The 45,109-nt window shown below is 69.3% G+C and carries 55 protein-coding genes; 26 read left to right on the forward strand and 29 right to left on the reverse strand.

Translation table 11 applies throughout. The features are described 5' to 3' along the window. From AB4Z18_RS19105 to AB4Z18_RS19140, 8 genes are all read left to right on the forward strand, one after another. On the forward strand, positions 1-184 hold a 184-nt coding region (locus AB4Z18_RS19105), incomplete at its 5' end, for an MYXO-CTERM sorting domain-containing protein (RefSeq protein WP_441784352.1). A gap of 89 nt (positions 185-273) precedes the next feature. Further along, a complete protein-coding gene (locus tag AB4Z18_RS19110) occupies positions 274-1,203 on the forward strand; it encodes a SpaH/EbpB family LPXTG-anchored major pilin (protein ID WP_441784353.1) in 930 nt (309 codons plus the stop codon). After that, positions 1,169-1,840, forward strand: coding sequence for a SpaH/EbpB family LPXTG-anchored major pilin (locus AB4Z18_RS19115; protein WP_441784354.1), 672 nt, complete (start codon positions 1,169-1,171; stop codon positions 1,838-1,840). Before AB4Z18_RS19110 ends, AB4Z18_RS19115 begins: the two co-directional genes overlap by 35 nt. An 80-nt stretch (positions 1,841-1,920) precedes the next feature. Next, complete coding sequence (locus tag AB4Z18_RS19120; protein ID WP_441784355.1) at positions 1,921-2,892, forward strand: class C sortase; 972 nt, start codon at positions 1,921-1,923, stop codon at positions 2,890-2,892. 39 nt (positions 2,893-2,931) lie between these two features. Next, a complete protein-coding gene (locus AB4Z18_RS19125) occupies positions 2,932-3,621 on the forward strand; it encodes a hypothetical protein (protein WP_441784356.1) in 690 nt (229 codons plus the stop codon). A 12-nt stretch (positions 3,622-3,633) separates the two neighbouring features. Continuing rightward, the gene (locus tag AB4Z18_RS19130; protein ID WP_441784357.1) at positions 3,634-4,206 is read left to right on the forward strand and encodes a GNAT family N-acetyltransferase; all 573 of its coding nucleotides are present in this window, start codon (positions 3,634-3,636) and stop codon (positions 4,204-4,206) included. Positions 4,207-4,297: 91 nt separating this feature from the next. Further along, positions 4,298-5,059 carry an EAL domain-containing protein gene (locus AB4Z18_RS19135; protein WP_441784358.1) on the forward strand — a complete coding sequence of 254 codons (762 nt, stop codon included), beginning with the start codon at positions 4,298-4,300 and terminating at the stop codon, positions 5,057-5,059. A 57-nt stretch (positions 5,060-5,116) separates the two neighbouring features. Then, on the forward strand, positions 5,117-6,436 hold the full coding sequence (locus tag AB4Z18_RS19140; protein ID WP_441784359.1) for a diguanylate cyclase domain-containing protein: 1,320 nt from the start codon (positions 5,117-5,119) through the stop codon (positions 6,434-6,436). A gap of 45 nt (positions 6,437-6,481) precedes the next feature. On the opposite strand, the gene AB4Z18_RS19145 is transcribed toward AB4Z18_RS19140, so the two are convergent. The 4 genes from AB4Z18_RS19145 to AB4Z18_RS19160 all read right to left on the reverse strand — a co-directional run bounded on the left by AB4Z18_RS19145 (position 6,482) and on the right by AB4Z18_RS19160 (position 9,470). Then, a complete protein-coding gene (locus tag AB4Z18_RS19145) occupies positions 6,482-7,558 on the reverse strand; it encodes a YihY/virulence factor BrkB family protein (RefSeq protein ID WP_441784360.1) in 1,077 nt (358 codons plus the stop codon). Between the two features lie 99 nt (positions 7,559-7,657). Further along, positions 7,658-8,236, reverse strand: coding sequence for a DUF3618 domain-containing protein (locus AB4Z18_RS19150; protein WP_441784361.1), 579 nt, complete (start codon positions 8,234-8,236; stop codon positions 7,658-7,660). Continuing rightward, the gene (locus tag AB4Z18_RS19155) at positions 8,233-8,649 is read right to left on the reverse strand and encodes a phage holin family protein (RefSeq protein WP_441784362.1); all 417 of its coding nucleotides are present in this window, start codon (positions 8,647-8,649) and stop codon (positions 8,233-8,235) included. The genes AB4Z18_RS19150 and AB4Z18_RS19155 overlap by 4 nt, the downstream gene beginning before the upstream one ends. Continuing rightward, complete coding sequence (locus tag AB4Z18_RS19160) at positions 8,646-9,470, reverse strand: hypothetical protein (RefSeq protein ID WP_441784363.1); 825 nt, start codon at positions 9,468-9,470, stop codon at positions 8,646-8,648. Before AB4Z18_RS19160 ends, AB4Z18_RS19155 begins: the two co-directional genes overlap by 4 nt. 157 nt (positions 9,471-9,627) lie before the next feature. On the opposite strand from AB4Z18_RS19160, the gene AB4Z18_RS19165 reads away from it, so the two are divergent. Continuing rightward, positions 9,628-10,560 (forward strand): hypothetical protein, encoded by a 933-nt coding sequence (locus AB4Z18_RS19165; RefSeq protein ID WP_441784364.1) that lies wholly within the window; start codon positions 9,628-9,630, stop codon positions 10,558-10,560. Positions 10,561-10,596: 36 nt separating this feature from the next. Here AB4Z18_RS19165 and AB4Z18_RS19170 read toward each other — a convergent pair whose 3' ends face one another. From AB4Z18_RS19170 to AB4Z18_RS19185, 4 genes are all read right to left on the reverse strand, one after another. Further along, positions 10,597-12,528 carry a PKD domain-containing protein gene (locus AB4Z18_RS19170; RefSeq protein ID WP_441784365.1) on the reverse strand — a complete coding sequence of 644 codons (1,932 nt, stop codon included), beginning with the start codon at positions 12,526-12,528 and terminating at the stop codon, positions 10,597-10,599. A 90-nt stretch (positions 12,529-12,618) separates the two neighbouring features. Beyond that, on the reverse strand, positions 12,619-13,182 hold the full coding sequence (locus AB4Z18_RS19175; RefSeq protein WP_441784366.1) for a dihydrofolate reductase family protein: 564 nt from the start codon (positions 13,180-13,182) through the stop codon (positions 12,619-12,621). 43 nt (positions 13,183-13,225) lie between these two features. Continuing rightward, the gene (locus AB4Z18_RS19180) at positions 13,226-13,483 is read right to left on the reverse strand and encodes a hypothetical protein (RefSeq protein WP_441784367.1); all 258 of its coding nucleotides are present in this window, start codon (positions 13,481-13,483) and stop codon (positions 13,226-13,228) included. 134 nt (positions 13,484-13,617) lie between these two features. Continuing rightward, positions 13,618-14,016 (reverse strand): MerR family transcriptional regulator, encoded by a 399-nt coding sequence (locus tag AB4Z18_RS19185; RefSeq protein ID WP_441784368.1) that lies wholly within the window; start codon positions 14,014-14,016, stop codon positions 13,618-13,620. Between the two features lie 93 nt (positions 14,017-14,109). On the opposite strand from AB4Z18_RS19185, the gene AB4Z18_RS19190 reads away from it, so the two are divergent. Then, positions 14,110-14,337, forward strand: a complete 228-nt coding sequence (locus AB4Z18_RS19190; protein ID WP_441784369.1) for a hypothetical protein — start codon at positions 14,110-14,112, stop codon at positions 14,335-14,337. Between the two features lie 10 nt (positions 14,338-14,347). Here AB4Z18_RS19190 and AB4Z18_RS19195 read toward each other — a convergent pair whose 3' ends face one another. From AB4Z18_RS19195 to AB4Z18_RS19205, 3 genes are all read right to left on the reverse strand, one after another. Further along, the gene (locus tag AB4Z18_RS19195; RefSeq protein ID WP_441784370.1) at positions 14,348-14,785 is read right to left on the reverse strand and encodes a MarR family winged helix-turn-helix transcriptional regulator; all 438 of its coding nucleotides are present in this window, start codon (positions 14,783-14,785) and stop codon (positions 14,348-14,350) included. Positions 14,786-14,807: 22 nt separating this feature from the next. After that, a complete protein-coding gene (locus AB4Z18_RS19200) occupies positions 14,808-15,050 on the reverse strand; it encodes a DUF6458 family protein (RefSeq protein ID WP_441784371.1) in 243 nt (80 codons plus the stop codon). 78 nt (positions 15,051-15,128) lie between these two features. Next, positions 15,129-15,944 carry a shikimate 5-dehydrogenase gene (locus AB4Z18_RS19205; protein ID WP_441784372.1) on the reverse strand — a complete coding sequence of 272 codons (816 nt, stop codon included), beginning with the start codon at positions 15,942-15,944 and terminating at the stop codon, positions 15,129-15,131. Between the two features lie 112 nt (positions 15,945-16,056). On the opposite strand from AB4Z18_RS19205, the gene AB4Z18_RS19210 reads away from it, so the two are divergent. The 4 genes from AB4Z18_RS19210 (at position 16,057) to AB4Z18_RS19225 (ending at position 21,399) form a co-directional block, all read left to right on the forward strand. Further along, on the forward strand, positions 16,057-17,244 hold the full coding sequence (locus AB4Z18_RS19210; RefSeq protein ID WP_441784373.1) for an ROK family transcriptional regulator: 1,188 nt from the start codon (positions 16,057-16,059) through the stop codon (positions 17,242-17,244). A 109-nt stretch (positions 17,245-17,353) separates the two neighbouring features. Further along, a complete protein-coding gene (gene mmsA, locus AB4Z18_RS19215; RefSeq protein ID WP_441784374.1) occupies positions 17,354-18,901 on the forward strand; it encodes a multiple monosaccharide ABC transporter ATP-binding protein in 1,548 nt (515 codons plus the stop codon). Positions 18,902-18,903: 2 nt separating this feature from the next. Beyond that, positions 18,904-20,247 carry a multiple monosaccharide ABC transporter permease gene (gene mmsB / locus AB4Z18_RS19220; protein ID WP_441784375.1) on the forward strand — a complete coding sequence of 448 codons (1,344 nt, stop codon included), beginning with the start codon at positions 18,904-18,906 and terminating at the stop codon, positions 20,245-20,247. A gap of 60 nt (positions 20,248-20,307) precedes the next feature. Beyond that, complete coding sequence (locus AB4Z18_RS19225) at positions 20,308-21,399, forward strand: substrate-binding domain-containing protein (RefSeq protein ID WP_441784376.1); 1,092 nt, start codon at positions 20,308-20,310, stop codon at positions 21,397-21,399. A 117-nt stretch (positions 21,400-21,516) separates the two neighbouring features. Here the strand turns inward: AB4Z18_RS19225 and AB4Z18_RS19230 are convergent, their stop codons facing one another. Genes AB4Z18_RS19230 through AB4Z18_RS19245 form a run of 4 tightly spaced genes read right to left on the reverse strand, consistent with a single transcriptional unit; the run spans position 21,517 to position 23,669 of the window. Next, positions 21,517-21,993, reverse strand: coding sequence for a hypothetical protein (locus AB4Z18_RS19230; protein WP_441784377.1), 477 nt, complete (start codon positions 21,991-21,993; stop codon positions 21,517-21,519). Positions 21,994-22,049: 56 nt separating this feature from the next. Next, positions 22,050-22,355 (reverse strand): AzlD domain-containing protein, encoded by a 306-nt coding sequence (locus AB4Z18_RS19235; protein WP_441784378.1) that lies wholly within the window; start codon positions 22,353-22,355, stop codon positions 22,050-22,052. Then, positions 22,352-23,092 (reverse strand): AzlC family ABC transporter permease, encoded by a 741-nt coding sequence (locus tag AB4Z18_RS19240; RefSeq protein ID WP_441784379.1) that lies wholly within the window; start codon positions 23,090-23,092, stop codon positions 22,352-22,354. The genes AB4Z18_RS19235 and AB4Z18_RS19240 overlap by 4 nt, the downstream gene beginning before the upstream one ends. A 31-nt stretch (positions 23,093-23,123) precedes the next feature. After that, positions 23,124-23,669, reverse strand: a complete 546-nt coding sequence (locus AB4Z18_RS19245) for a TetR/AcrR family transcriptional regulator (RefSeq protein ID WP_441784380.1) — start codon at positions 23,667-23,669, stop codon at positions 23,124-23,126. A gap of 90 nt (positions 23,670-23,759) precedes the next feature. On the opposite strand from AB4Z18_RS19245, the gene AB4Z18_RS19250 reads away from it, so the two are divergent. Then, complete coding sequence (locus AB4Z18_RS19250; RefSeq protein WP_441784381.1) at positions 23,760-25,016, forward strand: MFS transporter; 1,257 nt, start codon at positions 23,760-23,762, stop codon at positions 25,014-25,016. Here the strand turns inward: AB4Z18_RS19250 and AB4Z18_RS19255 are convergent. Then, entirely contained in the window at positions 25,000-26,019 is a 1,020-nt protein-coding gene (locus tag AB4Z18_RS19255; protein WP_441784382.1) for an NADPH:quinone reductase, read from the reverse strand. The genes AB4Z18_RS19250 and AB4Z18_RS19255 overlap by 17 nt on opposite strands. Positions 26,020-26,060: 41 nt before the next feature. Further along, the gene (locus tag AB4Z18_RS19260; RefSeq protein WP_441784383.1) at positions 26,061-27,248 is read right to left on the reverse strand and encodes a MarP family serine protease; all 1,188 of its coding nucleotides are present in this window, start codon (positions 27,246-27,248) and stop codon (positions 26,061-26,063) included. A gap of 136 nt (positions 27,249-27,384) precedes the next feature. Here AB4Z18_RS19260 and AB4Z18_RS19265 point away from each other — a divergent pair, with 136 nt between their 5' ends. After that, complete coding sequence (locus AB4Z18_RS19265; RefSeq protein WP_441784384.1) at positions 27,385-27,525, forward strand: hypothetical protein; 141 nt, start codon at positions 27,385-27,387, stop codon at positions 27,523-27,525. Positions 27,526-27,535: 10 nt separating this feature from the next. Here the strand turns inward: AB4Z18_RS19265 and AB4Z18_RS19270 are convergent, their stop codons facing one another. After that, on the reverse strand, positions 27,536-27,679 hold the full coding sequence (locus AB4Z18_RS19270) for a hypothetical protein (protein ID WP_441784385.1): 144 nt from the start codon (positions 27,677-27,679) through the stop codon (positions 27,536-27,538). 46 nt (positions 27,680-27,725) lie between these two features. Further along, a complete protein-coding gene (locus tag AB4Z18_RS19275) occupies positions 27,726-28,421 on the reverse strand; it encodes a copper resistance CopC family protein (protein ID WP_441784386.1) in 696 nt (231 codons plus the stop codon). A gap of 128 nt (positions 28,422-28,549) precedes the next feature. On the opposite strand from AB4Z18_RS19275, the gene AB4Z18_RS19280 reads away from it, so the two are divergent. The 3 genes from AB4Z18_RS19280 to AB4Z18_RS19290 all read left to right on the forward strand — a co-directional run bounded on the left by AB4Z18_RS19280 (position 28,550) and on the right by AB4Z18_RS19290 (position 32,226). Next, positions 28,550-29,206, forward strand: coding sequence for a response regulator (locus tag AB4Z18_RS19280; protein WP_441784387.1), 657 nt, complete (start codon positions 28,550-28,552; stop codon positions 29,204-29,206). 5 nt (positions 29,207-29,211) lie between these two features. Beyond that, complete coding sequence (locus tag AB4Z18_RS19285; RefSeq protein ID WP_441784388.1) at positions 29,212-30,894, forward strand: hypothetical protein; 1,683 nt, start codon at positions 29,212-29,214, stop codon at positions 30,892-30,894. 297 nt (positions 30,895-31,191) lie between these two features. Then, positions 31,192-32,226 carry a hypothetical protein gene (locus AB4Z18_RS19290; protein ID WP_441784389.1) on the forward strand — a complete coding sequence of 345 codons (1,035 nt, stop codon included), beginning with the start codon at positions 31,192-31,194 and terminating at the stop codon, positions 32,224-32,226. 7 nt (positions 32,227-32,233) lie between these two features. On the opposite strand, the gene AB4Z18_RS19295 is transcribed toward AB4Z18_RS19290, so the two are convergent. Genes AB4Z18_RS19295 through AB4Z18_RS19310 form a run of 4 tightly spaced genes read right to left on the reverse strand, consistent with a single transcriptional unit; the run spans position 32,234 to position 34,666 of the window. Beyond that, complete coding sequence (locus AB4Z18_RS19295; protein WP_441784390.1) at positions 32,234-32,890, reverse strand: NUDIX domain-containing protein; 657 nt, start codon at positions 32,888-32,890, stop codon at positions 32,234-32,236. 42 nt (positions 32,891-32,932) lie between these two features. After that, positions 32,933-33,973: a YihY/virulence factor BrkB family protein gene (locus AB4Z18_RS19300; protein ID WP_441784391.1), complete on the reverse strand. Its 1,041-nt coding sequence runs from the start codon at positions 33,971-33,973 to the stop codon at positions 32,933-32,935. Beyond that, positions 33,963-34,241 (reverse strand): hypothetical protein, encoded by a 279-nt coding sequence (locus AB4Z18_RS19305; RefSeq protein ID WP_441784392.1) that lies wholly within the window; start codon positions 34,239-34,241, stop codon positions 33,963-33,965. Before AB4Z18_RS19305 ends, AB4Z18_RS19300 begins: the two co-directional genes overlap by 11 nt. Further along, positions 34,238-34,666: a phage holin family protein gene (locus AB4Z18_RS19310; protein ID WP_441784393.1), complete on the reverse strand. Its 429-nt coding sequence runs from the start codon at positions 34,664-34,666 to the stop codon at positions 34,238-34,240. The genes AB4Z18_RS19305 and AB4Z18_RS19310 overlap by 4 nt, the downstream gene beginning before the upstream one ends. Before the next feature lie 86 nt (positions 34,667-34,752). Here AB4Z18_RS19310 and AB4Z18_RS19315 point away from each other — a divergent pair, with 86 nt between their 5' ends. The 3 genes from AB4Z18_RS19315 to crcB are packed head-to-tail and all read left to right on the forward strand — an operon-like array spanning position 34,753 to position 36,097. After that, positions 34,753-35,277, forward strand: coding sequence for a universal stress protein (locus AB4Z18_RS19315; RefSeq protein WP_441784394.1), 525 nt, complete (start codon positions 34,753-34,755; stop codon positions 35,275-35,277). Next, positions 35,256-35,723 (forward strand): fluoride efflux transporter FluC, encoded by a 468-nt coding sequence (locus tag AB4Z18_RS19320; protein ID WP_441784395.1) that lies wholly within the window; start codon positions 35,256-35,258, stop codon positions 35,721-35,723. Before AB4Z18_RS19315 ends, AB4Z18_RS19320 begins: the two co-directional genes overlap by 22 nt. Then, a complete protein-coding gene (gene crcB / locus AB4Z18_RS19325; protein ID WP_441784396.1) occupies positions 35,720-36,097 on the forward strand; it encodes a fluoride efflux transporter CrcB in 378 nt (125 codons plus the stop codon). Before AB4Z18_RS19320 ends, crcB begins: the two co-directional genes overlap by 4 nt. Before the next feature lie 21 nt (positions 36,098-36,118). On the opposite strand, the gene AB4Z18_RS19330 is transcribed toward crcB, so the two are convergent. Beyond that, a complete protein-coding gene (locus AB4Z18_RS19330) occupies positions 36,119-36,481 on the reverse strand; it encodes a nuclear transport factor 2 family protein (protein ID WP_441784397.1) in 363 nt (120 codons plus the stop codon). Between the two features lie 46 nt (positions 36,482-36,527). Between AB4Z18_RS19330 and AB4Z18_RS19335 the strand changes: the two genes are divergently transcribed. Then, a complete protein-coding gene (locus AB4Z18_RS19335; protein WP_441784398.1) occupies positions 36,528-37,031 on the forward strand; it encodes a hypothetical protein in 504 nt (167 codons plus the stop codon). A 36-nt stretch (positions 37,032-37,067) separates the two neighbouring features. On the opposite strand, the gene AB4Z18_RS19340 is transcribed toward AB4Z18_RS19335, so the two are convergent. Further along, a complete protein-coding gene (locus tag AB4Z18_RS19340; protein WP_441784399.1) occupies positions 37,068-37,520 on the reverse strand; it encodes a MarR family winged helix-turn-helix transcriptional regulator in 453 nt (150 codons plus the stop codon). 136 nt (positions 37,521-37,656) lie between these two features. Here AB4Z18_RS19340 and AB4Z18_RS19345 point away from each other — a divergent pair, with 136 nt between their 5' ends. From AB4Z18_RS19345 to AB4Z18_RS19355, 3 genes are all read left to right on the forward strand, one after another. After that, entirely contained in the window at positions 37,657-38,865 is a 1,209-nt protein-coding gene (locus AB4Z18_RS19345; protein ID WP_441784400.1) for an MFS transporter, read from the forward strand. A 48-nt stretch (positions 38,866-38,913) separates the two neighbouring features. Next, the gene (locus AB4Z18_RS19350) at positions 38,914-39,864 is read left to right on the forward strand and encodes a hypothetical protein (protein WP_441784401.1); all 951 of its coding nucleotides are present in this window, start codon (positions 38,914-38,916) and stop codon (positions 39,862-39,864) included. Between the two features lie 87 nt (positions 39,865-39,951). After that, a complete protein-coding gene (locus AB4Z18_RS19355; RefSeq protein WP_441784402.1) occupies positions 39,952-41,505 on the forward strand; it encodes a chaplin family protein in 1,554 nt (517 codons plus the stop codon). 142 nt (positions 41,506-41,647) lie between these two features. On the opposite strand, the gene AB4Z18_RS19360 is transcribed toward AB4Z18_RS19355, so the two are convergent. From AB4Z18_RS19360 to AB4Z18_RS19375, 4 genes are all read right to left on the reverse strand, one after another. Then, a complete protein-coding gene (locus tag AB4Z18_RS19360; RefSeq protein ID WP_441784403.1) occupies positions 41,648-41,980 on the reverse strand; it encodes a ParB family protein in 333 nt (110 codons plus the stop codon). A gap of 133 nt (positions 41,981-42,113) precedes the next feature. Further along, positions 42,114-43,154: an NAD(P)/FAD-dependent oxidoreductase gene (locus AB4Z18_RS19365; RefSeq protein ID WP_441784404.1), complete on the reverse strand. Its 1,041-nt coding sequence runs from the start codon at positions 43,152-43,154 to the stop codon at positions 42,114-42,116. Further along, positions 43,151-43,678 carry an isoprenylcysteine carboxyl methyltransferase family protein gene (locus AB4Z18_RS19370; RefSeq protein ID WP_441784405.1) on the reverse strand — a complete coding sequence of 176 codons (528 nt, stop codon included), beginning with the start codon at positions 43,676-43,678 and terminating at the stop codon, positions 43,151-43,153. The genes AB4Z18_RS19365 and AB4Z18_RS19370 overlap by 4 nt, the downstream gene beginning before the upstream one ends. Next, positions 43,675-44,823, reverse strand: coding sequence for a type III polyketide synthase (locus AB4Z18_RS19375; protein WP_441784406.1), 1,149 nt, complete (start codon positions 44,821-44,823; stop codon positions 43,675-43,677). The genes AB4Z18_RS19370 and AB4Z18_RS19375 overlap by 4 nt, the downstream gene beginning before the upstream one ends. Positions 44,824-45,109 lie beyond the last annotated feature (286 nt).

Consider the following 45,109-nt stretch of genomic DNA (forward strand, 5'->3'; position numbering starts at 1 on the left):
CACGCTGAACCTGCCCGATGTGGTGAATAAGCAGCTGCCGGTTCCGGTGATCCCACTCACGGGCGGGTTGGGCACGGATGCCCTGACCTTCGCCGGTGGCGGGTTGCTGGCCTCGGTGCTCGCTCTGGCCGGCTGGCAGCTGCTTCGCCGCCGCCGGACCGCCGGAATGCCTGAGGGCTCGTGATGTCGACGCACTCCGCGACGGCTCACGTGTCCCCTCAGATCGACTTCCCAGTACATCTCGTGCCGGGTCGGAAAGGAAAGAAAACTGTAATGTCTGCAATCACATGGCGTCGAGGGCGCGCTGTCCTGGCCGTTGGGGCGGTGCTGTCGTTGGGTGTGGTGGGCGCTGTGGGCGCTGCTACGGCGGCAAATGCGGCCTCTATCAATACCGCTCAGCAGGGCACGATCATCGTCCATAAGTTCGAGAACTTGGGTGACGGTGATGGGACCCCGGACGGTACCGGCAAGCTCCCTACCACGAAGCCAATCGAGGGAGTCGTGTTCGAGTATTGCCCGATCACTGACATCAACCTGCTGGATGGCACCAACACCGGTTGGGATGCGATCAACGCGGTCACCTCGGCACAGAAGCTGGCGGCGGTGACCGGGCAGTTCGTAGGCTCGCACCCGCTGGGCCAGTGCACCCTACTCACGGCCACGGATGCTACCGGTACGGCATCGTCTGGCAAGCTGCCGCTCGGCGCGTACTTCGTGCGCGAGGTCTCGGCTCCGTCGAACGTGGTGGAGAAGGCGGCGCCGTTCATCATCACGCTGCCGACGCCCAAGAACCACAAAATCGGCGACGGCGACTGGGTCTACGACGTGAACGTGTACCCGAAGAACACCACCGCGCAGGGTCCGGTCAAGAACGTGGTCAACCAGCCGACCAACGGTGGCCTGCTTGGTGCACCGGTGGACTACACGGTCACGCAGCTCGTTCCGGCACTGGCCGCCGGTCAGACCTACGACAAGCTGGTCATGACCGACACGCTGGATGCCAAGCTGACCCCGTCGACCGGAACCGCGGTCACGGTCACCCTGGATGGGACGGCGCTGGTCTCCGGCACCGACTTCACCCCGGTCTGGACCGGCCAGAAGCTGACGGTGACCTTCACCGCGGCCGGGCTTGCCAAGGTCCGGGCCGGACAGAACGTGCCGGGCCGCCGTGAACGCCCCGGGCGAGATCGACAACCAGGCTGAGGTCAACCTCAACGACTTCACCCTGACCCCGGGCAGCCCGAACGGCAACGACGGTTCCCCCTCCACCACGGTCACCACCCGGTGGGGCGACGTGAACATCAAGAAGGTCAACGCCAAGAACGCGAGCGACGGCCTCTTCGGTGCGCAGTTCGAGATCTACATGGGCACCACCGACCAGGGCTGCACGGCCGACATCACGGGCCTCACCAAGGTCACCGACCCCGCCAACGGCAACCCGTTCATCGCCACCTCCGACAACACCGGAAAGCTTGCGATCCCAGGCCTATGGGTGGGAGACACCGAGAAGACCGTTGCGGCCGATGGCACCGTGTCCAACACGACCGTCGCCGGACACGACTTCATGAACCGCTGCTACGTACTCAAGGAGATCCAGGCCCCGAACGGCTTCGTCCTGCCGAGCGGTGCCGCCGCTCTCACCGCGGTGCTGGTCACCGCAGACGGCAGCCCGACGGTCCTCCTGACGATCGACAACACGCAGCAGGTTGCGCCCGAGCTGCCGTTCACGGGATCCAACGCCCAGCTGGCGCTCACGATCGGCGGCATCGCGCTGCTGATCATCGCGCTCGGTGGCGTCATGATCATCCGCCGACGCAACGCGAACCGCGAGAACGCGTAACCACGCGGATCGGAAGGGGCGGGCCGGCAACCAGCCGGCCCGCCCCGGCCGTTCGCCGTTAACGGAAGCCCCGAACTTCTATGGCCAAATACCTACCCCGCCACGGTCGGCCCCGCCGCCGCTGGCGCCTCAACGTCCTGCTCGTCATCACGACGCTGCTTGCCCTCACCGGCGCGAGCGTCCTCACCTACTCGCCTGCCGCCAGCTGGCTCTCGGCCTACAACCAGTCGCTCGTCATCAGCAAATACAGCGACACAGTCAAGAACCTCAAGCCCAAGGCGTCCGAACAGCTCGCCGAGGCACACCGCTACAACGAGGCGCTGTCCAGTGGCGCGGTCCTCGAAGCCAACACGAACGTCCCCACCGGAAACGGCACCAGCAGCAAGAAGAGCTGGGACTACTGGAAGATGCTGAACACACCCAACCGGACGATGTCGCGCATCCAGATCCCCAAGATCAAGGTCGATCTGCCGATTTACCACGGCACCAGCGACGCGGCCCTCCTCGAGGGAGCCGGCCACTTGCAGGGGACATCGCTCCCCGTCGGCGGAAAAGACACCCACTCCGTCATCACCGCCCACCGCGGACTGGCGAGCGCGGCCATGTTCACCGAGCTCGACAAGATCGAAAAGGGCGACCGCTTCATCCTCACGACGTTCGGCCAAGTCCTCACCTACCAGGTGATCGACACGCGCGTCGTCGAGCCGCAAGACACCACCACCCTCCGGCAGGAAGCCGGGCGCGACCTCGTAACCCTCGTCACGTGCACGCCCCTCGGCATCAACACGCATCGCATCCTGGTAACGGGCAAGCGCGTCACCCCGACACCTGCGAAGGACCTGGACACCGCAAAGAACACCAAAGCAGCACTCCAGTTCCCCTGGTGGGCGGTCCTGTACCTCGCCGCTCTCCTCCTCATCGGGCTCTACGCGCGGTGGGCGGGACTCAGCTATCCCGACGCCAAGAAGAAAGGGAAGAAAGCGAGCAAGAAGAAGAGGGACGAGCGGGGCGACCAGGGAAGTCCGCAGGGAGAGCCGCTGACCACGACCTGAGCCGCCCGGTGGGATGCTGGTGACGACGAAAGGAGCGCAGTGGACGACAACGCGTTCTTCGAGCGGGCCATCCTCGCATCCGCCGCCGGACTCGACGACGAGGACGCGATCCGGCAGTTGCGGTCCCTGTTCTCCGCCGAAGAGCTGGCGGCGTGGGAAGAATCCCGGACAGCCGCCGTTCCCGTCGTCGTGCCGGTCGGACACGACGACGAGCACGACAGGTACTGGGCGGACTGGGGCGAGTACGGTATCCGCGGCACCTCGCCGACCTCCTACGAGGCGGCGCTCGACGATCTCGCCGCGCACGTACAAGCCTGGGCGTCGCAGAGGCGCGCCGAAGACGCCCACGGACAGACGGACGCGGTCGCCACGCTCGTCCGGGAGTTGGACGGGCTGAGCGACGACGAGCTCCGCACCTACCTCCTCGTGCGCGTCTCCTTCGACCGCGGCCACCTGACCTTCGGCATCGCTGACTTCGTCGAAGAAGACGGAACGACGACCCAGCGGGCGATCCCGCTCGACGACGGACACCCGCCCGCGGAGATCGAACTGCCCGTCGACGGACGCAGGAAGACCTACCAGAGCAGCATTCGTGGGGACCGCGTCGCCTTCTCGCCGATCGGCTCGGGCCCGAGCGTGGGGAACACGTTCCGCCAAGAAGACCCGACCGGAGATGTCGACGCCGAATTCCCTCAGGAGGACTACCGCCCGCCTGAGCGGAACGCCTGAGCGGAACGCCTTATGGTCCCGGACATCGACCCTCGCGAGCTGACAGCGGTACGACCCCTCGACGGCCCACGTATCCGTCTGGTGCCAATGGGTCCTGAACACTTCGAGGCCGTGTGGTCCGGCCTCGCCGACGCGGAGACCCTCCGCCTAACCGGCACGCGGACGGAATTCACGGAGGCGGCGGTCCGTGAGCACCTCGCACGCATCCGGACGGCGCCCGATCGGGCCGACTGGGCCATCCTCGAATCATCGACGGGACGCTACCTCGGCGAGATCGTCCTCAACGAACTCGACGACGAGAACGCATCCATGAACACGCGCATCGCGTTGCTTCCGGGCGTTCCGGGCCGCGGCTACGGGACCGAAGCGATGACCGTCGTCCTCGATCACGCCTTCACGAGCATCCGGCTTCATCGCGTGCAGCTCGACGTCTACGCGTTCAATCCGCGGGCGCTCCGCTCGTACGAGAAAGCCGGATTCGTCGTCGAAGGCCGGCAGCGGGACACCCTGTTCTGGGACGGCGAATGGACGGACTCCATCCTGATGAGCGTGCTGAGCACCGACCCGCGCCCCACCTTCCGATAACAGCCCCGCACCTCCGCGCCTGTTGACAGGGGGCCCGCACGCGGGCACTATCGCCAGCGGGAACCGCCGCGGTGGCGGGCAAGGAGGTCGCGTGGTGACGTGCGAGGTGGAGGCGCGAGAACTGTCGGACGCCATCGCCGCACGCGAACTCGACGTCTACGTACAACCGCAGATCGACGTCGCGACCGGTCAGGTCGTCGCGGTCGAGGGCCTGTGCCGGTGGACGCACCCGACGCGCGGGCCCATCCCTCCCGCGGAGTTCGTCGCGCTGGCGGAGGCGACGGGCACCATCCACGAACTCGGACTCTTCGCGCTGCGCGAGTGCTGCCGTATCGGGCGGAGCTGGCAGGAGCGCGGAGTAAAGCTTGCGGTCGCCGTCAACGTCTCGCCGCTGCAACTGGAGACGGACCTCTTCTTCGACGAGCTGGAGCGCCAGCTGACCGAGTCACAGCTCCCGCCGGCGGACCTCATCGTGGAGGTGACCGAAGCCGAGCGCATCGACGATTATGCAGTGGTGGCCGGACGGCTCGACATCATCCGCAAGTGGGGCGTGACGGTCTCGATCGACGACTTCGGTTCGGGGCATTCGTCGATCGAGCGCGCCGTGGCCGTTCGCGCCCAGGAGATCAAAGTCGACCGGAGCCTGCTCGCCCGCGGCGACTGGGCGGCGGTCGCCGACGCGGTCACCGTCGCGCACGGGAGCGGGATGCGGGTCGTCGCCGAAGGCGTGGAGACGCAGGAGCAACTGGCCGAAGTCAAGAATGCGGGATGCGATCGTGCACAGGGCTACTACATCGCCCGGCCGTCCCCACCCGACGTCTTCGAGGACTGGCTGCATTCGTTCGTGCGCTAAATTCGTCTATGTATCGACCCGCCGCATAGCGGCCCAGCCATCCGAAGGAGAGTAGCGGTGCGGCCCTTTGCAGCGGACGACTTGCCCTGCGCCCTCCTCGAGCTGGATGGCGAAGGTCGGATCCGCGATGCCAACGACGTCTTCGTCGAGTGGACCGGACTCTCGCTGCGCGAACTGACAGGCCGGCCGTTCGCCTCGCTGCGCACCCGCATCCCCGCAATCGGCGGACGCTCCGATGGGCTGATTCGCCTGGCGAACGTCGACGGCACCTCACGTTCGGTCATCGTGGGGAGTCGTCCAGCCGACGACGGCGAGGTGCTCGTGCTGGTGGATGCGACCCAGCGTGCCGAGCGCGAAGAGGAGCTGGTCCGGTCGCAAACGTTGCAGGAGCGTACGCGCAACCGACTCGAATTGATCATCGACTCGTCGATCGCGTTCTCGGCTGCCACCTCCGAGCAGGCGCTGGTCGACATCCTGGCCACGACCGTCGCGAAGGCGTATCAGGCCGAGCAGGCGGCGGTGTTCCTGCTGGATGAGACCGGCGGGTTCACCCAGGCCTCGGGCAGCAACCCGATGCGCTCTCTCGAGCAGACCGCCTCGCTGGTGACGCAGGCCTCAGCGCTGCGTCACGTCGTCACGATCAGCGGGACGGCGGCGGCCGACGCCATCGCGCCGGTGCTCGGGCAGGCGATGAGGGACGCGGGTGTCGACGCCGTGCTCGTCGCGCCCATCCAGCACGACGATGTGCTGTTCGGCCTTTTCGCGGCGTTCTTCCTCCACCCGCGGCAGTTCGACTCCGAGGCCGCGCCGCTGGCCGACGCGCTTGCGGGCCAGGCCGCCCAGGCGATCACCACCTTGCGCCTGCAGCGCCAGCTGGAACACGCGGCGATGCACGACGAGACGACCGGCCTGCCGAACCGGCGGCTGCTGGAGACCGAACTCCTGGAGTACCAGCGGTCGACCTCGACGCTGGTGGCGACTCTCTTCATCGACCTGGACGGCTTCAAGCGCGTCAACGACGGGCTCGGCCATCACACCGGCGACCTCCTGCTGAGGGAGGTCGGCGAACGTCTGCAGGCGGCCGTCCGCCAGGAGGACCTGGTCGCGCGGTACGGCGGCGACGAGTTCGTGGTGGTGTGCGAGGTGCCAGAGGTTGCGGCGGCAGAGGAAGTCGCCGACCGGATCCGTCACGCCATCGAGTTGCCGTTCACCGGCATCCCCGCCGGTTTCCCGATCAGCGCGAGCATCGGGATGTCGATCGCGCGGACCGAGGACCCCGCGTGGACTCCCGACCGGCTGATCCGCGAGGCGGACCACGCGATGTACTCGGCGAAGAACGCCGGAGGCAACCGCGTAGTCGGCATCCCGGTCGGCTGAACGGTCGCCGAACGCTCGGTCGGCTGACGCGTACGCCGGCCGACGTCAGCGCTCCTGCGGCCCGTCGTCGTCGGACGCGGCGGCCTCCTCGCGCAACCGACGCGACTCGTCGATGATCTTGTCCTCTTTCTCCGCCGACTTCTCGCTGAGGCGGGTGTCGCGCGGAGGCAACTGGATGGTCTCCTCGGCCTCCATGCCGGCCTGAAGCTCACGACCGCGCTCGGTCTCCGCGTCGAATTCGGCCCCGAACAGCAGCGCGAGGTTGGCGATCCACACCCACAGCAGGAAGACGATCACGCCAGCGAGCGGACCATACGTCTTCTCGTAGTTGGCGAACGTCGCCACGTAGAACGCGAAGAGGAACGTTGCCACCGCCAACACGACGATCGCGATCAGGGCGCCCATGCTGATCCACTTGAACTTCGGCTGACGTGCGTTCGGCGCCGCGTAGTACAGGATGGCGATGATCACGACGACGATGATGAGCAGCAGCGGCCATTTCGCGATCTCCCACGCGATGCGCGGGGCTGTGCCGAGTCCGAGCGCATCGCCGATGGCCTTCGTCACCGGACCGGACACGACGAGGATGAGCGCCACGATCGTGACCAGCACGACCGTGATCACGGTGACCAGCAGCTGCTGCGGCTTCAGCTTCCAGAACGGCCGGCCTTCGTCGATCTCGTAGATGCGGTTCATTGCACGAGAGAAGGCGCCGACGTACCCGGAGGCGGACCAGATCGCGAGGACGATGCCGAAGACCAGCGCGAACCCGGACGCCGGCGAGTTGACCGCGTTCTCGATCGGTCCCTGCAGCAGCTTGGCGGTCGATCCCGGGGCGACCCCCTTGATGATGCCGAGCATGGCGTCCGTCGCCGACTTCCCCTGGCCGAGGACGCCGAGCAGCGATACCAGGGCGATCAGGCCGGGGAAGAGCGAGAGGATGCCGTAGTAGGTGAGCGACGCTGCAATGTCGGTGCACTTGTCGGTGCTGAACTCGCGCATGGTCCGCTTGAAGATCAGTTTCCACGACGGCTTGTCGAGGTGCGGAGGGCTGTCCGGCTTGCGGTCGTCTTCCGGGGAGGGGGCATCGGCCAGGCGCTTGCCGGCACCGATTTCGCTCATCGCGGGGGTCCTCTCGGTGGGGTCGGGGGTCATCAGGGGATGAAAAAACGCGGCGGAAGGCCGGGGGGATGGCCTTCCGCCGCGCGTGTGGGGGGAGTGTTACTGGTCGGACTGCAGGCGCTGTCCGGTCTGCTTCGCGTCGTCTGCGACGGCGCCCGCCCGGTCCGCCGCTTCGTCCTTGACGGTCGAGACGCCATCCTGCGCGGTCTCCTTGACCGCCTGGACGGCGTCCTGCGCCGGCTCCTTCAGGTCGCTGGCGACCTGCTTGCCGACCTCCGCGGCCTCCTGGAGCAGGGGCTGCGCGGCGTCCTTCGCGGACGAGGCGAGTTCCTGCTCCTTGGTGCTGGCGGGGATCAGGGATGCGACGAGCGCGCCGACGCCGAAGGCGATCAGGCCCACCGCGAGCGGGTTGCCCTGCGCCTTGTTCACGACGGTTCGTCCGGCGTCAGCGACGGTGTTTCCCGCATCGGACATGGCTCCTCCTGCGCTGCTCGTGATGTCGTCGGCGGATCCCATGACCCGCTCGCTGATGGAGTGGAAGACGCCCTTCACCTTGCGCGTCTGGCGCTGGGCGATCTTGCTGGGCGTGACCTTGTCGGCCAGTGCGTCCACGTCGCCGCTCAGGTTGCGGCGGGTGGCTTCGATGTCGGCGCGGATCGCGTCGGGGTCGTCGCTCATCGGTTCTCTCCGTTCGGTTTCAGTGTCTGCGGGATTTCCTTGACCGTTTCGACGGTCTGCGGGGCGCCCTTGACGGTCGCCAGCTGCTTGCGCCCGACCAGGTACAGGACGAGCGCCACGATGGCCCAGATGATGGCGACGATGACCGCCGACCAGGCGTTCCCGACCAGGTAGCCGAGGGCCCACCACAGCGCGATGGACAGGAAGAACACGGCCATGAGGCCCGCGTAGCCTGCTCCTCCGAGGAGGCCGGCGCCTTTTCCTGCACGCGTCGCGGTCTGCCGCATCTCGGCTTTGGCGAGTTCCATCTCCTGCCGGATGAGCGTCGAGAGGTCGCGGCTGACCTCTCCAAGCAGGTCACCCAGCGAGTTGTTCGCTGCGCGCTCCTCCGCGGGGCTGGGCTGGTCGGTCATGCCCGGCCTCCGGTGTAGCCCGCGCCCGGGAGCTCGGGGAGATCGTTGCCGTCGTCGTACAGGCCGCCGGTCGTGGTGCTGTAACCGCCCACGGTTTCGCCACCGACGGCGCCTGGCGTGGTGTAGCCCGCCCCGGTGTAGCCCTGCGTGCCCGCGACTCCGGTGGAGCCGCTGGCATTGCCGGCTCCGCTGCTGCCCGAGTCGGAGTTTCCTCCGCTCGCCAGGGCGCGGGTCAGCCGGCCGGCGAGTGCGCCAGCGATGGCTGCGGCAGCGATGAAGGTGCCGGGGTTGCGTCGTGCGTACGACTTGACCTCGTCGATCAGCGAGCCCGGGTCGCGGGCGTCCAGCCAGCCGGCGATGGAGTGCGTGCGCTGTGCGGCCTGGCGAACCAGGTCGCTGGCGACGCCGCCGGACTCGGAGGCCGAGGCCATCTGCTCGAGCTCGTCGCCGACGGATCGGAGACCGCTGGCGACGCGCTCCTGCTGCTGGGCCGCCTGGTCGCGCAGCTCTTCGCGGGTCTGCGCGTAGAGGTCCTTGGCCTGCGACTTCGCCTCGCCTGCGACGTTCTTCGCCTGCTCCTTGGCGGTGGCCGCGACGTCCTTGCCGGCTTCTGCAGCCGAGCCGGCGACGCGGCTCGCCTCATCGCGGACGCCTCCCTGGCTGCCGCTCGACCCGCTGCCCGTCGCGCTGCCTGCGGTTGTACCGCCGACGGTCGCGCTGGTGGGCTGCACGGTCTCGGGAAGTCCGGCCTCCGGATCGATGGCGTCGCGCCTGCTGTCGAAGATCGGTGTGTCCGCGGACTGGTCGTCTGACATGGTCATGACTGACTTTTCCTTTCGATGGATGTGTCCGGTTGGGATGTGCGGCCCACTCAAGACACCGGTGGAAAGCGGGTCCAGTCATTGACGATGTCTCATCTGCGGGGTAGCTGCGCGCGAAGCCCTGCCGCCCGTCGGGGCCCGTGGGTATGGTGTGCGCATGAGCGTCGTCGACTGGCTTCTGGACTCAGACCCGGCCATCCGCTGGCAGGTCATGCAGGATCTCGTGGGCTCGCCCCCGGAGGAGGTCGCCGCCGAGCGCTCGCGCGTGGCCCGCGAGGGCTGGGGTGCCGCGTTCCTCGCCGAGCAGGCGGAGGACGGGTTGTGGGACGGCGGCACCTACCGACCCGGGTGGATCCCCCCGGCGCGCGACGGCTTCGACGCCTGGAGCGGAACGCATTTCAGCCTCCAGCAACTGGTCGATTTCGGGCTCGACCCGGAGAGTCCGGAAGCGCGGCGGGCGGTGCAACGTGTCCGTGAAAATGTTCGCTGGGAGCACGCCGGGGAACCGTACTTCGATGGGGAGACCGAGCCGTGCATCAACGGCGTGGCCCTGACCATCGCGGTGTACTTCGGGGAGAGCGGTGACCGGATCGCTCAGACGCTGATCGAGTCGCGCCTCTCGGACGGCGGCTGGAACTGCTGGGCGGAGTACGGCGCGCGGGTGTCCTCCTTCCACTCCACGATCTGCTCGGTGGAGGGGCTCAGGGCGTGGATGAAGGCGGGTGGGGACGATCCGCGTGCGAGCGCAGTCGTCGAGGCGGGTGAGGAGTACCTGCTGGAGCGCGGTCTCTACCGTCGCCGTTCGGACGGCTCCATCCCGGATCCCCGGATGACGATGCTCTCGTATCCGGTCCGCTGGTACCACGACGTGCTGCGCGGCCTCGAGCACTTCCGCGTCCAGGACCGTCGCGACCCGCGTCTCGCCGACGCCGTGGAGCTGGTCCGCGGCAAGGCGGATGAGGACGGTCGCTGGGTGCTGGAGAACACCCACGAAGGATCCGTCATCGTCGAGTTCGACATGGAGGGCTTCCAGAGCCGCTGGCTCACCCTCCGTGCGCTGCGGGTGCTGCGCTGGTGGGATGCCGCCTGACGGGATGCCGCCTGACGGGATGACCGCGACGAAGGGTCAGGGCTTCGTCGCGGTCAGATCGTCCACCGTCATGGTCACCGGCGCGTTGGCGACGCCGCCTGAGAGGTAGCCGGTGACGGCGAGTCCGCCCGGCCCCTGCAGCGCAGCCGTGCTGTCGGTCGCCGACCGCTGCCAGGCCGAGGGCTCGGTGGTTCCGTCGAGCCATGCTTTGGTCTCGATCAGGGTCGGCGCTGTGCCGGTCGTCCGCATCCGGATGTTCAGGCGGGCTCCGGCCGCGTAGGTCACCGGCACGGCCGCGGACGTCTGCACGACCACTTCGTTACCGCCACTCTGATCCACCCGGACGATCTGGATGCTGACCTTCCCGGCCGCCGACACGATCACCTTCGAGCCGTACGACCCCGCGGTGGCGATTCGTCTGCCCTGCACCGTCACGTAGACGTTTCCCGAGGAAGGCAGCTTGTCGATCGCCACCGCGAGCCGCAGGTCGATGCCGGTCGCGCTCACCCCGGGCAGCCGAGCGGTGCCGCCCGATCCGGTGGGCAACTGGATGCGACCCGTCCCGGCCGAGACCGAGTACAGGGACGAGCTTCCCGCAACCGACCAGGCGCCGCCGGTCGGAGCCACTCCCCATCCACTCGTCACCGAGCGCTCGAAGGAGTCGGCGGCCAGCGTGTCTGCCGGGGGCGGGGGAGCCGTCACGGTGAGGGAGCGTGTCGCCACCGCCGTGGCTCCGCCGTCATCCGTCACCGTCAGGCGCGCGGTGTAGGTGCCCGCCGAGGCGTAGGAGTGCGACGGGGAGCCGCCGGTCCCCGTTGCGCCGTCGCCGTAGTCCCAGGCGAACGAGGTGATCGTTCCATCGGGATCGGTCGAGCCCGTCCCGTCGAACGAGCAGGCGAGGTCGGTGCAGGACGACGCGAAGACGGCGTTGGGCGGTTGGTTGCCCGCCGCGGGCGGTCCGATGACGAAGCTGTCGGAGAAGGCCGCGCCGGCCGCACGGGCGAACGACGCACTGAGCTGTGTCGCGCTCGCCGTCACATCCAGCGATCCGTAGGTGGGTGTCGCCGGATTCCCGTAGGAGGAGGCGAAGTATCCGGCTTCACTGTCGTCCGGGTGGACGGCGTAGTTGCCGTTGCCGCCGGTCCCCACCGTCGCGAAGACGGTGCCGGCACCCTTCACGAGCGTGCTGTCGGAGTCGGCGACGCAGCCGGGCGTGTACGTGCCCGGCATGACAGACGAGCACGCGCCGCCGAGGGCGAGCTGCTTCGTCCGCTGATAGAGGTGCTCGTGCCCGGTCAGCACCAGATCCACTCGCTTCGATGTCAGCAGATTCATGATGTCGGAGCCGGCCTCGCACCCGTAGTCGCCCAGCGAGAGGCACGGTTTGTGCATGCCGACGACGACCCACGGCGTTCCCGCGGCTCGGGCGCCGTCGATCGCGGACTGCGTCCACGTGTAGTGCGAACTTCCGGCGGCGTAGCTCCAGACGCCGTCCGTGAACGGGAGACCCGGCGAAATCATGATGAAGCGGACGAGCGGCGAACCCTGGGGCACGTCGACGTAGTACTCCCGCCCGTACGTGCCGACGGCACCGGGAAGCTGGTTCGGCAGGCAGGCCGAGAAGTCGTTGATGTTGCCGTTCTGACCGTTGCTCTCATGGTTTCCGGAGACCAGCTCGAACGGGAATCCTGCTCCGACCTTCTGCGTCACTTGGTCGCACCAGGCCTGCTCCTGCCCGGTCGTGCTGTACGAGAAGTCTCCGAGCGCGAGATGGAGGTCGGGGGCGAGCGTCTTCACGCCGGCCAGGACGGCCTGTGACGACGCGGCCGTTCCGTAATCGCCGGAGGCGGTGAAGTGGACGCTGCTCGCGCCGGGCGAGACGCCCTGCACGGCCTGCGGGAGGCCGACGCTCAGGAGGGCGGCAGCGGCGACGACGCCGGCCGCCGCGAGTACTCGGTGCTTGACCATCGCAGGCGCTCCCCGGCCCGTTTCATTGCGGGCCTTCGCGCACAGGGTAGCGCCGCGCCGCTCGCTCGGGGAGTAGAAGGCGAGGTTTGCTCAGGAATGTTCGACGGTGTACTGGAGTGCGACCGTGCCGCCGGCGAATCGTCGTGCTTCGCGCAGCTCCAGGCGGACGAACTGGTCGTGCGGCAGCGCAGGGGTGCCGCCGCCCACCGCAACGGGCACGAGGATCAGGTGCACCTCGTCCACGAGACCGGCGGCGAAGGCGGCAGTAGCCAGGGTCGGTCCGCCCACCGAGACGTCGCTGTCCGACTCGGCGATGAGCCGCCGGGTCGCCTCCGGATCGAATCGCTTCTCGAGCCGCGTGCGGGGCGTCGTGACCTCGGCGAGCGATGAGGAGTACACGACCTTGTCGGCGCTCCGCCACACATTCGCGTAGTCCGCGATCACCGGTTCGTCGTCGCCCTCCCCGGGGAGGTCCTGCCAGACCTTCATGGTCTCGTACATCCGCCTGCCGTAGAGGTACGTGCCGACGTCGCGCTCCAGGTCGTTGACGAAGGCGTGCACCTCAGGGTCGGGCTGCGCCCACTCGAAAGAGCCGGAGGAGTCCACCGTGTAGCCGTCGATCGACGCGATGGCTCCGAAGATGAGTCGTCCCATGCAGGGACTCTAGAGCGGCGGCGGCCCAGCGGCCAGAGGTCACTCAGCCGAGCTGCGGCAGGAGGGCTGTGAGGGCGTGCAGTTCGTCGTGGAAGATCAACGGTACGACCGCATCGAGCGCCAGGCCGATTCCGAGGGTCAGCAGCGCGGCGCCCGCCGCGAGCAGCACGAGCGTCACCAGCAGCTGCAGGTAGGCGTTGCCGGTGACGGCGGCGAGCAGCCCCCGCGCTCGCCGCCTCACCGGGACCGATGCCGTACCGAGGATCGGTGCGGTTCGCAGTCCGTGGCCCAGTGTCGTCATCGGTCTCCCCCTTCGCGTCGAGGCCGTGAGCCGGAAGCTCGCGTCGACACTGTCGAGTCAACCGGCAGGGGGCAGGCCGGGGCATCGACCGGAGGTAGTGGCGGGGTCATCCCACGGGATGATCCGCGCGGGTGTCAGGAAGCCCCGACGGTGCACCCGCAGCCGTGCGCAGCCTCGGGGATGCGGTGCTCGGCTCCGTCGAGCCTGCTCGCGAGCAGTTCGCGGCGGCGTTCGAGCGACGCGATCGCCGCATCCAGTTCGGCCAGGCCGTCGCGATACGCGTCGCGCGACGCCGGGCACTCGTCGCTGTGTGCATGGCCGGAGCCGAGGCAGTCGATGAACGGCCGCGCCTTGCCCGGCGGGATGCCCGTCGCGGCGAGTTCGCGGATCTCGAGCACTGCGCGCAGGTGCTCGTCGCCGTACTCGCGGTAGCCGTTGGAGAGCCGCGTCGGTGAGACGAGACCGAGCCGCTCGTAGTACCGCACGGCCTTCACGGTGACCCCGGCCTGTTCGGCCAGTTCGCTGATTCTCATGTCGTCCTCCGAGGTCAGCGTAGACCTTGACCTTCAGGACAGGGTCCAAATGGAGTACACTATTGGTTAGTGCACTAATGAATCGAGGGGATCATGCCCGGACGCTTCGCCAGCTGGTACTCGAGCTGGAACGAGAAGCTCATCCGCATCGCCGGACCGGCCCAGCTGGGCGCCGGCCACCCGGAGGCGCCGGAACAGCGGTCTGCCGCTGCTCCCTGCCCGATGTGCGGACGTCCGATGACCGAACACGAGGTGCTGCGGCCGGGCGGTCAGCGCGACGCGACCCGTCTCGTGTGCCCGGCACCCTCACAGGCCGCCTGAGCAGCAGGCGTCACTCGACGCGCGCAGCCGCACCGATGATCGTGTGCAGGCTCTCGCGCAGACCCTCCAGCTGCGACACCGGGAGGCCCAGTCGCGCCACGATCCGGGACGGGATCTTCTCGGCCTCCTCCCGCAGGGCTCGGCCGGCCTCCGTCAAGCGGACCTCGAGCGCACGCTCGTCCGCCGCACTGCGCTTGCGCTCGATATAGCCGGTCGCCTCCAGGCGCTTCAGCAACGGGGACAGAGTGGCCGGCTCCAGAGCCAGGGTGTCGCTCAGGTCTTTCACCGTGCGCGGCTCACGCTCCCAGAGCGCCAGCATCACGAGGTACTGCGGATGCGTCAGCGAGAGCGGCTCGAGCACCGGCCGGTACAAGGCGATGACACTGCGCGCGGCTACGGCGAGGCCGAAGCACACCTGATTCTCGAGCGCGAGGAGGTCGTCGGACATCCGGCCATTGTATGGCCGTGTGTCAGTAGTCATCGGTGCGCCGCTCGACCCGCTCGCCAGTGACCGGATCCACGCCGTTCTGCCGGACGACCGTGCGCGGTCGCCGTCGCAGCGCGAACGCCAGCGAGATGACGAACACCACGAGGCCAGCGCCCATGAGGATGTACCCGGTGGTCTTCAGGTCGATCCAGCTCACCTGCACCTGCAATGCGAAGGCCAGGATGAGGCCGACGACGAAGATGAAGATGCCGCTTCCGATGCCCATGCGCCACGCTCCTTCACGCTCGGGCTCAAGCTACTCCGCAGCGGACCGGCGCGCAGTACCCCGACCCGAACGGGAGCCCTACTCGGCCCGCGAGAACTCGGATGCGCGAGCGACCTGCTCAGGGCTCAGACGGACTCCGGTGTAGCGCTCGAACTGCCGCGCGGCCTGCAGGGCGATCACCTCGGCGCCGGTGATGACAGAGGTGCCGGCATCTCTCGCGGCCGCGATCAGCGGCGTCTCTGAGGGAAACGCGACGACGTCGAAGACGGTCGACGCGCGCTCGATGAACGGGAGGCCGAACGCCAGGACGTCCTCGGAATCGCCGCGCATCCCGAGCGGGGTGACGTTGACGATGACGTCGAAGTCGGGCTCGGGGTCGGCCGCGACCCACGCGTAGTCGTACCGCTCCGCGAGTGCGGACCCGGCCTCGGCGTTGCGCGCGAGCACGGTGAGGTCGTCGAATTCCGCCCCGCGGAACGCAGCGACGACGGCCTTCGCCATCCCCCCCGAACCGCGGACGAGCACCCGCTGAGCGGGGTCGACCTCGTGCTCGGCGAGCAGCTGGGCGACCGCTTCGTAGTCGGTGTTCGAGGCGGTGAGCAGCCCATCCTCGTTCACGACGGTGTTCACCGACTCGATCGCGACCGCCGACGGCTCCAGGTTGTCGACCAGCGGGATGATGGCCTCCTTGAACGGCATGGAGACCGAGCAGCCGCGGATCCCCAGGGCGCGGATGCCGCGCACAGCGCCCTCGAGGTCGTCGGTGGTGAACGCCTTGTAGACGAAGTTGAGTCCCAGCTCGTCGTACAGGAAGTTGTGGAACCGCGTGCCGATGTTGCTCGGGCGGCCGGCGAGGGAGATGCAGACCTGCATGTCCTTGTTCAGGATGGGCATGCCTCCATCATCGCAGTCGAGGGCGTCCCAGGGAGGGCTGTCACCCGTCCGCGGGGTGGACTCTTGCGTTCACAGCTTGACTACAACAGCTCGATCATTCACTCTTATCGCTATGACCGCCACTCCGGGGCTGATCCCACGTGGCGCACGCAATCCAGGGTCGCAGGGCGCGCTCAGGCATTTGAACCAGGAGCGACTCGTCGAGTTCCTCCTCGCCAACGGACCGTCCACCCAGGCTGAGCTGGCGCGCGGGACCGGCCTGTCCACCGCCACCGTGTCCAACATCGTCCGCGACATGGCGGCCAAAGGTGTCGTCTCGACGTCGCCCGTGACCTCCAGCGGACGCCGCGCACTGCTCGTGCGGTTGACCGACACGGGAGACATCGCGGTCGGCGTGGACTTCGGGCGCAGACACGTCAGGATCGTGCTGTCGACCCTCGGCTACCAAGTGATCGCCGAGGAAGAGGTCGCACTCGAACCCGGCTACGACGTGCTCGGCGCCGTGGGGGAGGCGGCGGCGCTGCTCGACCGGATGCTCATCGCCGGCGGGTACGCCCGGGAGTCGGTGCTCGCGGTTGGCGTGGGCATCCCCGGCCCGATCGACCGGCGCACCGGCACCGTGCTGCAGGGCGCCATCCTCCCGGAATGGGTGGGCATCACGCGCCGCGAGCTGGAGGATGTGTTCGGCTTCCCGGTGATGGTCGACAACGACGCGAACCTTGGAGCGCTCGCCGAGGTGACGTGGGGCGCGAACCGCGGTCAGCGGAACCTGATCTTCGTCAAGATCGGCACCGGGATCGGGGCCGGCCTCATCCTGAGCGGCCAGCCGTACTACGGGTTCCTCGGCATCACAGGTGAACTGGGCCACACCCCGGTGGCGGAGCACGGCGTGATCTGCCGCTGCGGAAACCGCGGTTGCCTGGAGACCGTGGCCTCGACGAGCGTGATGCTCGAGTCGCTGGGCCGGGGGAGCGGAACGCGGACGGCGGCCGACATCCTGCGCCGGGGGCTGGAGAAGGACCCGGCGGTGCTCCGCGTTGTGAGCGACGCCGGAACCGCCGTCGGGCAGGCGATCGGCAACATCGCGAACGTCATCAACCCCGAACTGGTGCTCATCGGCGGGCCCCTGGTGGGGCTCGGCGACGCCCTGCTCGACCCCATCCGGCACGGTATCCGGCAGAACGCCATCCCGATCATCGCCGGGACCACGACCGTCCGGGTCTCGTCCCTCGGGGATCGTGCCGAGTCGCTGGGAGCGGCGGCCATCGTCATCCAGGGCGCCCTCGCCGGTAACGAGTGAGAATCCCTCAGTCGTTACCGCATTGTTGTCTTCACTATTTGACGACAAGTGAAGACATAGCGTTTACTACTTAGGCACATCATTTTCCACGCAGAACCAAGGAGCGACGATGCCGTCGAACGCAGTCATCCTCGAGATGCGCTCGATCACCAAGGAGTTCCCTGGTGTGAAGGCTCTGGAGGATGTCTCCCTCACCGTTCACGCCGACGAGATCCACGCGATCTGTGGCGAGAACGGCGCGGGCAAGTCCACTCTCATGAAGGTGCTGTCCGGCGTCTACCCGTACGGCACCTACTCCGGCGACATCGTCTACCAGGGCGAGGTCATGCGCTTCAAGGACATCAAGTCCAGCGAGCAGCAGGGGATCGTGATCATCCACCAGGAGCTCGCGCTCATCCCCGAGCTCTCGATCACCGAGAACATCTTCCTCGGCAACGAGCCGGGACGCGGTGGCGTCATCAACTGGGGAGAGGCCAAGCGCCGCGCCTTCGAGCTGCTCGCCCGCGTGGGACTCGACGACGACCCGGACACCCAGATCAAGAACATCGGCGTCGGCAAGCAGCAACTCGTCGAGATCGCCAAGGCGCTCAACAAGGACGTCAAGCTCCTCATCCTCGACGAGCCGACCGCCGCGCTGAACGAGGCCGAGTCGGCCCACCTGCTCGACCTCATCGTGGGTCTGAAGCACAAGGGCGTCAGCTCCATCATGATCAGCCACAAGCTCAACGAGATCGAGCAGATCGCCGACCAGATCACCATCATCCGCGACGGCCACACGATCGAGACGCTCGACGTTCAGGCCGACGGCGTCGACGAGGACCGCATCATCCGCGGCATGGTCGGCCGCACGCTCGGGAGCCGCTTCCCGGAGCGCACCCCGAACATCGGCGAGACGTTCTTCGAGGTGCGCGACTGGGTCGTCCAGCACCCGCAGGTGCCGGATCGTCTGGTCGTCAAGAACTCCAGCTTCTACGTCCGCCGCGGCGAGATCGTCGGCTTCGCCGGGCTCATGGGCGCCGGCCGCACCGAGCTCGCGATGAGTGTCTTCGGCCACTCCTACGGCAACTGGGTCTCCGGCGAGATCTACAAGGACGGCAAGGAGATCCAGGTCCGCAACGTCTCCGAGGCGATCGACAACGGGATGGCCTACGTGAGCGAGGACCGCAAGGTGCTCGGCCTCAACCTCCTCGACGACATCAAGCAGTCGGTCGTCGCCGCCAAGCTCTCGAAGATCGCAAAGCGCGGCGTCGTCGACGACCTGCAGGAGTACGCGGTCGCCGACGAGTACCGCAAGCTGCTCCGCATCCGGACCCCCGACGTCGACCGCGGCGTCTCGACCCTCTCGGGCGGCAACCAGCAGAAGGTGGTGCTGGCCAAGTGGATGTTCACCGACCCGGACATCCTGATTCTGGATGAGCCGACGCGCGGCATCGACGTCGGCGCCAAGTTCGAGATCTACGGGATCATCCAGCAGCTCGCGTCGCAGGGTAAGGGCGTCATCGTCATCTCGTCGGAGCTGCCCGAGCTGCTCGGCATCTCGGACCGCATCTACACGATCTTCGAGGGCCAGATCACGGACGAGCTGCCCATCGCCGAAGCGACGCCAGAGACCCTCCTGAAAAGCATGACATCCGCCAAGAAGAGGATTGCCCGATAGCCATGACCACACAGATTCCCGAGAAGAAGAAGTCCGGCGGTCTCCGCGACCTGGGCAAGATGTTCGGAGGCGGCCAGTCGACCGGTCGCCAGTTCGGCATCCTCGGCGCCCTCGTCGTCATCATCCTGCTGTTCGAGGTGCTCACAGGCGGCACCACGCTCGAGCCGGTCAACCTCATCAACCTGGTCAATCAGAACGTCTACGTCCTGATCCTGGCCATCGGCATGGTGATGGTCATCATCGCCGGGCACATCGACCTGTCGGTCGGATCGGTGGCCGCACTCGTCGGCATCATCGTCGCGAAGTCCATGACCGACTGGAACGTGCCGTGGCCGCTCGCGATCATCCTCGGCCTGCTCGTCGGTGTCGCCATCGGAGCCTGGCAGGGCTGGTGGGTCGCCTACGTCGGCGTCCCCGCGTTCATCGTCACCCTGGCCGGCATGCTCATCTTCCGCGGCCTGAACCAGCTGATCGGCAGCGCGAACACGATCCCCGTCCCGGACGGCTTCACCTTCATCGGTGGCGGCTTCCTGCCGGAGTGGGGCCCGAACACCGGCTTCAACAACTCCACCCTGCTGCTCGGCATCCTCATCGCGGTCGTCATCGCGCTGGTGGAGGTCCGCACGCGCCGCAAGCAGACCAAGATGGGCTCCGAGAAGGCTCCGCTCTGGGTCAGCGTCTTCAAGGTCGTCATCCTCGACGCTGTCGTGATCTACGCCGCCATCCTGTTCGGAAGCGGCCGCGTGGGAACCTCGTTCCCCGTCGCCGGTGTGATCCTCGGCGTGCTCATCATCCTGTACTCGTTCATCACCCGCAGCACGATCTTCGGCCGCCACATCTACGCGGTCGGTGGCAACTGGCACGCCGCGGAGCTGTCGGGCGTCAAGATCAAGCGCATCAACTTCTTCGTGATGATGAACATGTCGGTGCTCGCGGCACTGGCCGGCATGATCGCCATCGCCCGCTCCGTCTCGTCCGGTCCCCAGGACGGACTCGGCTGGGAGCTCGACGCCATCGCCGCTGTGTTCATCGGTGGTGCGGCAGTCTCCGGCGGTATCGGAACCGTGGCCGGCTCCATCATCGGTGGTCTGGTCATCGCCGTCCTGAACAACGGCCTGCAGCTCCTCGGCGTCACCAGCGACAAGGTGCAGATCATCAAGGGCCTCGTCCTGCTGATCGCGGTCGGTGTGGACGTCTACTCCAAGCGCCGTGGCGGCCCGTCGTTGATAGGCAGGATGTTCAACCGCGACAAGACCCAGCAGGCCGACGCCGCCGGCGCCGACCAGCCTGCAGTCGTTCCGTCCGGCGACTCGGCTGAGGACAGCTCCCGCTCGCTGACCTCCTGAGTCCCCTCCTCTCAGCTTTCATTCCCCTGCACCATCCACACACAGAGAAAGAGAAACGCAATGCGCAAAATCGCACTCGCGACGGTGGCCGTCGCAGCTGCCGCCGCGCTCGCCCTGACCGGCTGCTCGTCGAGCCGCTCCGGTTCGGACAGCAGCTCGGCATCCGGCTTCGCCAAGGACTCCACGATCGGTGTCGCCCTCCCGACTAAGACGTCGGAGAACTGGGTTCTCGCCGGTGGCCTGTTCGAAGACGGACTCAAGGAGGCCGGTTTCAAGGGCGACGTCCAGTACGCCGGTGGCTCCGGTGTCTCCGACCAGCAGTCGCAGATCCAGTCGATGATCACCAACGGCGCCAAGGTCGTCATCATCGGCGCCGTCGACGGTGGCCAGCTCGCCGCGCAGGCCAAGGCCGCGCACGACGCCGGCGCGACAGTCATCGCGTACGACCGCCTCATCCTGAACACCAACGACGTGGACTACTACGTCGCGTACGACAACGAGAAGGTCGGCGAGCTGCAGGGTCAGGCCCTGCTCGACGGCATGAAGGCCAAGTTCCCGGACAAGAAGAACTTCAACATCGAGCTCTTCTCGGGCTCGCCGGATGACGCCAACTCGGCCGTGTTCTTCAACGGTGCGATGAAGGTCCTCCAGCCGAAGATCGACGACGGCACGCTGAAGGTCGTCTCCGGTCAGACCGAGATCAAGCAGACCTCCACCCAGGGCTGGCTGCCGGCGAACGCGCAAACCCGCATGGACAACCTGCTCGCGAAGAACTACGCCTCCACCGAGCTCAACGGCGTCCTGTCGCCGAACGACACCCTGGCCCGCGCCATCATCACCTCGGTGAAGGGTGCAGGCAAGCCGGTTCCGACCGTCACCGGTCAGGACTCGGAGGCCGAGTCGGTCAAGTCCATCATGGCGGGCGAGCAGTACTCGACCATCAACAAGGACACGCGCAACCTGGTCAAGCAGGCCATCGCGATGGTCAAGGACCTGCAGGCCGGCAAGAAGCCCCAGGTCAACGACGACAAGTCGTACGACAACGGCAAGAAGGTCGTCCCGGCGTTCCTGCTGAAGCCGGTCATCGTCACCAAGGAGAACGCGGCCGAGGCATACGCCAACGACCCGACCCTGGAGCCGCTGACCAAGTAGTCGGTATCTCACGCACCCGCGTGTGAAACGAAAGGGGCCGGAGCGCAATGCGCTCCGGCCCCTTTCCCGATCCGTCCCCCGACAGGATCGGTCCCCCTGGCCGAGCTCGCCATCAGGTTACGGCCGCCTCACAGGCACCGGCATCGGTGGCAGCACGGATAACCGGTCCGTGCGGGCTCGTGCAGGCGCCGGTTGATGTGCCTGCGTTCTGGTCGCTGTCCGGGCGGATGCGGTGGTCGCCTCGCGGCGCAACGCCGCCCGGTAGAAGCGCACCAATTCGGCTGCCGGCGGACGCTGCGCCGCCATCGTCGCCGCGTCGGTCCGCCGCGCCGCCATGTGGTGGCGCCACGACTCCGAGGCGCAGCGGTGGTCCCAGGCGACCGACGCCGCGGCCTCCAGGGTGCGGCACCAGCCGATGAGCTCCCGGCCCTCCGACGTGGGCGCCCACGTGACCACGCGGAACCACACGTCCGGCCGGTTGCGGTCGCCGAACCCGAACCGCCTCACAACGGCGTACGGTTCGCCGGCCGTCCCCTGGCGGAGCAGCCACTCGGTGGGCTGCGCATTCGCCACCGGGTGCCAGGATGCGCTCACGGCGTCACGGTATGCGACGCCGCCGACACCGACGCGCCCGAGCCGGCGGCCAGGGCTCAGGTGAAGAGGCGGATGAGGGCGGCCACGACCGCGGCCGCGGGCACGACGACGATGAACGGCACTCGGAGGGCGTAGAGGCCGGCCGCGATCGCGAGGGCCGGGAGGCGCGCATCCAGTTGCAGGGACTGCCCGGCGCCGAACGTCTGCACGCAGATCAGCGCGGCCAGCAGGGCGGCGGTGAGTAGGTCGCTCACCCGTGCGACCGTCGGGTGGTCGAGGGCCTTCGGCGGCACCAGCCAGCCGACTGCCTTCAGCCCGAGCACGCAGATCGAGCCGAGCAGGATGACGTGCCACGTGGTCACGGCTCCACCTCCCGTTCCATCGGCACGGCTTCGGGATGCGGCGGGTCGGAGCGCCGCCCGAACAGGTTGAACACTCCCACGACGATGGCGACGACGGCGGCCGCGAGCACCGGGAGTCCTGGGGTGAGGAACGGCGTCAGGAGGGTGGCGACGAAGCCGCCGGCGACGGCGACCGCCTGCGTCTGGCGTGCCTTCAGCCGCGGCCAGAGCAGTCCGAGGAACGCGGCCGCGGCGGCCGCATCCAATCCGTACGCCTTAACGTCTCCGATCAGGTCGCCGAGGAGCGCGCCCGCCAGGGTCATGATGTTCCAGCCGACGTAGACGACCAATCCCGTCACCCAGAAGCCGATGCGCTGCGCCCTCGGCTCGGTCTGAGCGGTGGCCACGGCGGTGGACTCGTCGATGGTCAACTGTGTGGCGGCGGAGCGCCTCCAGAAGCCTGGGCCGATGATCCGCGACAGTCGGAGCGCGTAGAAGGAGTTGCGCACGCCGAGCAGCGCGGCGCTGATGATCGCGGTGCCGCCGGCCGCAGCTCCGCCCGACGCGAGAACGCCGATCAGGGCGAACTGGGACCCGCCGCTGAACATGACCAGGCTGAGCACGCAGGTCTGCCAGACGTCGAGGCCGGACGCCGTGGAGAGAGCGCCGAACGAGATCCCGTACACCGCCGTCGCGATGCCGACAGCCCAGCCGGAGCGGGCCGCGGCGCGTTCCTCGCTGGTTCGTTCCTGGCGCATCGCCTCCCGACACTACCGGGTGGAAGAGGGGTCAGCGGAACAGGCGACCGACCAGGTGAGCGGCGATGTCGTCCTCCAGCGTCCAGGGCAGGAAGATGACCCGGTAGATGATCGGGGCGATGACGATGTCGAGGATGTCGTCTGCCGTCACGGTGGTGTCCGGGTAGCGGTCGAGGAGGAAGCCGGCCTCGATGCGGCGGTTGCGCAGGCAGTAGGACTGCTGTTCACCGGCGGCCGAGGCGCCGCCACGCAGGAGGGCTGCGTTGACAGGCTTGCGGTAGTGCTTGACGATCTCCGTCGCCCACGCGGTGAGGTCGGCCTGGAGATCGCCATTTTGCGGGAGGGGGCGCTCGGGGTCGAGCCGGTAGGTGGCGATGTCGTTGATCAGGGTCGGGAGGTCGCCCCAGCGCCGGTAGATGCTGGTCGGGTTGACGCCGGCACGCTCGGCGATCATCGGGACGGTGACCTTGTCCTGGCCCTTCTCCTCGACGAGTTCTTCGACCGCCGTGCGCACGTTGTGGATGACCGCAGCGCTGCGGCCCCCTGTGCGCTTCGAGGGTGTGGTCGTGGTGTCCATGGGAATAGCTTAAAGCAAATATTGTTGCTTTATTGCACATCCCCCTCTATAGTCGGCAAAAGCAAGAATATTTGCTTTAAGGAGTCCGAAATGTCCACAGCCGAAGACACCCTCGCGACAGGCGGGATCCTCGCCGTCCGGCCCGAACGAGCCGTCCGCTCCCGCCGCTCCCCGCGCCTGCGGCCGGTTGCGGCGTTCACCGGCGCGGCCTTGGCGTTCGTCGCCGTGGCATTGGCCGTCGGCGCACCCAGTCCACTCTTCGTGCTGTACGAGCAGGAGTGGGGCTTCCAGCCGTGGCTGCTGACGGTCGCCTTCGCGATCTATGCGGTCACCTTGCTGATCACTCTCCTCATCGCCGGCTCCCTCTCCGACCACATCGGCCGGCGGCCGGTGTTGATCGGCGCGCTCGCGCTGCAGGTGGTCGCCATGCTGATCTTCCTGTTCGCACCGGACATCGGCTGGATCATCGGCGCCCGCTCGGTGCAGGGCGTCGCCACGGGTGCGGCCATGAGCACCTTCACCGCGGCCCTCGTGGAGCTGGCGCCCGAGCGTCACAAGAAACTCGGCGCGACCATCGGCAGCACCGCCCCGGTCGGCGGTATCGCGATCGGCGCGTTCCTCACCGGGCTGGCGGTGCAGTTCGTCCCTCAGCCGACCACGCTCGTCTTCGTCACGCTCGCGCTGCTGTTCGTGGCCGGCATCCTCGTGGTCGTGGCCTCGCCCGAGACAGTCGAGCGGCGCCCCGGCGCGGTCCGGTCGCTGATTCCGCGGCTGCTCGTCCCGCGTGCGGCACGCCGGGAGTTCGTCGGCGCCATCCCGCTCTTCCTGGCGACGTGGATGCTCGCAGGCCTCTTCATCGGGCTGTCGCCGTCGATCCTGCACGGCGTCTTCCACCTCGACAGCGGTCTGCTCAACGGGGCGATCGTCGCCGTGCCGCCCGCGGTGGGCGCGCTCGCAGGACTTCTGCTGACCCGTGCTCCCGCCCGCCTGACCGTCGTGTGGTCGATGGCGGCGATCCTGGTCGGCGTGGCTGTGGCGGCGGTCGGCATCGGCGCGGCCCTGCTCCCACTGCTGTTCATCGGTGCGACCGTCGCCGGTGCGGGCTTCGGCGCCGGGTTCTCGGCGATGCTGCGCATCCTCGCACCGCTCGCCCCGAACGATCAGCGTGCGGAGCTCTTCGCCGGGGTGTTCCTGGTGAGCTACCTCGCGTACGGGGTGCCGGCGCTGGTCGCCGGCGAGCTGATCACGGTCGTCGGACTGCTGCCCACCGCGCTCGGCTACTCGGCCGCCATCGCGATCGCCGCCGTGGTCGCACTCGTCGTGCAGGCGGTCAAGACACGTCGATGAGCACCTTGCCCACGACGCCGTGCTCGACGGCGTCGTGGGCGGCGGCCGTCTGCGCGAGGGGGAAGCGGGTGATCGGGAGGCCGTGCTCCTCGCCGACCCGGAGTGCGCCGTCCGCGGCAGCGGCGGCGACAGCACGCACAGCGGCCTCCTTCTCTTCCGTGGCCACCGTGTAGGTGAGCACGAACTGCCAGCGCAGGTTCTTCGACATGCTCGGCCGGACCGGGATCGTGACCGAGTCGGAGCCCGGTGCGTCGGCGTAGCTCGCGATGGTCGCGTTGCGTCCGGTGACCTTCACGTCGAGCTCGGCGTTCGCGCTGACATTCACCTCGACCACGATGTCGACGCCTCGCGGGGCGAGCGCGCCGATCGCCTCGGCGGTGTCGGGGTCGGTGTAGTTGACGACATGGTGGGCGCCGGCCGCGCGGGCAAGTTCCGCCTTCTCGTGGCTGCTGACCGTTGCGATGACGGTGGCGCCCGCCCAGACGCCGAGCTGGATGGCCGCGTGGCCGACCGCTCCGGCGCCGCCCGCGACCAGCACCGTCCGTCCCTCCAGCGAACCGGGCGACAGCTCGCCGGGGGCGTGCTCGTACGAGGAGAGGGCCCGGTGCGCGGTGAGTGCGGGGATGCCGAACGACGCACCCTCGTCGAAGCTCACGTCGTCGGGCAGCGGCACGACGAGTCGCTCGGGAAGCACGGCCAGCTCCTGGGCCGTGCCGTCCGGGCGCTGGTACGCGGCATCCCACACCCAGACGCGGTCTCCGACTCGGAAACGGGTGACACCGTCGCCCACCTCGTCGACGACGCCCGCGCCGTCCTGGTTCGGGACCTGCGGCCGGGGGAGTTCGGCAGGGCCGCTGCCGCGTCGTGCCTTCCAGTCCGTCGGGTTCACGCCCGACACGTGGATGCGCACGCGCACCTCACCGGCGGCGGGATGCGGCTCCTCGCGCTCGCCGAGGGTCAGGACGTCCGAGTCGCCGGTGGCGGAGTAGCTCACAGCCTTCATGGGTCCAGCCAACCACGAGCCGGGTCATGGTGCGACCGTGGTCAGCCGGCGGAGCAGGCTCCCGAGCTGATCGGGGCGGACCCGACCGAGGAGAGCACCGGTCGCAGCTCGGTCAGCGTCAGGGCGTAACCCGTGTCCCCGTCCGTCGCGCTCCGGGCGAAGACGATGCCTGCGACCTTACCGTTGACGTCGAGCAGCGGCCCACCCGAGTTGCCGGGGCGGACGACGCCGCGCAGCGAGTAGATGTCGCGATCCACGCTGCCGCTCTGGTAGATGTCGGTGCCTCGCGCCGTCACCCGATCGCGCACGCGCTGCGGCGAGATGGTGAACGGCCCGTTGCCCGGATACCCGGCCGCGTAGGCGGCGGCGCCGGCCGTCAGGTCGGGTCCGATGTCTAGCGCGGTGGCGTTGAGGTCGGTCACGTCGAGCACGGCCAGGTCGCGGGACGGGTCGAACGCGACGATGGTCGCACGCTCGGCGTCGAGGCTGCCCTGCTCCCGGACGACGACGGAGGATGCTCCGGCGACCACGTGCGCGTTGGTCACGACCCGCCCGCGCTGCACGACCCATCCACTGCCCTCGGAGTCGACCCCGCACGCGGGCTTCGAGGCGAGCACGGTGACGACCGACTCCTGCGACTGGGTGACGGCGGACGGGATGGACCCGTCCGGAGCAGGGACCGCCTTGATGGTCTCCCCGCCTTCGAACACCTTCGGGAGCCCGGCGCCGGCGAGTGCGTCATCCACCGCGCCCAGAACCGTCGACGACGGGAGCGGGGCGATGCCGTTAAGGGTCGCGACCACGCGTGACGACGACGCGGCCTGCACGACGGTGGCGAGGCTCGTCGCCATGGCGAAGCCCGCGAGCAGCCACACGACGACCCCCCAGGTGAGGAGGCCGAGCACCGCTCCGACGAGAGAGTCGAGCCAGCGGATCGGTCCGTGACGGAGCAGCTTGCCGATGATGCTCGCGAGTGCGCCGGCGATGGCGTAGATCACGCCGGCGCAGACCACGATGACGATGGCGGCGACGATCGAGCGCTGCGTCACGCCGTCGAACCCGTTGGCGGCGAACCAGCCGACGACGACGGGTGCGATCGTCAGGCCGAGCCACAGGCCGAGGCCGAGCCCCACGAGCGTCCCCGCAGCACGGATGGCGCCCTTGGCCCACCCTGCCGCGACCGCCAGGATGCCGAGCACGACGAGCACGACGTCCACCACGATCTCCACGGGCCCACCCTGCCCCACGAGACTGGGGGACCGCTCAATCCGTCATGTGCGTCCGCCGTCGGGCCGCCCTGTCGGATGGCCGCCGGCAGGGCTACCGTCCGAGGGGCAACGCTGTCCCGAGACGAAGGAGCACACCATGTCCGATCCCCTGGCCAACGGCGACGACGAGCGCGAGGACCTCGCCGAGGGCGAGCGGCAGTACACGAGCGCCGACCTGACCGCGCACGATGAGGAGACCGGTCAGATCCATGAGGAGGGCGAACAGCCCGCGAGGTGAGGGAGGGCCGTCAGAGACGGCCGTCCTCCTCATCGCCGTCATCGACGGAGTCCGGCTGGGGCTGCGGGACGGGCACGATGTCCGGGTCCATCTGATCCTCGGGGACGACGTCGGGGAAGTCCGCGGTCTGCTGGTCGCTGGTCTGTCTGGCCATGCGCGAACGTTACGCCCGCATCCCGGGATCGGATAGTCCCCGCCGGTCAGACTCCGCCATGCTCACCCGCATCGCCGTCCGTCGGGGCGGCGGGCTTGCGCCTTGACGTGACCACGATGATGACCACGCCGATGACCGCCAGCACCACGATGGCGATGGCGATCCCGATCACGAGCCCGAGGTCTGTGCCGGTGGATGCGGCCTGTGTCAGCTGCGGGGTCGACGCCGTGGCTCCGGGCGGCGCGCTGGAGGAGGAACCCGGCGTGGCACTCGACGACGACTGGGCGGCCGGTGCGGAGCTCGCGCCGCACGGCGTCGTATCCGTCCCGGTCGCGGCAGAGGCGCCGGCGGGAGGGGCGTACGAGAACGCGTAGGAGGAGGAGACGGTGTGGCCGTCCGCCGACACGACCTGGTACGTGACCGTGTACTTCCCGGCCGTCCCGAGGGCCACGGGGGCGCTGATCTTCGTGTCCGCGACCGTCGCGCATCCCGTCTCGAAGTGGCGCGTCGCCGAGTCGGGGCCGGTCACCGTGAGCAGGTTCGTGGAGCCGTTGCCGGACAGGTCGAGCACGCGGTCGTTGAAGGTGACGGTGACCGCGTCGAGCGGGCTCGTCACCGTGGAGTCGGCGGCCGGGTCGCTTCCCACCACGTAGTCGTGGGCGCTCGCGGCGGCGACCGGCGCCAGCGCGAGTGCGGCGGCCGCAGCGAGGACCGCTGCCGCCGTGAGCAGCCTGTTCGTCATCCCTGAACCTTACGCTCCACGCAGCGGCCCAGCCCTGTGAAGGTGGCACAGTACGCCGTGAGAACAGGACCACATTGGGGGCCGCGGAAGCGCCCGACAGGCCGGGCGTGTCGGGTTAGTCTGTGCGGGTGACGGACACGTGGAGGCGCAGGGTGCTGGTGGTCGAGGACCACGCCCTCATGCGTTCGCTCGTCGCCGAGGCGTTCGGCCGGCGGAGCTTCGAGACCGCGTCCGCCTCCTCCGCGAATGAGGCGCTCGAACTCGCCGAGCGCTTCGATCCGGACCTCCTCGTGACCGACATCGACCTGCGGCAGCGACCGAACGGTGTGGAGCTCGCGACCATCCTCCGTCTGCGTGCACCACATGTCGCGGTGATGTTCCTCAGCAACCTCTCCCGCCACGCGGCCGCGATGCAGGCACGGAGCACCGTCGAGGGCGCGTCGTACGTCAACAAGGCGGCCATCGATTCCGTCGACGAGCTCGTGGATGCGGCGGAGGCGGTGCTCGCCGACCGGCCGGTGGCGCGCGAGACGGTCGGGAAGGACGGGCAGGCGCGCCTGCTGGGGCTCACGGCCGCGCAGCTGGAGACCACCCGCCTCCTCGCGGCCGGCCTGTCGAATGCCGAGATCGCGCGGCGCAGGAGCGTCTCCGTCCGTGCGGTCGAGAAGAGCGTCGAGCGGGTGTTCACCGCGCTCGGGATCGCCGGGGGCGAGCGCACGACGCCCCGGGTCGCGGCCGCCACCCTCTATACGGCGACCTTCGGCGACCCCACCTCGGGGCTCTGACCGGGGTGCTCGCCTCGAACTTCCGCCGCTCCTTCGCGCGCATCTACGGTTCCTCGGCGATCACCTGGTGGAGCTGGCTCATCCCGCTTCCGTTCGCGCTGACGGTGATGTCCGGGCTGCAGTATGTAACGGGCGGTCCAGCGGCCGTGTTGGCGGTCTCGGGGCTGCAGCACGTCATCCTGGGCGGCTTGCTGCTCCTCGGTGCAGCGGTGCTCCGCGTCGTCCGCGGGGCCGCCCGCCCGGTGGTCGTCTTCGCGATCTTCGCCCTGATCGGGGCTGCTCGCCCGCTGCTCTTCCTGGAAGCGGGCGGCCTGCTCTCCATCCCGGTCCGCCCCGGCGATCTCGGCGCCCGGATCGCCATCAACGTCGTGGCCATGGTGGTCGCCTTCTCGCTGATCGCCGTCGGCGTCGACCTGGTTCGGGATCACCGCGGGGTCTTCCGACGCCTTCGGGAGGCGCAGCGCGCGTCCGGGCGCGATGTCGAGTGCGCGGCCGAGCGGTTGCGGGTCCTGCGCGCGTCGGCGGTCGACGACGTCGTCGCGGCGCTGGAGACGGCTGCGGCGGAGGCCGCGACGTCACGACTGGAGCCGGCGGAGGCCGCGCGCCTCCTGCGGGCCCTCGCGGAGGACGTGGTGCGGCCCGCCAGCCATCGCGTCTACGAGGCTGACGCGCCCGAGGGAGTGCCGGAGGCGGAGGCGCCCGGCGCCCGGGAGTGGTCGGCGTCGGTGTTCGGCGGGATGCGCGCGGCGTCGACGATCGCGACCGCCCTGATCTTCTCGGCGATGGCCGTCCCCTTCGGGCTGCAGCTGTTCGGCGTTTCGAGCCTGGCGCCTCTCGCGGCGGGAGTGGTCGTCCTGGTCGCAGGCAACGCGGTGGTGGCGCGACTTGCGCTGCCTCGTCGGGCCGTGCCCCGGCTCCTCGTGCTCATGCTGTCGTATGGAATCGTCGGCATCCTGCTCTCGGCGATCACCGGAGGCGTGCTCACCGTCCTGGGCGCGCAGCCGACCTCCGTCTGGTTCCAGGCCGCCATGTATCCGGTCGTCGCCCTCGCGGTGGCGTTCGTCGGATCGCTGGCGGTGCGCACGCGGCACGACCGCGCCGAACTCGAGAATGCTCTGCAGATCAACGTCGCCGCCGCGGCGCGCATCCGCGCCGAGTTCGAGCGCGAGCGGACCGCCCTCGCCCGGCTGCTCCACGCCGGAGTGCAGTCCGAGCTGATCGCCGGAGCGCTCGCCGTGACCGCCTCGCCGATGACCGGTCCGGAGGATGCCGGCGCACGCATCGCAGAGGTCGTCGGGCGCGCCAGCGACGCGCTCCGTGGTCCGCAGCGGGAGCCCGGCGCCGAGGAACAGTTGCAGGCGCTGCTGGAGAGCTGGTCGTCGGCGATCAGGCTGGAGGCGCGGATCGATGAGGACGTGTGGGGCCGGCTGGGCGACCCGGTTCGCGCTTCGGCGGTCGTCGACGCCATCTCCGAAGGGCTGGCGAATGCCGTCCGTCACGGCGACGGAACTCCGATCGCCCTCGAGCTGCGATCTGCCGGTCAGGACGGTGTCGAGGTGGTCATCGTCTCCGGCGGGGCGCTCGTCACGACCCAGCCGGGCATCGGCCTGAGGCAACTCTCAGAGCGCGGCACGGTCGCCCTGAAGGAGACCTCCGGGCGTGTCGAACTCGCCGTCGCCATCCCCTGACCGCTCCCTGGGAACCTCGTCGTATCAGCCGTACCCCGCAGGCCCGCTATCCCGGTCGTCGCCTAGATTCTCGAAGGACGGCAGGGCTGCCGCCCGCGGTCCCGGATGGGGGCCCCTGCGTGACCCGAACGCGTGGGATGCGCCCCCGACCGGGATCTATTCGTCTGCATTGATGGAACATCCAGGCGAAATCGGGTAGAAATGATCGGTACGCTTTCGCGCCAACCCCCCGGTGCGTCACCCCCGACCGTCTCCCCCAGGAAAGTCATCAGCAGCTTGCCCCAGTCCACTCCCTCAGTGCGGCCACGCCGCAGTCTCAGGGCACCCGTCGTGGTGGATGTGGACCAGCAGCCCGAGCTGTCGGACGACCCGGCCACCGCCTTCACCACGGCGGAAGAGCTGACGGCGACGCAGACGTTCACGAGCCGCCGCGCCCGTCTCGAAGCCGAGCGCACGCGCCCGCGGAAGCGCGAGCGCATCGTGGTCAAGCCGGCTCGAGCCGAGCGGCCCTCTCGCGCCGAGCGCCCTGCTCGCGCGCCCCGTCCGGCGCGTCTCGTTCGCACGGCACCCGCGGCGCGCCCTGCCCGGTCCGACCGTCGGCACTGGGGCGTCCACGCCGTCGTCATGCTGGCGCTCGCCGCGTTCTTCGGCACTGCGGCGCTTCCGGCGTATGCCACGACCGGCGAAGGCTCGACGGTCGGTGCCGCCCGCACCGCCCTCGCCGTCCAGACGCTGACCGGCGGCGGTGTCACCCAGGTCGTCGCCCGCGACGGGCTCGACATCCAGGAGAGCCCGCAGGCGCTCGACTCGACCACCAACTCCACCGTGTCGCCCACCGTCCAGGCGCTCGCCGTGCAGCTCATGGGAGCTGTCGCCTCCGGCCGCCTGGTGGGTTCGACGCCGAACCACCTCGGCGAGATCGCCGACCTCGCTGAAGGTCACGCCGTGCAGAGCTGTGGTGTCGACTACCGCGTGCTCCAAGCCATCTCGGTCGCCCTCGATAACTTCAACCAGGTCGGCGTCAGCGACATCAACCGCCGCTGCACCGGGCAGATCGAGGGTGCGGGCACCGACTCGGCGCACTATGCCGACGGTGGCGGTCACGCCGTCGACTTCTACCTGCTCAACGGCTCGCCGCTCACGGGTGGCGACGCGAAGTCGATGGAGCTCATTCGCATCCTCGACCCGCTGGTCCCGGATGGCACCGGCCTCGGCCAGATCGGCTGCCGCTCCTCGATGGACCTGTCGAACTTCAAGCCGTTCGACGACACGTGCAACCACCTGCACATCGACTTCCTGAAGTCGGACGGCCCCGCCCTCCGCTACGGCTGAACGGCGCTCAGCCGAAGAGGTGGAGCGCAGCCCACTGCAGCAGGATGACGGTCTTGCCGTCCGCGATGCGACCGTCGGCGATCATTCCGAGCGCCTCGTCGTAGGGGACCACCACCGGTTCGATCTCCTCGCCCTCCGCTTCGACGCCCCCGCCGCCCGTGACCTCGGCCGGCGTGTACGGCGCCGCGTAGAAGTGCACCCGCTCGGTGACGGATCCCGGGCTCATGTACAGGTCGAAGAGGTGCGCCAGCTCGCCGATGCGCACCCCGAGCTCCTCCGCCGCCTCCCGCCGGATCGCCTCCTCGGGTGAGTCGCCGTCGAGGAGGCCGGCCGCCGCTTCGACGAGCATGCCGTCGGGATGCCCGTTGACGTACGCCGGGAAGCGGAACTGGCGGGAGAGCAGCAGCGTCCGTCCGACCGGGTCGTAGAGCAGCACCGTCGCGCCGTTGCCGCGGTCGTACGTCTCGCGCGCCTGGGTCGTCCAGTCGCCGGTGCGGCCCCGGTAGTCGAACGTCGTCCGGCGGAGGACGTGCCAACCGTCCGAGGTCACCTCGACATCGCGCACGCGCACGTCCGGGTTGCCGGTGAGCCCGAGCCCGGTCCGGTGCAGCCCGGTCCGGCCGCGGCCGTCGGGGATATCGTGGCCGGGTCGCTCGTCGCTCATGTTTCGAGCCTAACGCCGCCCGTCCGGTCGCCCCCTGATGCTCTACCGGTACCGGCGGCGGATCTCCCGCGCCGCCAGGATGTCCCCGGCGTGCGCCTCCCGAGCCTTCAGGATCGCCTTGTCCGACTTCAGCGGCAGCCGCAGCACGTCATCCGCCTCGATGCCCGCGACGAGCTCCCGCGCCCGCTCCACCTCCGAGTCCAGCTCGGCTCCGAGCATCAGGGCGACGTTGGCGATCCAGATCCACAGCAGGAACACGATGATGCCGGCGAGTGCGCCGTAGGTCCGGTCGTAGTTTCCGAAGTTGCCCACGTAGAAGGCGAACAGGGCCGAGGCGATGCCCAGCACGACGATCGCCGCGATCGAGCCGGGGGTCAGCCAGCGGATGCGCGGGTGCTTGATGTTCGGCGTGGAGGCGTAGAGCACGGCCACGAGCAGCACGACGACGATGATGACGATCGGCCAGCGGATGATGTTCCACGCGACCAGCGCGACGTCGCCCAGACCGATCAGCCCGCCGAGGAACGACGCGACCGGCCCGGAGACGACCAGCAGGATGGCGAGCAGCGAGATCAGCACCAGCGAAAGCAGCGTGACGCCGAGCTGCACCGGCCGGAGCACCAGCGCCGAGCGGCCCTCCTGCACGCCGTACACGCGATTCAGCGCACGCCCGAACCCGCCGACATAGCCGGATGCCGACCAGACGGCGCCGACGATTCCGATGGCGAGAGCCCATCCGGTCGCGGGGGAGGAGGCGAGATTCTCGATCGGGCCCTTGAGCACATCCGTCATGCCGGGTGCGAGCTCGTTCACCATCCCGAACAGCGCGTCGATGCCCGCCTGGCTCTGACCGACGAGGCCCAGGATGCTGACCAGCGCCAGCAGGGCGGGGAACAGAGACAGGACGGCGAAGTACGTCAGCCCTGCCGCGAGGTCGGTGCACTGGTCGGTCGTGAAGCTGCGCATCGTGCGCTTGATGATGAAACCCCACGGCAGGCGGAACGTGGACACACTGCGGTGCTCCTCGATGCGGCGCAACGCCTTCGCGCGGTCGCTGCCCACTCCGCCCTGGTCAGCCGGCACGCCCGCGCCTCCGCACCAGGAGCGCGGCGATCCCGGCGGCGGCACCGGTGAGTGCGAGGAACACCCCGACGAAGAGCGCGGGATGCGACCGGATCTGCACGCGGATGTTGAAGGTCGCGAACAGGTCGTCCAGCGTGGTCGCCAACTCCTCACGCGTGACCTCGAGGTCGAGCTTCAGTTGGTTGATGCCCGCCCCCTTCGGGAGCGGCGGCCGACCGGCCGGGCGCTGGCCCTGGCGGCTGACCGATGGCGTGGTGTCCGAGGTCACGGCTGCTCTCCCTTCAGCGCCTTGGCGTCGGCGCTCAGTTCGCTGCCCAGGTCGTCGGGCACGGGCGGTACGCCTTTCTTCAGGCTCCGCCAGCCGATCAGCGCGAGGACCACCGCGATGAGGATGAGGATGCCGGCCACGATGAGCGCCGACAGCCATGCCGGGAGGATGAGGGCGAAGCCGAGCACGGCCGCCGTCACCAGCACGCCGAACGCGAAGAAGAGGAAGAGCAGGGCGCCCACGAGCATGCCGGCGCCGATGCCCGCGGCTTTCGCCTTGGCCGACATCTCTGCCTTGAAGAGGGCGAGTTCCGACGCGACGAGTCGGCGCAGTTGCGCGACGAGATCCTTCGTCAGCTCGGGGAGGGGACGGAGTCCACGGGTGGTGCGGCGGCGCTCCCGTGGGAGCGGTGGCGTTTCGGCCATCGGTTCGGGCTCCCTTCAAACGCTGGTAGGCCGAACGTACCCCACCCCTCAGCGCGAGTGAACCCGCGATGGTGCACACTAGGGGCATGAGCGGCAACGAGCTCGCCGGCCGGGGAGGCATTCTCGCGGCGGTGGTCCCCGGGCAGCCGGTCGCCGTGCTGGAGCATGCCGCGCGTCTCGCGGACGACCTGGACGTGCCGCTGGTCTGCGCGAACGTCGACCCGGACCGCTATCTCGTCTCGAGCTATGTCGACGGCACGGTGGTCGCCCTCCCGTACGACCCGGATCTGCCGGAGACGGAGGAGGAGCAGTTCGACCCGGAGCTGGAAGCGCACATCCGGCGCATCCTCGACGGGCGCGGCATCCCCTATTCGCTGCAGCAGCTGGCGGGCGACCCGGCGTGGTCCCTGTCGCGACTGGCCGACGACATGGATGCCCGCTACATCGTGGTGGGAACCCGCGAAGCGGGGCTGCGCGGGAGCCTGCGCGAGTTCTTCAACGGCTCCGTCGCGCTGCACCTCGCGCACCGGCAGCACCGCCCGGTGATCGTCGTCCCATTGGATCCGAGGCCGGGAGTGCAGAAGCTCCCGTGGGAAGACCCGCCGGTCTAGTGTCGCCGGTCCGTGGACCGGCGCCGGTGCACCTGCACTGGCGGTCGATCCTTCTCGTGTTCGTCGGAGGGGCGCTGGGGACGGCCGTCCGGTACGTCCTCACCCTGTCGGTGCCGCCGGTGGCCGGCGTCCCGTTGATCACTTTCCTCATCAACGTCACCGGTGCGTTCGTGCTGGGCTGGCTGCTGCAGTCCCTCGCACTGCGCGGACCGGACGAGGGCGTCCGCCGCGACCTGCGCCTGTTCGCCGGCACGGGTATCCTCGGCGGGTACACGACGTACAGTTCGCTGGCGGTCGACACCGACGGGCTGATCGCGGCGCAGAGCGTGGGTCTGAGCATCCTCTACGCCTCTGCGACCATCGTCGTGGGTGCGCTTGCGTCGCTCGCGGGCATCGCGCTCGCCTCCGGAATCGCGCGCCGCCGGGCCGGACGGGGACGGCCGTGACCGTACTGCTGGTATTGGGCGTCGCCGCCGCCGGCGGCCTGGGCGCGGTCGCGCGCCTGGTGTTCGACGGTGTGCTCCGGTCGCGGGTGCGCATCGGCTTCCCGCTCGGAACGACGGTCATCAACGTCACGGGCTCGTTCCTGCTCGGCCTCGTCACGGGCCTCGCCCTCGCGCACGGCCTCCCACCGGAATGGCGTGCGGTGCTCGGGACCGGGTTCCTCGGCGGGTACACCACGTTCAGCACGGCGAGCTATGAGACGGTCCGGCTGGCGCAGCAGCGACGTTACCGGGCGGCGCTCGTCAACGGCGTCGGGATGCTGGTGCTCGCGCTCGCCGCGGCCGGCCTCGGCCTGTGGCTGGGCCAGCTGGCGTGACCTGCGCGCCGCGTCCTGGCGCTACTCCTGGTCGGGCTCCTGCTCCATCCACCACTCGGTGAACTCCTCCGCGCGCCCGTCCTCCGCCAGGCGGATGATCCACAGGTTGCTGTAGATCGGGCCGTCCCGGTAGTCGGTGACGCCCTCCACGAAGTGGACGGGACCGTCCTGGCCGAGAAGCCGCCACTCGAAGGTGGCCGCTCCCGGGTCGTCCTGGGCGTCGAGCCAGCCCTCGACGATCTCGAGGTGTCCGTCCCACGGCTCGGCGAACGGTTCCGTGCGGTAGCTCGCATCTTCGGTGAAGAGCGCCCGGATGTCGTCGGGCTCGTTGCTCTCCCATGCGCGTCGGTAGAGGTCGATCCAGTTCGTCAGCGCGTCGGCCATGCCCCCGTTATACGCCCTGCGGATGTCGCGCCGCTACGCTGGCGCCATGGAGGAGCCCTTCGCCGCCTGGTCGGAGTTCAACGTCGCCGTCGCGGGCGCGGGAGCGGCCCTCGGCGGCCTGCTCATCGTCGCCCTGTCGGTCAACATCAAGACCATCGCCGACTCGCCGGGGCTCGCCGCCCGGGCAAGCGGCTCGATCGCCTCGCTGATCCTGGGCGTCGTGCTGTGCTGCGCGGGCCTCATCCCCGGCCAGGTGGTGTGGGGGTACGGGATCGTGGTGCTGGTCGGAACGGCGCTGTGCGGCGTCGTCGTCGTGCGGTCGGCAGTGCGCGTGCACCGGGATGCGGTCGACACCGGCTACGGTCGCTGGCAGGTGGAGCGGATCGTGCTGTTCGCGGTGACGCCTGTCATCTACGCCGTGGCGGGGATCCTGCTCGTCGCCACGTCGTGGTCGGCCGCTGCGCTCGTTCTCGTCGCTGTGGGCACCCTGTTGGCGATCGTCACGACCGTGCTGTTCTCGTGGGTTGCGCTCGTGGAGGTTCTGCGCTGATCGGGTGGGCTGTGCCGGTCAGGCTGGCTGTGCCGGTCAGGCTGGCTGCGCGCTGAGCTGCGGCAGCGCATCCACCAGCGGGGCGAGCTCGGGCACCGCGCGGGCCTCGTCGAGCGCGCGGGCGAGTGCCGCGTCGTGGACGGGGCGTGCGGCGTCGAGCAGCCGACGGCCGTCGGCGGTGAGCTCCGTGTAGATGCCGCGGCGATCGTCCGCGCACAGCACCCGCGTGAGCAGGTCCCGTTCTTCGAGCCGGTTGACCAGGCGGGTGGTCGCGCTGGGGCTGAGCGCGCTCGCCCGGGCGAGCTGCTGCATCCGCATGTGCCAGCCGTCCTGGCGGGCGAGCGCGTCGAGCACCGTGTACTCGACGACGGAGAGCCGCACCGCGGTACTCAGATCACGCTCCAGCTCGGCTTCGATGAACCCGTGCAGCGCTGCGAGCGTGCGCCAGCCGTGCGCGCGCACCTCGACGGCGTCATCGGCGATGCCCATGGGCGCCCCTTCCTGGTCGGTCGGCGTCGGTCGCCGGCGGACCGGCTTGCATCAGATACTTGCACGTGCAAGTATTTATAGCGCGTCTGCAACTAACAGAGTAGCGCAGCATCCTCGCATCCAGAAGGAGACCCCTATGCCCGCCGGCCTCATCGCCCTCGCCCTCGGAGGGTTCGGCATCGGACTGACCGAGTTCGTCATCGCGGGGCTTCTCCCGGAGGTCGCGGCCGACTTCCACGTCGACGAAGCGACGGCAGGCTGGCTGATCTCGGGCTACGCGCTCGCCGTGGTCGTGGGCGCGCTCGGACTCACGGCGGCGGCCACGCGCCTGCCCCGCAAGGCCGCGCTGCTCGGGCTGATGGTGCTCTTCATCGTCGGCAATCTCCTCTCGGCGATCGCTCCCGACTACGGCGTCATGATGACCGGCCGCATCATCGCCGCCCTGTGCCACGGCGCATTCTTCGGCATCGGCTCGGTCGTGGCTGCCGGACTCGTCGCGCCCGAGAAGCAGGCGCGCGCTATCGCGATGATGTTCACCGGGCTCACCGCCGCCAACGTCCTCGGTGTGCCGTTCGGGACGCTGCTGGGGCAGGCGTTCGGCTGGCGGTCCACCTTCTGGGCGATCACCGTGATCGGCGTCATCGCCATGATCGGGGTCGCGGTGCTCGTGCCGGCGGGAGCGGGCGGCGGCCGGAGCGCCGGTGGCCTGCGCGGCGAACTCACCGCCTTCCGTTCGGGACAGGTGTGGCTGTCGCTTGCCGCAACAGTGCTCGGCTTCGGCGGGATGTTCGGGGCCTTCACCTATATCGCCTACACGCTGACCGGGGTGTCGGGCTTCGCCTCCGCGGCCGTTCCGTGGCTGCTGATCCTCTTCGGGCTCGGCCTCTTCGCGGGCAACTGGGTCGGCGGTCGGCTCGCAGACCGATCGATCGACGGCACCCTGCTCTGGTTGCTCGGCGCGCTGGCGGTCGTGCTGGCTGCCTTCGCGCTGGTCGCCGGCATCCCCGTCGCCGCGGTGATCGCGCTCGTGCTCATGGGGGCCTTCGGCTTCGCCACCGTGCCCGCTCTGCAACTCCGCGTCCTGTCGTACGCCTCGCACGCTCCGACCCTCGCGTCGGGCGGGAACATCGCCGCCTTCAACCTCGGAAACGCGCTCGGCGCCTGGCTCGGCGGACTCACCATCGCAGCCGGATTGGGGTACACGTCGCCGCTATGGGTGGGTGCTCTGATGACCGTCGGGGCTGTGATCGTGGTGGCCGTCGCCGCGGTGTCCGCGCGTCGCGGACGTTCGGGGAGCGTACGCGTCTCGGAACGCTCCTCGGAGGAAACTCTTCCGGTCCAGTAGACGAGGGAGTACATTCACTCTCGTCTCGAACGGTCAGGGGGTGATCGTATGCCAGAGGTGGCCCAACCGGCGCACCGTGGCTTCATCACTCCTGCGCGCGTGCTCCTCGGATCTCTGATCGCCGGCGCCGGACTGACCGTTCTCGGATTCTTCGCCGGCGGCTCGCCGGCATCCGCGGCGGAACCGGCACCGCCGGCTCCTGGCCCTGTGTCCGCGCTCGTGTCGAGTGCCACCGGAGCCGTCGGCGACACGGTCGGTTCCGTCACGGGCGCTGTGGCGCCCGCGCTGCCGGATCCCGTCCAGCAGGTGGTCTCGCACGTCGTCACCCCCGTCGTCGACGTGGTCGATCAGGTGGCCGAGCAGTCGCCGGTCTCCGCCGTGGTGGACCCCGTTGCCTCCACTGTCGACCAGGTCGTCGCGCAGGTTCCTGTCGTCCGGGATGTGCTTCCCGCGGCACCGGTCTCGTCCGTGACTCAGCCGGTCACCGGGACCGTCGACCAGGCGATGTCGGATGTGTCCGGCGCGGTCGGAACGGCGGTCTCTCCGCTGACGCCCGCGGTCGACGTGCCGCCCGTGGCGCTGCCCGGAGGGGGATTGCCCGGTGGCATCCTTCTGGGAGTGTCTGCCGCCCCGGTCGCTGAAATCTCGGCTGCCGTCCTCGCTGGCCTCGCACCGCCTGCGCTGCTCGCGGCTGTTTCCCGCTCGGGCGGCTTCGTATCCTCCGGATCCGGCAGTCCGGCCGCTCCTGGCGGCGTGCCCGGAGGTCTCCCCGGTGGTGGACTGCCGGGTGGTGGACTGCCCGGCGGAGGCTTGCCCGGCGGCGGCTCGGCCGGATCGGCCGGCAGCGGCGGCGGTCCGGGCGGAGCTGTGCCCGGCTCGGCCGCGACGGCCGAGCGTTTCTTCCTGCCCGCCTCCCTCCGGAGCGGGCTCCTCGGCGTGGCCGCGGACGATCACGTCCCCGCCGGCCCCGTCGGCGACCACGACATCAGCCCCGACTGAGTGGGTCCCGGCTGCCCTCGCGGCAGCACGCGACCACCGCCCGGCACCTCCGCGCCCGGGCATCACACTCATTCGAAAGGCTTGATCATGAACAAGTACGTATCCAGAGGGATGTGGTTCACCCTCTGCGTCGGCGGCCTGTGGCTCGCCGGAACGGCCGCAGCCAACGCGGCCGAGACCTCCGGCAGCGACGGCGTCGCAACCGGCGACCAGGCGGTCGTCGGTGTCTCGATCCCTGTGTCCCTCGCGGGCAACGGCATCTCGGTGCTCGGGGACTCCTCCAGCACCGGTTCCACTGCCGCGGCACCCGCGGCTCCTGCGCCCTCGGCGTCGATCTCGCCCGACTCGATCGGCGGCGTGCTCACCGGCGACCAGGCGGTCGTGGATGTGAGCGTGCCGGTCACGGTTGCGGGCAACGCGGTCAGCGTGGTCGGCGATTCCGGCAGCTCCTCCTCCGGCGTTGCCGCCGCTCCGGCGGCCGGCTCGGGAACAAGCGCCACCTCGTCGGGCTCCGACGGCGTGGCTTCGGGCATCCAGGCGCCTGTGGGGGTGGATGTGCCGGTCACGGTCGGCGGGAACGCGATCGCCGTTCTCGGCGACGCCTCGTCGGCCGGCTCGGACGCGACCACGTCGACCGGCGGCTCCGGCTCGTCGGCGACGTCCGCATCCACGGGCGCGGACGGCGGGCTGCTGTCTGGCATCCAGGCCCCGATCGGTGCGGCCATCCCGGTCACTGCCGGCGGCAACGCCGTGTCGGTGCTGGGGGACGCCACCTCGGCGGGCTCCACGACGGCGGCACCGGCCAGCGGCGGCGGCAGCACGGCGACCTCGGGTTCGGGTTCGGATGGCGGGCTTCTGTCCGGCATCCAGGCTCCGGTCAACGCGGCGGTTCCGGTGACGGCCGGAGGCAACGCGGTGTCTGTGATCGGGGATTCTTCGACCTCGGGTTCGGACACGTCGGTTCCTGCTGCGGGTAGCGGTACCTCCGCGACCTCGGGTTCGGGGTCGGATGGCGGGCTTCTGTCCGGCATCCAGGCTCCGGTCAACGCGGCGGTTCCGGTGACCGCCGGCGGTAACGCCGTGTCGGTGGTCGGCGACTCGACCTCGACCGGCTCGTCCACGAGCGCACCGGCGACCGGCGGCACCACGGCCGGTGACGGAACGACCGGAGGAACCGGTGACGGAGGGCTCCTGAGCGGCATCGATCTGCCCGTTTCGGTCGACGTGCCGGTGACAGTGGGAGGCAACGGCATCAGTGTCATCGGTGACAGCGCCACCTCGGGCTCGACCACGACGCCGACCACTCCGACCACGCCGACGACGCCGACGACGCCGACGACGCCGACGACGCCGACGACGCCGACGACGCCGACCACGCCGACGACGCCGACGACGCCGACGACGCCGACCACGCCGACGACTCCGATCGTCGGTGACTCCGCGGGTGCAACGGTCGCGGCGAGCGGCAGCGGCAGCGGTGCAATGGTGCTCGCCAGCGGGAACGGATCCGGCACGGCGGCCCTCGCCTCCACCGGCTCCGACGAGCTCGGACTGGGCGCCCTGGGCGCGCTCCTCGCTCTCCTCGGAGTGATGTGCGCATTCGCCGCGGCTAACCGGGCGCGTCGCCACCCGACGCGCTGATCACATCGACGCCCGCTGACCGCGGGTGATGACTTCCCGGCACGCCGGCTCTCCCAGCCACCGGCGTGCCGGGAACTCGGCGTGTCCGGGGACTTGGGTGTCGGGGCACACCGCGAGTCCGTGCGGAATCGCTCCCTCGGGTTCAGTACCCGATCGGGCGCCCGGGCGTGAGCGGATCGTCGTTACCGACGAAGGCGTCGCCACCGTTGTACTGGGCTTCGCGGCGCTGCACCTCTGCGAGGAGTGCCTTGTTCAGCATCTCCGACCAGCTGCTGTCGCGCTCGCCGAACGACGTGTGCCGATAGGCCGCGCGTGCGCGGTTGCGCATGGCGGGCGTCAGGTAGAACGTCACCGTCGTGCGTTTCTTCTTGGGGGGTGTCGGCTGGGCGACAGGACCGCCCGCGGAGAGGCGGACTTCCGCTGTGTTCTCGGCCCCTGCTGCGTCGTCGAGGGGTTCGGGTGCGGAGAGGCCCATGGCTCACCTTTCTGCATATCGGATGTCGATGTATCCTCTGGGATACTATCCGGTCTACCCGCCTGGAAGCCACATTCCACAGGGCTACACATGCTTTAAATGCCCGGTTATGCAGGCATTCCGGCCGGCACCGTCAGTGCGAGAGCCGCTCCACGACGGAGCCGAACAGCTGCGGGCGGCGGGCTGCCGTCGGGACGATCCGCGGACGATACCGCGATCGCGCGGCCATCACGAGGGCTGCGGTAAGCACGCGGAAGTCGCGGGTGGTCGCCCGCCAGGCACGCTCGTACTGCTCGGTGTTCCCGGCGCGGACCGCCGCGATGGCAGCGCGCGCCTGCGCGAAGCCCACGCGCATCCCCTCGCCGGTCAGCGCGTCGACGTAGCCGGACGCATCCCCCACCAGCAGCACGTGTCCAGCCGACCGCGACCGTGCCCGCTGCAGGAGCGGTCCTGCCCCGCGCGGTTCGCTCACCGCGTCCACACCGTCCAGCCGCGCGGCGAGCTCCGGGATGCCCGCGATCACCTCGTCGAGGTCGAGCGGGCGCGAGCCCAGCACGGCGACGCCCACCGTCTTCTCGTCCACCGGCGTCACGTACGCCTCGGCGCCGGCAGACCAGTGCACCTCGACGAGCGAGGCCCACGGCTCGATGGCGAAGTGCTTCCGCACCCCGAATCGGCGACGTGTGCCCGCCTGCGCGCGCCCCTCGAGGCCGACCATGCGGCGGACGGGGGAGTGCAAGCCGTCCGCGCCGATCACCCACGGCGCGCGCAGGGTCTGCCCGTCGCTGAGGGTCAGCTCGACTCCGTCGGCCTGCTGTGTCAGGCCGGTGACCTTGGCGTGGATGCGGTCGGCGCCCAACTCCGCCGCACGCTCGGAGAGCGCTTGGTGCAGCACGGTCCGTCGCACCCCGCGGCCGGGACGCTCGGCGAAGCGATGCTCCACGCGCGAGGAGGAGTCGACGTAGGCGATGCCGTCGAGCCGCTGGCCGGCCGGATCCACCCCGATGCGGTGCAATGCGGCCAGCGCTCCCGGCATCAGGCCCTCACCGCAGGCCTTGTCGATCGGCCCGACGCGCGGTTCGACCAGCACGACCTCCATGCCGTCCACGCGCGCTTCGATCGCGCAGGCAAGGCCGATCGGCCCGCCGCCGACGACGATCACCTGCGCGCTCATGCGCTCGCGGGCTCCGCGAGGACGGTCGCGAGCGCGCGGTTCTCGCACCGGATGCGGACGGCGAGCAGCCACGCATTCAGCACGGTGAAAGCGAGGGCGGTGATCCAGGCAGTGTGCACTAGCGGCAGGGCGAAGCCCTCCACCACGACGGCGACGTAGTTGGGATGGGTGAACCACCGATACGGTCCGCCGGTCACCAGGGGCAGGTCGCGTACGACGATCACCCGCGTGTTCCAGCGATGTCCGAGGGTCGCGATGCACCACCAGCGCAGCGCCTGGCTGGCGAACACCAGCACGAGCATCGGCCAGCCGAGCCAGGGCAGGAAGGGCCGCCCGGCGAACCAGACCTCGGCCAGGCACGCGAGCAGCAGACCGGTGTGCAGCGCCACCATGGCGGGGAAATGCCCCTTGCCGAACTCCACGCCCCCGCGCGCGAACGACCACTTCGCGTTGCGCGTCGAGACGATGAGTTCCGCGATGCGCTCCAGCCCGGTTGCGAGCACGAGCGCGGTGTACCAGATCACGGAATTGGTTCTATCATGGCGGCCGCGGGCAGCGCAGCGGGCACTGCTGCAATCGCAGCCGCAGGCTCGGACCGCCCGTCGCCGTCGGCCCAGCGCAGCAGCACCAGCTCGCTGGTCACGCCCGGACCGAGCGCGAACAGCAGGCCGATCGTGCCGGCCGGGTGCACATCCAGCTGTTCCGCGAGCACGTGGAGCACCGCGGCCGAAGACAGGTTTCCGACGTTCGCGAGTGAACGCCAGCTCGCGTCGAGCGCACCGTCGGGAAGGTCGAGCGCCTGCGAGAAGGCCTCCAGCACCTTCGGGCCGCCGGGATGCGCGGCCCAGGCGCCCACGTCGGACACCTCGAGATCGTGGGCCGCGAGGATGCCGCGGGCGTCACCGGCGAAGTTGCGCTCGATGACCTCGGGGACGCCGGCGCTCAGGACGATTCGGAAGCCTGTGCCTCCGATGTCCCAGCCGATCACATCCGCCGTGTCGGGGTAGATGCGGCTGCGGGTGTCGACCACGTCCGGGCCGGCGAGTCCCAGTTTCTCGGCGCGGGCGTCGCCGACCATGACGACCGCGGCCGCCCCGTCGCCGAACAGACCGCTCGCGACGATGTTTGCCATCGAATCGTCTCTGGCCTGCACGGTCAGCGAGCACAGCTCCACCGACAGCAGGATGGCCACCTCGTCCGGGTGCCCGGCGAGGTAGTCGTTGACGCGGGCGATCCCGGCTGCCCCCGCGACGCAGCCGAGGCCGAAGCTCGGCAGGCGCTTCACATCCGGTCGGAGGCCCAGCCGGGCGACCAGTTGCGCGTCGATGGAGGGGGCGGCGATGCCGGTCACCGAGGTGAACAGCAGGAAGTCGACATCGGCAGGCTCCAGGCCGGCCGAGGAAAGTGCCGCGGTTATCGCACGCTCCGCCAGCGAGGTGCCCTCGGCGATGAAGAAGTCGTTGGATTCCTGGAACGAACCCAGCGAGCTGTAGCGCTCGAGCGGCATCACGAGGCTCCGCGTCTGCACACCCGACGAGGCGTGGATACGACGCATCACCTGCTGCCGGGCGGGGTCCGACGTGATCATCGCGAGCAGCGCGGCGGTGATCTCCCCCTGGCTGTAGCTGCGGGCGGGGAGCACCGGGGCTACCGAGACGATTCGGCTCACATGCGAAACGTACCACCGGGTCCCCCCACCGTGAGCGGCGGTCGGCGGATACCCAGGGGGCGGCCGGACAGCGGGTGAGTGGCTGTCTGAGGATGGGGAATTGTGACCGCTATCACCCCGCGGGCTGCGGGCTCCAATACATTGCAGTCTGAGATGTGGAGGACAACATCCCATCGAGGATTGTGAGGTCGTTGCTGTGAAGGTGAGTATCGCGCCAGACGCGGTGATGCAGGGCGCGTCGGCGCTCGCGGGCGTTCGAGGGTCACTGCCGTCGGGTTGGTTGCCG

Source organism: Leifsonia sp. 2TAF2 (genome assembly GCF_052115085.1).
Classification (GTDB): domain Bacteria; phylum Actinomycetota; class Actinomycetes; order Actinomycetales; family Microbacteriaceae; genus Leifsonia.

What these genes read in the sequence shown, in the direction of transcription:
- AB4Z18_RS19165 (WP_441784364.1), top strand. Translation starts at nt 9,628, where the DNA reads ATGAGCGTCGTCGACTGGCTTCTGGACTCAGACCCGGCCATCCGCTGG.
- AB4Z18_RS19205 (WP_441784372.1), bottom strand. Translation starts at nt 15,944, where the DNA reads ATGCCCATCCTGAACAAGGACATGCAGGTCTGCATCTCCCTCGCCGGC.
- AB4Z18_RS19225 (WP_441784376.1), top strand. Translation starts at nt 20,308, where the DNA reads ATGCGCAAAATCGCACTCGCGACGGTGGCCGTCGCAGCTGCCGCCGCG.
- AB4Z18_RS19255 (WP_441784382.1), bottom strand. Translation starts at nt 26,019, where the DNA reads ATGAAGGCTGTGAGCTACTCCGCCACCGGCGACTCGGACGTCCTGACC.
- AB4Z18_RS19150 (WP_441784361.1), bottom strand. Translation starts at nt 8,236, where the DNA reads ATGAGCGACGACCCCGACGCGATCCGCGCCGACATCGAAGCCACCCGC.
- AB4Z18_RS19170 (WP_441784365.1), bottom strand. Translation starts at nt 12,528, where the DNA reads ATGGTCAAGCACCGAGTACTCGCGGCGGCCGGCGTCGTCGCCGCTGCC.
- AB4Z18_RS19130 (WP_441784357.1), top strand. Translation starts at nt 3,634, where the DNA reads ATGGTCCCGGACATCGACCCTCGCGAGCTGACAGCGGTACGACCCCTC.
- AB4Z18_RS19335 (WP_441784398.1), top strand. Translation starts at nt 36,528, where the DNA reads ATGGAGGAGCCCTTCGCCGCCTGGTCGGAGTTCAACGTCGCCGTCGCG.
- AB4Z18_RS19175 (WP_441784366.1), bottom strand. Translation starts at nt 13,182, where the DNA reads ATGGGACGACTCATCTTCGGAGCCATCGCGTCGATCGACGGCTACACG.
- AB4Z18_RS19250 (WP_441784381.1), top strand. Translation starts at nt 23,760, where the DNA reads ATGTCCACAGCCGAAGACACCCTCGCGACAGGCGGGATCCTCGCCGTC.
- mmsA (WP_441784374.1), top strand. Translation starts at nt 17,354, where the DNA reads ATGCCGTCGAACGCAGTCATCCTCGAGATGCGCTCGATCACCAAGGAG.
- AB4Z18_RS19180 (WP_441784367.1), bottom strand. Translation starts at nt 13,483, where the DNA reads ATGACGACACTGGGCCACGGACTGCGAACCGCACCGATCCTCGGTACG.
- AB4Z18_RS19210 (WP_441784373.1), top strand. Translation starts at nt 16,057, where the DNA reads ATGACCGCCACTCCGGGGCTGATCCCACGTGGCGCACGCAATCCAGGG.
- AB4Z18_RS19355 (WP_441784402.1), top strand. Translation starts at nt 39,952, where the DNA reads ATGAACAAGTACGTATCCAGAGGGATGTGGTTCACCCTCTGCGTCGGC.
- AB4Z18_RS19360 (WP_441784403.1), bottom strand. Translation starts at nt 41,980, where the DNA reads ATGGGCCTCTCCGCACCCGAACCCCTCGACGACGCAGCAGGGGCCGAG.
- AB4Z18_RS19270 (WP_441784385.1), bottom strand. Translation starts at nt 27,679, where the DNA reads ATGGCCAGACAGACCAGCGACCAGCAGACCGCGGACTTCCCCGACGTC.
- AB4Z18_RS19315 (WP_441784394.1), top strand. Translation starts at nt 34,753, where the DNA reads ATGAGCGGCAACGAGCTCGCCGGCCGGGGAGGCATTCTCGCGGCGGTG.
- AB4Z18_RS19310 (WP_441784393.1), bottom strand. Translation starts at nt 34,666, where the DNA reads ATGGCCGAAACGCCACCGCTCCCACGGGAGCGCCGCCGCACCACCCGT.
- AB4Z18_RS19340 (WP_441784399.1), bottom strand. Translation starts at nt 37,520, where the DNA reads ATGGGCATCGCCGATGACGCCGTCGAGGTGCGCGCGCACGGCTGGCGC.
- AB4Z18_RS19265 (WP_441784384.1), top strand. Translation starts at nt 27,385, where the DNA reads ATGTCCGATCCCCTGGCCAACGGCGACGACGAGCGCGAGGACCTCGCC.
- AB4Z18_RS19110 (WP_441784353.1), top strand. Translation starts at nt 274, where the DNA reads ATGTCTGCAATCACATGGCGTCGAGGGCGCGCTGTCCTGGCCGTTGGG.
- AB4Z18_RS19350 (WP_441784401.1), top strand. Translation starts at nt 38,914, where the DNA reads ATGCCAGAGGTGGCCCAACCGGCGCACCGTGGCTTCATCACTCCTGCG.
- AB4Z18_RS19200 (WP_441784371.1), bottom strand. Translation starts at nt 15,050, where the DNA reads ATGGGCATCGGAAGCGGCATCTTCATCTTCGTCGTCGGCCTCATCCTG.
- AB4Z18_RS19145 (WP_441784360.1), bottom strand. Translation starts at nt 7,558, where the DNA reads ATGAGCGAAATCGGTGCCGGCAAGCGCCTGGCCGATGCCCCCTCCCCG.
- AB4Z18_RS19185 (WP_441784368.1), bottom strand. Translation starts at nt 14,016, where the DNA reads ATGAGAATCAGCGAACTGGCCGAACAGGCCGGGGTCACCGTGAAGGCC.
- AB4Z18_RS19245 (WP_441784380.1), bottom strand. Translation starts at nt 23,669, where the DNA reads ATGGACACCACGACCACACCCTCGAAGCGCACAGGGGGCCGCAGCGCT.
- AB4Z18_RS19155 (WP_441784362.1), bottom strand. Translation starts at nt 8,649, where the DNA reads ATGACCGACCAGCCCAGCCCCGCGGAGGAGCGCGCAGCGAACAACTCG.
- AB4Z18_RS19345 (WP_441784400.1), top strand. Translation starts at nt 37,657, where the DNA reads ATGCCCGCCGGCCTCATCGCCCTCGCCCTCGGAGGGTTCGGCATCGGA.
- AB4Z18_RS19275 (WP_441784386.1), bottom strand. Translation starts at nt 28,421, where the DNA reads ATGACGAACAGGCTGCTCACGGCGGCAGCGGTCCTCGCTGCGGCCGCC.
- AB4Z18_RS19330 (WP_441784397.1), bottom strand. Translation starts at nt 36,481, where the DNA reads ATGGCCGACGCGCTGACGAACTGGATCGACCTCTACCGACGCGCATGG.
- AB4Z18_RS19240 (WP_441784379.1), bottom strand. Translation starts at nt 23,092, where the DNA reads ATGCGCCAGGAACGAACCAGCGAGGAACGCGCCGCGGCCCGCTCCGGC.
- AB4Z18_RS19195 (WP_441784370.1), bottom strand. Translation starts at nt 14,785, where the DNA reads ATGTCCGACGACCTCCTCGCGCTCGAGAATCAGGTGTGCTTCGGCCTC.
- AB4Z18_RS19365 (WP_441784404.1), bottom strand. Translation starts at nt 43,154, where the DNA reads ATGAGCGCGCAGGTGATCGTCGTCGGCGGCGGGCCGATCGGCCTTGCC.
- AB4Z18_RS19295 (WP_441784390.1), bottom strand. Translation starts at nt 32,890, where the DNA reads ATGAGCGACGAGCGACCCGGCCACGATATCCCCGACGGCCGCGGCCGG.
- AB4Z18_RS19120 (WP_441784355.1), top strand. Translation starts at nt 1,921, where the DNA reads ATGGCCAAATACCTACCCCGCCACGGTCGGCCCCGCCGCCGCTGGCGC.
- AB4Z18_RS19190 (WP_441784369.1), top strand. Translation starts at nt 14,110, where the DNA reads ATGCCCGGACGCTTCGCCAGCTGGTACTCGAGCTGGAACGAGAAGCTC.
- mmsB (WP_441784375.1), top strand. Translation starts at nt 18,904, where the DNA reads ATGACCACACAGATTCCCGAGAAGAAGAAGTCCGGCGGTCTCCGCGAC.
- AB4Z18_RS19160 (WP_441784363.1), bottom strand. Translation starts at nt 9,470, where the DNA reads ATGACCATGTCAGACGACCAGTCCGCGGACACACCGATCTTCGACAGC.